This is a genomic window from Pseudomonas sp. RIT-To-2 (assembly GCF_029623465.1).
Classification (GTDB): domain Bacteria; phylum Pseudomonadota; class Gammaproteobacteria; order Pseudomonadales; family Pseudomonadaceae; genus Aquipseudomonas; species Aquipseudomonas silvicola.
Genome location: NZ_JAPYKM010000014.1, coordinates 112,405 through 154,318, shown reverse-complemented (window position 1 = coordinate 154,318; position 41,914 = coordinate 112,405). Strand labels below are relative to the sequence as shown.

The following is a 41,914-nucleotide window of genomic DNA, read 5'->3' as shown; positions in this document are numbered from 1 at the left end:
TATAAAGATCAAAAGCTTTCTCGCTTGCCACCTTATAAAGGCCGCCAGGTGCCTGCCCGGGGATCTTCATGCCTCATGACATCGAGCGCCGCCCGCGCGGCGCTTCGCGAGCAAGCTCTGCTCCCACATCTGTTTCGGGCCAGTTATGCCTGTGGGATCACCTCGACCGCCTTGTTTGTTCGCTACAGATCTGTGGTGGTACGAGCAAGGCGGTTGCGGTGACGTCCCAGGCGTGTTGGAGCAGAGCTTGCTCGCGAACGCGCCGCGCGGGCGGCGCTCGGTCTTGAGAAAGCCGGAAAAGCCAGAGCCCTACACCTGGCGGCCTTGATGCGATCCCCCAACATGCTCCTACCGGGCCTGAAGCCCCCCTGCGCACTATATTGCCCAACCCACCACAATTGCGCATCATGTTCGCCCCTGTCGCCCGTTTCTATATAGAGAAGGACCCACCCCGCAATGACCACCCCCCGCCGCAGTCTCGGCGCCATGCTGTTTCCCGTTGGCTTGCTGATGATCGCCATGGCGTCCATCCAGTCCGGCGCTTCGCTGGCCAAAACCCTGTTCCCCGTGATCGGCGCCCAGGGCACCACCACCCTGCGCCTGATCTTCGCCGCCGTCATCATGGTGCTGCTGCTTCGCCCCTGGCGGGCGACGCTGACCGCCCGCTCGCTGTTGACGGTGGTGATCTACGGCATCGCCCTGGGCGGGATGAACTTCCTCTTCTATATGGCACTGCGCAGCGTTCCCCTGGGGATCGCCGTGGCCCTGGAATTCACCGGGCCACTGGCCGTGGCGCTGTTTGCATCACGAAAACCTCTGGACTTTCTCTGGATAGCCCTGGCCGTGCTGGGGCTGGTGCTGCTGGTGCCTACCGGTGATGCCCAGGCTGGGCTTGACCCCGTCGGGGTAGCGTATGCGTTGGGGGCCGGTGCATGCTGGGCGCTTTACATTCTGTTCGGGCAGAAGGCCGGCGCCGACAATGGCATACAAGGCGCAGCCCTGGGGGTAGTGGTGGCGGCGGTTTTCATCGCGCCCATCGGCATCGTCCACGCTGGCACCGCGTTGCTCTCCCCTGCCCTGCTGCCCGTTGCCCTGGGCGTGGCGGTGTTGTCGACAGCACTGCCCTATAGCCTGGAAATGGTGGCCTTGACGCGCCTTCCCGCCCGTACCTTCGGTACCCTCATGAGCATCGAACCGGCGTTCGGCGCGTTGTCGGGGCTGTTGTTCCTGCACGAAGTGCTGTCGTTCAACCAATGGCTGGCCATCGCCTCGATCATAACCGCTTCCATTGGCGCCACATTGACCATGAGCCGCGAACCCCACCCGACCCCCGTGGCGGATTGAACCAAAACCAATACAGAAAAATCGTCATTGGCAATTGCGGCAAAGCGCCAGCCTGTTTAGGCTGTAACCCTTCGTGAAACTTGAAGTTTTCGACCGTGACAGGATGTCCCAGACGGATCAGGTGATAAGCCGTTAATCAGACTCGGGCGCTAGATCCGGGCATGCCAGTAAGGACATCAATGAAACATTTGCTGATCATGACAGCGATCCTGGCCATTGCCGGTTGCGCTGCCACTTCACACACCTCAGTCAAGCATGGCAGGAAAGGATTGCATATCAACTGCTCGGGGCTGTCGTCCAATTGGGACAAGTGCTACCAGGCCGCCGCCGATTCCTGCGGGGCCAAGGGCTACAAGGTATTGGCCAAGTCCGGCGACGCCGTGGAAGACCCCGGTGACTACCCCTTCGGGCTCAACCCGGCCGGCTACACCAGCCGCAGCATGATCGTCATCTGCAAGTAGCCCTGCGAAAAAGTGCAAACGCCCTTCAGAAAGGGTCGGCCATTGGTTGCCGCCCCGCCGAAACATGACCTATGGTTCGTTCCATCGACATTCGAAGGAACTGCATCATGGCGTCAGTACCCCATAACAAAGTCGTGCTGGTCATCGGTGCCGGCGATGCCACCGGTGGCGCCATTGCCCGCCGTTTCGCCCGCGAAGGCTATACCGCCTGCGTGGTACGGCGCAGCGCGGAGAAATTGCAACCGCTGGTAGACCGTATCCACGCTGACGGTGGCCAGGCGTTCGGGTTTGCCTGCGATGCCCGCAAGGAAGACGAAGTCATCGCGTTGGTGGACCGCATCGAGCAAGACATCGGGCCTATCGAAGCCTATGTATTCAACATCGGCGCCAACGTGCCCTGCAGTATCCTCGACGAAACCGCGCGCAAGTATTTCAAGATCTGGGAGATGGCCTGCTTCTCGGGCTTCCTCACGGCCCGGGAAGTGGCTCGGCGCATGGTGGGTCGCCAGCGTGGCACGCTGCTGTTCACCGGTGCTACCGCCGGTACCCGAGGTGCCTCGGGCTTTGCCGCATTTGCCGGCGCCAAGCACGCCTTGCGGGCCCTGGCGCAAAGCATGGCGCGCGAACTGGGTCCGATGAACCTGCACGTGGCCCACGTCATCGTCGACGGTGCCATCGACACCGAATTCATCCGCACCCAATTTCCCGAAAAGTATGCGGAAAAAGACCGCGACGGCCTCCTGGACCCTGACCATATCGCCGAGAACTACTGGTTCCTGCATTCCCAGCCCAGGGACGCCTGGACCTTCGAGCTGGACCTTCGCCCCTGGGCTGAACGCTGGTAACCCTCCCCCGACTGCGAGCTACCGCCATGAGCAAGACTGTTGAGTTCTATTTCGACCTGGGCAGCCCCGCCAGCTACCTGGCCTGGACCCAATTGCCGCTGATCTGCGCCGAGACCGGCGGCCAACTGGTGTACCGCCCCATGCTGTTGGGTGGCGTGTTCAAGGCCACCGGCAATGCCTCCCCTGCCAGCATCCCGGCCAAGGGCCGCTACATGACCCAGGACCTGCAGCGCTTTGCCGCGCGCTACCAAGTGCCACTGCGCTTCAGCGCGCACTTTCCCATCAACACGCTGCCCTTGATGCGCATGGTGACGGGCGTCCAGATGCACGACCCAGAACGCTTCCAGACGCTGCTCGATTGCCTGTTCTCGGCGTTATGGGTAAGAGGGCTGAACCTGGGCGACCCCGCAGTGGTGCAGGAAACCGTGGAAGCCGAGGGCTTCGATGCCCAGGCGCTGCAAGCGCTGGTACTGGACGAAACGGTCAAGCAGCAACTGAAGGAGAACACTGAACAGGCCCTGCAACGCGGGGTATTCGGCGCGCCAAGCCTGTTTGTGGATGACGTGCTGTATTTCGGCCAGGACCGCCTGGACTTTGTGCGTGAGGCGTTGTCACGGGCTTGAGTCGGACGCACAAGCCCATGGCAGCGGAACAGCCCGCGTCACGAACGCCGCGCAGCCGACGCGGCCTCACGGCCGCTTGCTACAGGGATCAGACCGGCGCGGTGCGCACCTGCAGCCACTCCAGCGCAGCGCCCTGAACCAGGGGCCCCACCCGCGACAGCACTTCACGGTGATAACCATTGAGCCAACCACGCTCTTCGGCCGTCAGATGCTCCACCAGCAGGCATCGGGTATCGATCGGGCACAGGGTCAGGGTTTCAAAGCTGAGAAACTCACCGAACTCGCTGCTGCCGGCTTCACGGTTCATCGCCAGGTTCTCGATGCGCACGCCCCACTGCCCCGGGCGGTAGGTACCTGGTTCGATGGAGGTGATCATCCCCGCCTGCATGGCCGTCTGCGGGCCCGGCGCGGCCTGGTAGGCGATCACTTGCGGGCCTTCGTGCACGTTCATGAAGTAGCCGACACCATGGCCGGTACCATGGCCGTAATCAACGTTGTCGGCCCAGATCGGCGCACGGGCGATAGCGTCCAGCAGCGGTGAGAGGATGCCCTTCGGAAACCGCGCGCGGGACAAGGCGATGACGCCCTTGAGCACCCGCGTGCAATCCGCCTTCTGCGCCTCGCTGGGGTTGCCCACCGGTACCATGCGGGTGATGTCGGTGGTGCCGCCCAGGTACTGGCCCCCGGAGTCGATCAACAGCAGACCATCACCTTCGATACGCGCATGGGATTCTTCGGTCGCACGGTAATGAGGCATGGCGCCATTGGCGTTGAACGCGGCGATGGTGGCGAAACTGAGGGACACGAAGTTGGGCCGGCGGGCCCGGGCCGCGGTGAGGTGCGTGTCAACGTCGACCTCAGTGACGACCTGGTGCGCCAGCGCCGGCTCCAGCCAGGCGAAGAACTCGCACAGCGCCGCGCCGTCCTGCTCCATGGCCTGGCGAATGTACACGGCGTCGGCCTCGCTCTTGCGCGACTTGGCAAAGGTGCTCGGGGCAATGCCCTCCACCAGGCTGACGCCTGCGTCCAGGTGATCCAGCAGGCCACAGGTGACCTTCAATGGGTCCACCAACAACCGCGCGGCAGCGGGCACATCGGCCAGCGCCGCACCTACTTGGTGATAATCGCGCAGGGTCACACCCTCGGCGGCCAGGGTGGCGGCCAACTCGGCATCGACCTTGCCCGGTGCCACGAACAGCAGTGCCTGGTCCTGGCTGACCAGGGCAAACGACAGAAACACCGGGTTGTAGGAGACATCACTGCCACGCAGGTTGAACAGCCAGGCAATGTCATCGACCGTGGCGATGAAATGCCAGTCGGCGCCGCGTTCACGCAAGGCGGCGCGCACACCGGCGAGTTTCTCGGTGCGGCTGACGGTCGCGTACGGCGGCAGGTGGGCGTAGACCGGTGCATCGGGCAGTGCCGGGCGGTCGTTCCAGACCTCCGCCAGCAGGTCGAGGTCGGTGCGCAGGCGGGCACCGCGGCCGTGCAGTTTTTCACTGAGGGTGCGTCGCGAGGCCAAGGCCATCACCGCGCCGTCCACCGCCACCGTGCCGTTGTCCGGGGTGTGCTCGGCCAGCCACTCCAGCGGCCCTGGTTTGCCCGGGCCAAGCTTGACCAGCTCGATACCGCTGCCGGCCAGTTCCTTCTCGGCCTGCTCCCAGTAACGGCTGTCAGCCCACAGGCCAGCGAAGGCCTGGGTAACCACCAGGGTGCCCACCGAGCCGTGGAAACCCGACAGCCATTGCCGCCCCTGCCAGTAGCCAGGCAGGTATTCGGACAGGTGCGGGTCGGCGGAGGGCACCAGCAGCGCATCGACGCCTTCACGGGCCATGACGGCGCGCACCTGGGCCAGGCGGGCGGGCACCTCGTTGGGGGTTGAAGACTGCGTGCTCATGCTCACTCCTGCTACCACGGTATGGGTTCGTTATAGGCTTGGGATAATGCAGCAGCGTCGGCTGGCGGGCAACCGTGGCACTGTTCGTCCTTGTTTCCCAGCCCCCGCGACCTTACTGCCCTTGCGCCGCCTTGGCCCGCAGCAACTCGATGAACGCCCCCAGTTCCCGGCTGACCGGCTCGCCCTTGCGCAACAGAATCCCGAACGGCGCCATGCGCTCGCCGAGTTCGATCGGCAGCGCCGTCACCAGGCCCATGCGCAAGTAATCGCGCAGGGCGGTCTCCGACAACACCATGATGGCGTCCGTGAGCTGGATCAACTGCTGCATCGAATACACCGAACTGCATTCGATGATGTCCGCAGGGGCCACCAGGCCTTCGCGCTGCAAGGCCTGGTCCAGGGCAATACGCGCCGGGCTGGTGTCAGGCTGCAGTATCCAGGGCCAGTCATTCACCAGTTCAGCCAGTTTCAACGTTGCGCGTTGCAATAGCGGGTGCTGGCAGTGCACCACCAGCAACAGGCGCTCATTGCCCAACGGCTCGAAATCATAGTGCTGACTGTCGATGCTGGCGTTGCGGCGGGCGATGGCCAGATCTATGCGCCCCTGAGCCAGCAGTTGGATCACCTGGTCACTGGTGTCGCCCATGATGCGTATCCGCAATTGCGGGTGTCGGCGCTTGATTTCGGCGATGGAATCCATGACCAGCCCGGGCGCCGCGCCCATCAGGGTGCCGATGGCCAGGTACCCGAAACCGCCCTGCTGGCGGGCCGCCAGATCCTCGGCGCAACGGTCCAGTCCACTCAGGGCGTTTTCGGCGAAGCGGATCAGTTCGAACCCCAGTGCGGTAGGGCGCATGCCCCGAGGCAGACGCTCGAACAGTTCGCAGCCGAACATGTCTTCGATCTCGTGCAGCATGCGTGTGGCCGCAGGCTGGGACATGGCCAGCGTCTGCGAAGCGCGGTGCAGGTTTTCGCTGCTGCCCAGGGCCACCAGCATGTGCAAGTGCTTGTAGCGCAGGCGGTTGAACAGGCTGCGGGAGACGGCGGCGGGCTGCATGGGGGAACTCCGGCGCACCGATACCCTGAAGGTATCGGACATGAGAAAAATTCGATTTGTAGCGCATAGCGCCGCCGCCGTACAGTCCTGCCACACACCACGCAGTCAAATAATTCCAAAAGGATGCTGCCGTGAAGACTTTACCCGCGTCCCTGCTGGCCAAGGTGTCCTGGCGCCTGCTGCCCTTCCTGTTGCTGATGTACATCATGGCTTTCCTCGACCGCGCCAATGTCGGCTTCGCCCGCCAGGCGTTTCAGGCCGACACCGGCCTGGGCGACACCGCGTTCGCCTTTGGTGCCGGGGTGTTCTTTGCCGGCTACGCCTTGCTGGAGGTGCCCAGCAACCTCATCCTTCACAGAGTGGGCGCGCGCCTGTGGATGTGCCGCATCATGGTGAGCTGGGGGTTGATCAGTGCGGCCATGGTGCTGGCCCACTCCGAGACCAGCTTCTACCTGCTGCGCTTCCTGCTCGGCGTAGCCGAAGCCGGGTTCTTCCCCGGCGTCATCCTCTACCTCACTTACTGGTTCCCAGGCGCCGCGCGCGGCAGGGCCATGGGCTTCTTCTATTTTGGTGCGCCGCTGGCGTTCATCGTTGGCAGCCCGCTGTCGGGCCTGCTGCTGGAACTGGACGGCGTGGCCGGTGCACACGGCTGGCAGTGGCTGTTTGTGGTCGAGGGCCTGATGGCTACCGCAGTAGGCGTGTGGGCCTATTTTTACCTGGACAATCGCCCTGCCGATGCCGCATGGCTGAGCCTTGAAGAACGCCAACTGCTGCAAGGCGTGATTGACCAGGAAGACGCCGCCAAGCCAGGCCACGGCAGCGTGCTGAAGACCCTGTGCCAACCCGCGGTGCTGTACCTGTGCCTGATCTACCTGCTCATCCAGGCCAGCGTCTATGGCGTGGTGTTCTACCTGCCCACCCAGGTGGCCGGGCTGCTGGGCAGCAAGGTCGGCCTGCTGGTGGGCCTGGTGTCCGCCCTGCCCTGGCTGTGCGCCCTGCTGGCCGCCTGGTGGGTGCCGGCCCAGGCGGACAGCCGTGGCGACCACCGCCGCGTCGCCTGCCTGACCCTACTGGTGGCAGCCGCTGGTATCGCTGGCTCGGTGAGTGTCACCAGCCCGGTGTGGGGCATGGTCGCCCTGTGTTTCGCCGCGGCCGGCTTCATCGCCGTGCAACCGGTGTTCTGGACCTTTCCCTCGCGCACCCTGGCCGGCAGCGCCGCGGCCGGTGCCATCGCGCTCGTCAATGCCTTCGGCGCCCTGGGCGGGTTCATTGCCCCGGTGCTGAAAAACTGGGCCGAGATCCACTTCGCCTCCCCCGCCGCCGGCCTCTATGTACTGGCCGCCACCACCGTGGTCGCCGCGGCCCTGGTGCTGGGCATTGCCCTCAAACCCAGGGCCAGGCCGCAACCACGCCCCGGCTATCAACACTGATTCGACTACCTGCAAGGAGCTGTCCATGAGCATTCCAACCATCAAACACGTGCGCGCCTTTACCCTGCGCGGCGGCGGCGCCGACTACCACGACCAGGGCGACGGCCACTGGATCGACGACCACATCGCCACGCCCATGAGCAAATATCCCCAGTACCGCCAGAGCCGCCGCAGCTTTGGCATCAACGTGCTGGGCACCCTGGTGGTGGAAATCGAGGCCAGCGACGGCACCGTCGGTTTTGCCGTGACCACGGGCGGCGAACCGGCCGCCTACATCGTCGAAAACCATCTGGCCCGCTTCCTGGAGGGCGCCAGGGTCACCGACCTCGAACTGATATGGGACCAGATGTACCAGTCCACCTTGTACTACGGGCGCAAGGGCCTGGTCATCAACACCCTTTCCGGGGTGGACCTGGCCCTGTGGGACCTGCTGGGCAAGATCCGCCAGGAGCCGGTGCACCAGTTGCTGGGCGGGGCAGTGCGTGACGAACTGCAATTCTACGCCACGGGCGCGCGGCCAGACCTGGCCCAGAAGATGGGCTTCATCGGTGGCAAGATGGCCCTGCACTACGGCCCAGCGGAAGGCGAGGAAGGCTTGCGCAAGAACCTGGAGGAACTGGCCACCATGCGCGAACGGGTGGGCAAGGACTTCTGGCTGATGCTCGACTGCTGGATGAGCCTGGACCTCAACTACGCCACCCGCCTGGCCAAGGGCGCTGCCGAGTTAGGCCTGAAGTGGATCGAGGAAGCCCTGCCACCCGATGACTACTGGGGCTACGCGGCCCTGCGCAAGGCCGTGCCCAGCGGCATGCTGGTGACCACCGGCGAACACGAGGCCACCCGTTGGGGCTTTCGCATGCTGCTGGAAATGGGCTGCTGCGACATCATCCAGCCGGACGTGGGCTGGTGCGGCGGCCTCACGGAGCTGGTGAAAATCAGTGCCCTGGCCGACGCCCACAACACCCTGGTGGTGCCCCATGGTTCCTCGGTGTACAGCTACCACTTCGTCGCTACCCGCCACAATAGCCCCTTCGCCGAGTTCCTGATGATGGCGCCCAAAGCCGATGAGGTGGTGCCGATGTTCCACCCGCAGTTGTTGGGCGAACCGGTGCCGGAGAACGGCCGCATGCGCATTTCGCGCCTGGACCAGCCCGGCTTTGGCGTGACGCTCAACCCGGAATGCCAACTGCACCGCCCCTATGACCGAGGAGCCCGCCCATGAAACTGCCCATCAACCCGTTCAAGGCGCAGTTGGCCAGGCGTGAACCTCAATACGGCATCTGGGCCGGCTTCGCCAGCGGCAACGCCGCCGAACTGGTGGCCACGTTCGGTTACGACTGGATGCTGATCGACGGCGAGCACGCGCCTAACACCGTACCCAGTATCCAGGCGCAGTTGCAGGCCGTGGCCCCTTATGGCTGCGCGCCCGTGGTGCGCCCGGTGACCGGCGACGCTAACCTGATCAAGCAATTGCTGGACATCGGCGCCCAGACCCTGATGGTGCCCATGGTCGACACCGCCGAGCAGGCCCAGGCCCTGGTGCGCGCCATGCGTTACCCGCCCCACGGCATCCGTGGCGTGGGTGGCGGCCTGACCCGCGCGACACGCTGGGACGGTGTGCCTGATTACCTGCACACCGCCCATGAGCAGTTGTGCCTGATCGTGCAGGTGGAATCGCGCCTGGGCGTGGACAACGTCGAAGCCATTGCGGCCGTGGAAGGTGTGGATGCGGTGTTCATCGGCCCGGCGGACCTGTCCACGGGGCTGGGCCATGCCGGCAACCCGTCGCACCCCGAGGTACAGGAAAAAATCCGCCACGCCATTGCCGCCACCCTCGCCGCCGGCAAGGTCTGCGGCATCCTGGCGCCGCGCGAGGAGGATGCTCGCCGCTACCTGAGCTGGGGTTGTCAGTTTGTTGCCGTGGGTATCGATATCAGCCTGCTGCGCCAGGCGGCGCTGGACAACCTGGCGCGCTACCGTGACACCCCCCATACCCCCGCGCCGTCGCGCACTTACTGAACTCACGGAGCCTGCCATGTCATCCGTACCGGTTTACCAGAACTACATCAACGGCCAATTCACCGCCAGCGCCGAGCACCTGGAGGTGTTCAACCCGGCCACCGGTGCCCTGCTGTCGCGGGTACCGGCTGCCAGCCCCGACGAGGTCGACCGCGCCCTGGCGGCCGCGCGCCAGGCGCAGCGGGACTGGGCGCGCAAGCCGGCCATCGAACGCGCGGGGCACCTGCGCCGCATCGCCGCGAAACTGCGCGAGCACGCCCCCGCGCTGGCCCGCACCATCACCCTTGAGCAAGGCAAGATCGGCGCCCTGGCCGAGGTTGAGGTGAACTTCACCGCCGATTACCTTGACTACATGGCCGAGTGGGCCCGACGTATGGAGGGCGAGATCATCAGCAGCGACCGCCCCGGCGAAAACATCTTCCTGTTGCGCAAACCGCTGGGCGTGGTGGCCGGTATCCTGCCGTGGAATTTCCCGTTCTTCCTCATCGCCCGCAAGATGGCCCCGGCACTGCTGACCGGCAACACCATTGTCATCAAGCCCAGCGAGGAAACCCCGAACAACTGCTTCGAATTCGCCCGGCTGGTGGCCGAGACCGACCTGCCCGCCGGGGTATTCAACGTGGTCTGCGGCGACGGGCGCGTGGGGGCCGCCCTGAGTGCACATGCCAAGGTCGACATGATCAGCTTCACCGGCAGCGTCGACACGGGCGCACGTATCATGGCCGCGGCAGCGCCGAACCTGACCAAGCTCAACCTGGAACTGGGCGGCAAGGCCCCGGCCATCGTGCTGGCCGACGCCGACCTTGAGCTGGCGGTGAAAGCCATTCGTGACTCGCGCATCATCAATACCGGCCAGGTGTGCAACTGCGCCGAGCGGGTGTACGTGGAGCGCAAGGTGGCCGATCAATTCATCGAGCGCATCGGCGCCGCCATGGCTGCCACGCGCTACGGCGACCCAGTGGCCGATGCCAGCGTGGAAATGGGCCCGTTGATCAACCGTCAGGGCCTGGACAGCGTCGACGCCAAGGTGCGCCGAGCCCTGGCCGACGGCGCGCAGTTGATCACCGGCGGCAATCCCGCCGACCGGCCCGCAGGCTTCCACTACCAGCCCACTGTGCTGGCGGGCTGCAGCGCCGACATGGAGATCATGCGCAAGGAAATCTTCGGCCCGGTACTGCCGATCCAGGTGGTCGACGGCCTGGACGAAGCCATTGCCCTGGCCAACGACTGCGAATACGGCCTGACGTCATCGCTGTACACCCGTGACCTGAACAAGGCCATGCAGGCCATGCGCGAAATAGACTTTGGCGAAACCTACATCAACCGCGAGAACTTCGAGGCCATGCAGGGCTTCCACGCGGGGGTACGCAAGTCGGGCGTGGGGGGTGCCGATGGCAAGCATGGGTTGTATGAATATACCCATACTCATGTGGTCTACCTCCAAGCCTGACGGCGTGGAGTTTTAAGCCGCACGTTGCAAGCACACGGAAGATCCGCGTTGCTTGCAGCCTGCGGCGCGACGCTGGAAAAAGCCTTTGAAAGGACGCTGATCTTGATCTACACCGGCCCTCTGTTCGACAGCCACCTGCACCTCTACGACCCGACCCGCGCCGAAGGCATCCCCTGGCCGCAGCCGGGGGACGCCATCTACGGGCCGCGCCTGCCTGCCGATTACTGGGGCCAGGCCGAACCTTGCGGGGTCATCGGTGCCATGGTGGTGGAAGCCAGCCCGCGTCGCGAAGACAACGACTGGATACTGCGCACCCTTGACCAGGACCCGCGCCTGGTGGGCTACATCGGCAACCTCGACCCACTGGCCGGGACCTTCGCTGACGACCTCGACCGGCTGGCACGTGACCCACGCTTTCGCGGCATCCGCTACGGCAACCTGTGGGGCCGCGACCTGCTCGGCGACCAGCAGCGCGCCGGGTTCATCGACGCCCTGGCACAGGTGGCCGAACGCGGCCTGGTACTGGACAGCGCCAACCCCGATGCGCGCCTGATCGAAGGCCTGCTCACGCTCAGCGAACGCCTGCCACACCTGCGCATTGTCGTCGACCACCTGCCCAATGCGGCGCCGCTGGCCTTCACCGCCGAGCTGCAGGAACTGGCAAGCCGCCCTCAGGTGATGGCCAAGCTGGCAGAAATCCCGCAAGTGGGCGACGGCGGTTTGATCCGCGACGCCGGCTTTTATCGCGATGTCCTGGGCCGCCTGTTCGAACTGTTCGGCGAAGACCGCTGCTTCTTCGGCAGCGACTGGCCCAACAGTGACCACCTTGCCGACTTCACCACCACCCTGGGGCTGGTCAAGGCATGTATGGCGACACACCCCGCACATACCCAGGAAAAATTCTTTCTGCATAACGCCCCACGCGTCTATGGGCTGCCAGGGGGCGCGCGATGAAGACCCGCGCTTTTCGCATGAACCTGCACCCCGGCATGGCCGACGAGTACCGCACGCGCCACGACCAACTCTGGCCGGAACTGGCAGACGCCCTGCTGCAGGCTGGCATCGTTGACTACCGCATCTTCCTGGACCCCGACAGCCATGCGCTGTTCGCGGTGATGCAGCATGAAGACCAGCACCTGCTCGATCAATTGCCGGAGCTGCCAGTGATGCAACGCTGGTGGCAACACATGAAGGACATCATGCCCAGCCACCCCGACGGCTCGCCGGTGAGCCTGGAGCTGGTACCGATGTTCGAGCTCAGAACCGACCCCGTGCAAGAGTTGCCGCACGCTGCGCCCCGGCCAACGCAGTAAAGCCTGAACCCACGCCGACGCGACCTGACGGCCACTGCTGAACGCTTTACGACAATAACAACAAGGGAATCATGCTTTGGAAATCATCATCCTCGGGGTGCTGCTGCACTTCATCGGTGGCTTCGCCTCCGGCAGTTTCTACATCCCCTACAAGAAAGTCCGCGGCTGGGCCTGGGAAAGCTACTGGATCACCGGCGGCCTGGTGTCCTGGCTGATCGTGCCCTTGATCGCCGCGCAACTGACCGTGCCCGGCTGGGCCGACATCCTGCGCCAGGCCGCCCCGTCCACACTGGCCTGGACGTACCTGTTCGGCGTGCTGTGGGGCATCGGCGGCCTGACGTTCGGCTTGACCATGCGCTACCTGGGGCTGTCCCTGGGCATGTCGTTGATCATGGGCCTGACCTCGGCCCTGGGCGCGTTGATGCCGCCGCTGTACCGTGACCTGTTCACCGATGACAGCACCGGCACCCTCAGCGCCATGTGCACCAACCTGGGCGGGCAGTGCGTGCTGATTGGCGTGGCGGTATCGCTGGTCGGCATCGCGTTGTGCGGCCGCGCCGGGTTCATCAAGGAGCGCGAAGTGCCCGACAGCACCAAGTTCCAGAGCGTCAGCGAATTCGCGCTGGGCAAGGGCCTGTTGGTAGCGGTGATCAGCGGCGTGCTCAGCGCCAGCTTCAGCTACGGCATCACCGCCGGCAGGCCCCTGGCAGCGGCGGCCGTGGAGCACGGTGCCAACAGCCTGTTCCAGAACAACGTGACCTTCATGGTCATCATGTGGGGCGGCCTGACCACCAACGGCCTGTGGTGCCTGTGGTTGAACTGGCGCAACAAGACCTTCCACAACTACCGCGACCGCAGCACCCCGCTGCTGGCCAACTACCTGCTGGTGGCGTGCGCTGGCACCCTGTGGTTCCTGCAGTTCTTTTTCTACGGGATGGGCGAAAGCCGCCTGCACAATGACGCCAGCAGCTGGGTGCTGCACATGTCGTTCATCATCATCGTGTCCAACGTCTGGGGCCTGTACTTCAAGGAGTGGCAAGGCACCAGCAGGGCTACCAAGGGCGTTTTGCTGGCAGGGATCGTGGTGATCCTGGCTGCCATCACCCTGGTGGGCTATGGCAATTACTTAAGCTGAGGAGAAATGAAATGCTGCTCAAGGACAAAACCGTGATCATCACCGGCGCTTCCCGCGGCATCGGCCGCGCCGTGGCCCGCGAATGTGCCCGCCAAGGGGGCCGCGTGGTCATCGGCCATAGCGGCAGCGCCCAGGGCAACCAGGCCGCCGCCTCGCTGATCGAGGAAATCCGCGCGTTCGGCGGCCAGGCCATCGACGTGCCCGGCGACGCCGCCGACCCCGACACCGGCGGCAAGCTGGTGGCCGGCGCGCTGGAAGCGTTCGGCAGTGTCGACGTGTTCGTCAACAATGCCGGCATCTGCCCGTTCCACTCGTTCCTGGACATGCCCCGCGAGACCTACCTGAAGACCGTCAACACCAACCTCAATGGCGCCTACTTCGCCGTCCAGGCCGCTGCCAACCAGATGAAAGACCAGGGCCGCGGCGGCGCGATCATTGCCATCAGCTCCATCAGCGCGCTGGTGGGTGGCGGCCTGCAAACCCATTACACGCCCACCAAGGCGGGCCTGCATTCCCTGATGCAATCCTGCGCCATCGCGCTGGGGCCGTATGGTATCCGCTGCAACTCGGTACTACCTGGCACCATCGCCACCGACATCAACAAGGACGACCTGGCCGACCCGGACAAACTGGCCTACATGACCCAGCGCACCCCACTGGGGCGGCTGGGCGAACCGGATGATATCGCCGGCCCGGTGGTGTTCCTGGCCTCGGACATGGCGCGGTACGTGACGGGGGCTTCATTGCTGGTGGATGGTGGCCTGTACGTGAACCTGCAGTAACCCTGCAGCAGTGGCCGCCAGGCAGCGTCGGCCGTCACCCGGCATGCCTGGCACACCGCTGGCGGCGCCTGCGCGGCCAAGGCCTCCATGTGCCTGGCATCGTCACGCACGCCAGGCCCGCAACAACGCGGCGAAGTGCGCCGCCGCCTCGCTCAACGGCCGATCCGTCGGCGTCGTGAGCCCTACCGGTGCGCGCAGCAACGGGCTGGTGAATGGCAGCGCACGGACGATGCCCAGGCGCAGGTCCAGGTCGACCACCCCACGCTGCACACACCAGACGGCGTCGTAGTCCTGCACGTAGACCCGCGAAAAGGTCTCGCTCAGCGATTCGAGGATGTCGAACCGTTCACTGGCGTTCTCGGACAGCAGAAAGTTTTCGACGCTGATTCTCACCAGCGACCCCTTGGGCGACGTGATCAGCACGTGCGGGCGCAAGTCCTCGAGCCGCAAGTGCTCGCGATCCGCCAGCGGATGCCCGCTGCGCACGACCATCAACAGGTCTTCCTCATACAGCGCTTCGAACGCCACGCCGAGCATATCCCTGCCGATCAACCGCCCGACAATGAGGTCGATGGCACCGGTACGCAACTTGCCCACCAGGAACTCATACACCCCTGACACGACTTGCACCTGCACATGCGGCGCCTGCTCGCGCATGTGTGCGACCACTGGCGCCAGCATGTAGCCGGCCGCCGTGGGCAGCGCGCCCACGCGCAGTACCTGGGGCATCAGCGGCGCGGTCTGGGGCAGCGCCAGCGCCTGGTTGAAGCTGCTCAGCGCCTGGGCGGCATGTTGGTGAAACGTCTCGCCGGCCTGGGTCAGCTGCACGCCCTTGCGGCCACGTATCAACAGTTGCGCGCCGACGTCCTGCTCCAGCTCCTTGAGGCTTTTGGAGACGGCCGACAGGGTGATGTGCATCAGCCTGGCTGCGGTGGCCAGGCTGCCCGAACTGACCACCGCGGCAAACACCCGCAGGTGGCGAAGGTTGATAAGGCTCACAGCTGGCCCCCTTGCTTGATCAACCTGGAGGTTAACCAAGGTCGGATTTTATATCAATTTAATCAACCTCGAGTTTGACCTAGGATGGACCCCTGTCTTTCTCACACAACAAGAACCGAGGACAACCTCATGCGGACTCTGGATATGCGGCTGGGCGTCTCAAGCGCATCGCTGCCCAGCCTATCCCCGGAAAGCTTGATCGACGAGCTCGCCAGGCTGGGTTACCAAGGTGTCGAATGGCGCGTGGCAGACACCCGCCAACTCAACCCGGCGGCCCCTTGGCATGCCCGTGACAACAATCGCTGCACCGTGGCGCCCGACGAAGCATCGGTGCAGCGCATCCGCCACCTGTGTGACGCCGCCGGCCTGACGATCTTTGCCCTCAGCCCCTACCTGGCGGTAGGCGACGTGCAGCAGGCCTTGCGCTTGATCGACCTTGCCGCGCTGGCCGGGCAGGCCCGCCTGCGCCTGTGGGCGCCCGACCCTGAACGGGAGAGCTACACCCTGGCGTGCGCGCGGATGCGCCGGTTTCTGGACCTTATTGTGCCCCGCGCGCAGGCGAATGGCGTGCAACTGGTGCTTGAAGTGCACCAGCGCACCATCTGCGCCAGCCCGTCGCTGGCCATGCGCATCGCCGAACATTACCCGCCGCAGCAACTGGGCATCCTCTACGACATGGGCAACCTGGCCATCGAAGGCCGGGAAAACGTCAAGCTGTCGCTGGAGCTGATGGGCGCTCACCTGGCCCACGTCCAGGTCAAGAATGTAGCCTACAGGGCCCAGGGCCCCGGGCTTGGCTGGGCCTGGGAATGGTGCCCTCCAGACGAAGGCGTGCTCCCCTTGCGCCAGATGCTGAGTACCCTGCGCGAAAGTGGTTTCGACGACTGGGTGTCCATCGAGGATTTCTGCACCAGCGCCTGTGGCGACCTGGACAAACTGGCGCGCAACCGCGCCCTCATCCGTGACTACCTGGGCCTGGACAACCCGGGCGTCACTTCCCCCCCTGCAAGAAGGACTGCCCATGACCACTGCACCCACTGAACGCCGCGTAGCCTTGATCACCGGTGCCGCCGGCGAACTGGGCCGGGCCATCTGCAAGCGCTTGTGCAAGGATGGCCTGGATATCGTTGCCGTGGACCTGAACGTCGAGGCCGCCCAGGCACTGGTCCAGGACCTGATGCTGGAACCTGGCCAGCGCGCCCTCGCCCTGCAAGCCGACCTGGGCGATGCAACGTCCATCGCGGCCATGGTCGAGCAGACCGGGTCGGCCTTTGGCCGCATCGATGTCGTGGTCAACAATGCCGCGGTCAACCATCGCGGCTCGCTGTTCGACTTCGATCCTGTGCAGTGGGACCACATGATGGCGGTCAATCTGCGCGGCCCTGCCCTGCTGTGCCAGCAGGTGGCCCCATACTGGAGAAAACAGGGCAACGGCCGGGTGATCAACATGGTGTCACGTTGCTGGGTGGCCGGTGGCCCACCCGCCTATGTTGCGTGCAAGGCTGGGCTGGTGGGCCTGACCCGCTCGATGGCGCGTGAACTGGCGCCGTGCAACGTGACGGTCAACGCCATCGCGCCCGGCTTGCTGCCTTCGGCGTTCACCCAGGACGGTCGCGACCTGGAAAGCTTCGACGCCATGGTGCAGGGCTCTATTCGCAACACCCCGCTCAAGCGCCTGACCACCCCTGCGGATATCGCCAATACCACCGCCTTCCTGGCCTCCCACGACGCGGCGTTCATTACCGCCGAGGTCATTCACGTGTGCGGCGGCAGCCAGTTGGCGCCGTTCGGCAACGGCTGACTGCACACCCTGACCACTCAACCCCAACAACGACAATAAATAAAGGTTGCCCATGAGCACACATCAACCCTACGACCGCAGGATGGCTCGCAAGGCCGCCTTCGGCAGCTTCCTCGGCAGTGTGGTGGAGTATTACGACTTCTTCATCTACGGTTCGGCAGCCGCGCTGGTGTTCAGTACGCTGTTCTTCCCCTCCTCCGACCCCATGGCGGGCACCCTGGCGGCGCTGGCCACGTTTGGCGTGGGCTACATCGCCCGCCCCTTCGGCGCCTTGATTTTCGGCCACCTGGGTGACCGCATCGGCCGCAAGCGGGTGCTGATGATGACCCTGGTGCTGATGGGCCTGTCCACCTCCCTGATCGGCCTGCTGCCGACCCACGCCAGCGTAGGCGCCTGGGCGCCGGCGCTGCTGGTGTTCTGCCGGCTGCTGCAAGGCCTGTCCGCAGGCGGCGAACAGGTAGGCGCCAGCCTCCTGACAATGGAGCATGCGCCTGGCAAAAAGCGTGCGTTCTACACCAGTTGGTTGATCAATGGCGCTTCCATGGGCTCGATCCTGGCGACCTCGGTGTTCATCCCGCTCTCAATGCTGTCGGAAGAACAACTGCTGGCGTGGGGCTGGCGCATCCCCTTCCTGCTCAGCGCGGTGATGGTCACCATCACCTGGATGATCCGCCGTGGCGTGGACGAAAGCCCCGAGTTCCTGGAAAAACGCAAAGAGGTCGCCCAGGCGCCAGTGGTGGAGATGTTCAGCAAGGAATGGCGCGCGTTCATCACGGTGTTCTGCTGCGCCCTGATCTGTTCGGTGTCATCGCTGGTCATGATCTTCGGCCTGTCCTGGGCCACCAACAACCAGCACGTCGACCGTTCGGCGATGCTGACGGCCATCGCCGCCAGCCAGGTGGTGGCGCTGATCTGCCAACCGCTTTACGGGCTGTTGGCGGACCGTATCGGCAAGAAGCGCATTTTCGCGCTGGGATCGCTGGCTTGCTGCGCTGGTGTGTTCCTGTTCCTGTGGTCCATCACCACCGGCCAGATCGGCCTGATCATCTTCGCCACCGTATTGCTCAAGGCGGTGCTCTACAGTGCGCCAAACGCCCTGTGGCCGTCGTTCTACGCCGAGTTGTTCAGCATCCGCGTGCGCTACACCGGAGTCGGGCTGGCGACGCAGTTGAGCTTCATCGTCTCGGGCTTCTCGCCCACCCTGTGTTATGCCCTGCTGAATCAAGGGGCCGGTTGGTTGCCGGTGGGCTATTTCATCGGAGGCCTGGCGCTGATCGCGTGCATCGCCGCGTTGGCGTCGAGGCCGGCTACAGAGCCCCGGCCGGTGAGTGCGCTGGGCACTGCCTGAGCGTACAGGCCAGCGAGCGTCCGACGCCTTGATCGCTCGCTGGCAACTGGCACACCACCTGGCCATGCCCACAGGCAGTGGCGGTTACCCCGCGGGGGCAATCTCCACCCGCTCAAACCGCCCCGCCAGCACCACGTAGGCAAAGATGCCCAGCACACCATGGGCGGCGACGAACCACAAGGCCATGTCGAATGAGCCGGTGGAGGCCACGAAAAAGCCGATGACCACCGGCGTGACGATGCCAGCGATGTTACCGATGCCGTTGAACACCCCGCCACTCAAGCCCACCATACCTTTGGGCGCGGTGTCCGAGAGCACTGCCCACCCCACCGCCGCCAGCCCCTTGCCGAAGAAGGCCAGCGCCATGAGGGCGATCACCATCCAGTTGGCGTCCACGTAATTGGCCGAAACCAGGCTGGCGGCCAACACCATGCCGATCACGAACGGCGTCTTGCGCGCCCGGGAAGGGTGCATGCCCTTGCGAATCAGGTAGTCCGACACCACGCCGCCCAATACGCCCCCCGAAAACCCACAGATCGCCGGCAATGCCGCTACCCAGCCGGCTTCCATGATCGTCAGCCCGCGGCCCTTGATCAGGTAGATGGGAAACCAGGTAATGAAGAAATAGGTCAGCGCGGTGATGCAGTATTGGCCCAGGTAAATAGCCCACAGCGTCCGGTGGGTGAAAAGCTGTGCCACCTCGGCGAACGAGAGCGTTGGCTTGGTCAGTTTGCGCGTGGCTTCCAGGTCGACCAAGGCGCCGCCTTCACGCATGTAAGCCAGCTCTTCGTCGCACAGCCGTGGGTCACTGAGCGGCTCGCGGTACAACGCGAACCAGAATACCGTAGCCACCAGGCCCAGCGCGCCCATCCACAGAAACACATGCTCCCAGCCCAGGGCATGCGTCAGCCAGGCCATCAGCGGCGCGAAGACCACCACTGCCATGTATTGAGCCGAGTTGAACAGGGCCGATGCCGTACCGCGTTCACTGGTGGGGAACCAGCAGGAAACGATGCGGTTGTTGGCCGGGAACGCCGGCGACTCCACCAGCCCCAGCATGAACCGCATGCCAAACAGCGTGGCCGCGGCACTGGAGCCGACGATGCCGAACCACCCCACCGTGCCTTGCATCATGGTGAACAACGACCACAGCAGCAGGCTGCAGCCATACACACGGCGCGCCCCGAACTTGTCGAGCAACCAGCCGCCGGGTATCTGCCCCAACGCGTACGCCCAGGCGAACGCCGAGAAAATCATGCCCAGCATGATCGGGTCCAGCCCCAGGTCCTTGACCACCCCTGTACCGGCAATGGACATGGTGGCGCGGTCGGCGTAGTTGAGCACGGTGACCGTGAATATCAGCGACAGAATCACGAAACGGCGACGGCCCACCTTGGCCTCGGCAATGGGCGTTGCCAGCGAAGCGATCTTTGCATTCATGGGAGCCTCCGGCCTCCTCGCGGGGAGGCTTTATTGTTGGAATGGAGCGCGAGCCAAATGGCTCAGCAGGCGACCGCCGTGGGTAACGGCTGGCCCTGGAAACAGGCTTGCAGGTTGGCCAGCACGATCTCGCCCATGGCCAACCGGGTCTGTTCGGTGGCGCTGGCGCGGTGCGGTTGCAGCACGGCATTGGGCAATGCGCGCAGTGCCTCGGGTACCCGCGGCTCGTCGGCGAATACGTCCAGACCGGCACCGGCGATCACCCCCTCGCGCAGAGCGTCGATGAGGGCAGGTTCGTCGACCAGTTTGCCGCGCGCCACGTTGATCAGGTAACCGTCGCGGCCCAACGCCTGCAGTACCTGCGCGGTAATGATAGCCTTGCCCTGATCCGCCGATGCCGCCAGCACCAGGACGTCACTGCGGCGCGCCAGCTCCGTGAGGTCGGGGATGAACTCATGGCCGCTGTCGGGTTGCACCTGCAAGTCGGTATAGCGGATGGTCATGCCGAACGCCTGGGCGCGCTTGGCGATGGCATGGCCTACCCGGCCCAGCCCGACAATGCCGAGCTCGATGCCCGTGACCTTGCGCGCCAACGGTTGCACCACCGCGCCCCATTGCCCGGCCCGCACGATACGCTCGCCATTGCCCAGGTCGCGCAGGGCCATGATCAACAAGCCCATGGCCATGTCAGCCACGTCGTCGGTGAGCACACCCGGTGTGGTGGTGACCTGCACACCGCGCCGCCTGGCGTGCTGCAAGTCCACGGCATCGGTGCCGATACCGCTGATGGCAATGACTTCAAGCGCCGGCAAACGGTCCATCACGGTATTGGCCAAGCCCTTGGCGCCGCCGGTGACCACGGCGCGGATACGCCCGCCCACCTGCCGTAGATAAGCATCCTGGTCGGCCGCTTCGTAGAGCCTGTGCAGGGTATAGAGTGCCTGCAAACGGGCATCGATGGGCGCGGGGACGGGCTGGGTCAGGAGGATGTCGGTCATGGTGTCGCCTGCTTGAGCAGTCGTTATTGTGCCGGGCTTGCAGCGCACGCCCGATTAAGCTCAAGAGTAGGAAAACCAACGATGCCGGTCTAACATAGATACTGAATCGACCCATACAAGAATTGAATCGTGGAACTTCACCAACTTCGCTGCTTCGTCATGGTTGCAGAAGAGCTTCATTTCGGCCGGGCCGCCCAGCGCCTGTTCATGACGCAGCCGCCGCTCAGCCGGCAGATCCAGTTGCTGGAGCGGTCCCTGGGGGTCACCTTGTTCGACCGCGGCAACCGCCAGGTCAAGCTGACCATCGCCGGCCAGCATTTTCTGCGCGACGCTCGCCATGTGCTCACCTATACCGCGCAGGCGGCCGATGTTGCCCGGCGCCTGGAACGCGGCGAAGTGGGGCAGTTGATGGTGGGGTTTACCGCCGTCAGCGGCTATGACCTGATTCCAGGGCTGCTGGACCATGCGGCCAGGCAGATGCCGAACGTGGGGGTTGGCCTGCGTGAAATGGTGTCGGGCGCCCAGATGGAAGCACTGGAAGCCAACATGATCGACCTGGCTTTCGTGCGCCGCGCCGCAGAGCGCCACGTGTTCGACTATCACCTGATCAGCCGCGAACCCTTGCTGGTCGCCTTGCCTGAAGGCCACCCCCTTGTGCCGCGGCAAGCAATCAGCATGGGCGAGCTGGATCAGCAACCCTTCGTGATGTACTCACCCGACGAGGGGCGCTATTTCTACGACTGCATCGCCGGGCTGTTCGCGATTGCGGGAATAGCTCCCAGCTACCGCTATTACCTGGGCCAGACCCACTCCATCCTCGGCCTGGTTCGCGCGGGCCTGGGCTTGGCGATTGTCCCGGCCGCGGCCCGCCACCTGTATCCGGGCCGTTTGCAGTTTCGGCCGCTCAAAGATGCCTCACCCCACGCAGAGCTGTACATGGCGGCTCGGCGAGACAACGACAACCCAGCCGTTGCGCCGTTCGTTGGCATGGCCTTGAGTTACTTTCAGGCGGCCCCCGGGCAGCAAGGTATTGACTGCTGAAGCGGCCATGCTACTCGAGCAGCACGTTTCTCAACGTTTGCCTCTGCTCCGGGCCCACGCCGGCCACCGTTTCGAGGTAATCGTCGACGCTGCCGTAGCGCTCGACGATGGCGTCGAAAGCCGCCGCCAGGTATTCCTTCTCCGCCGACACCAGGGGCGCGATGACCGCATCGTCCGGCGCGACACCAAACATCACGGTCAGCACCTGCCGGATGGAGGCTTCGCCCCGTGGGCCGCTCCAGTACCTGGTACTCAGCAGGTAATCATCCAGAATGCTTTGCTCCTCGACCCCAAGGGCCGCGAGCAGCACCGCCGCGAGAAACCCGGTGCGGTCCTTGCCCGCCGCGCAGTGGAACACCAGCGGCAGGCCCTTGTTGGCCAACAACTGCTCGAACAGGGTGCAGAGATGCGGCGCGAACGCCTCTGGAAAGTGTCGATAAGAGATCAGCATGGCCTGCCTGGCGCCCTCTGCCGAGGGGTTGTCCAGCAGCGCCTTGGCCATGGCGGCGTTACCTGCCCGCACGTCCGCGCTCACATCCAGATGCAGCACCTGCACCGAGGTACCTTCTGGCCATCGCGTGGGTATATGAGCTCTTTCCCTGGCGCTGCGCAGGTCACAGACAAGCTGGACACCCAGGCCGCGTACCACCTCCAGATCCTCAGGCGTCAGCCCTGCCAGGCCCTCCGAGCGGTATAGTTGACCACGCCGCACAGTCCTTGAGTCTTTTGTCGAACAACCACCCATGTCGCGAAAGTTCGGTGCGCCGGCCAACAGCGGCACGTTATCAATGGGTACTGCCATCGCGGGATCTCCAGGTGGACATTAAGGTTGGACGCGGGATCTTACGCCATTCGCCAGGGTCTCAACATGAAGCGGGTCGACAGAATGGGGATGCCCTGTGCGCCTGAATCGTCACTGGGCAGAGGGTTGGCAGCCTGTCGGATAAAGGAACCGGGGGGCCGGCGGCCCTGTCCACTGCACATCCAGTCGCAAGGCGCGTACCCCGGCCGTGTGCGAGCATTGTTCCTGATGGCGAGAGTTACCCATGAAGGTGATTACCCTGGTGCACGGCCGTGGCGCCCACCTGGCGAACCTGATCCGCGGCCTGGAGCTGTCCAGCCTTACCCCGCAGGGCTTGTGGATCGTGCACATGAACGAGGCGCCCGGCCCATTCAGCAGCCATGTGTTTCCCATCCATACCCTGCGCGTGGATGAGCCCGGTGGTTTGCCATTGGCCAAGGCCCGCAATCACGTGGCCACGATCGACCCTGTCGCACCCTGGGTGTTTCTCGACGTCGACTGCATTCCCGCGCACGACCTGCTGGCGCAGTACCGCGATGGCCTGCAGGCTCAGCCCGATGCGCTGCACATGGGCCAGGTTCGCTACCTGCCCCAGGGTGCCAATGGCGCGGGCTGGAACGAGGCCGCGTTGTATGCGCAAGGCGTGGAGCATGCGCTGGCGCGCTTTCGCAGCGGACCGGGCAGCGCCCTGCCCCACCACCTGTTCTGGTCGCTGAACTTCGCCTGCACGGGCACTGTGTTCGCGCGCATAGGCGGGTTCGATGAAGATTATCGGGGGTATGGCGGTGAGGACACCGACTTTGCGTTCCGGGCCAGGGCCGCGGGCGTGCCCGTGCTCGACAACCCGGCGATGGCCTTCCACCAGTACCACCCCAGTTACGACCCGCCGCTGAACCACTTCGCCGACATCATCGTCAATGCGCGACGCTTCCATCGTCGCTGGGGTGTCTGGCCCATGGAGGGCTGGCTACACGCGTTCACTGAACAGGGCCTGTTGCGCTGGACCGACGAGCACCTTGAAATCATTCAGGCGCCGTCTGCCGAGGACGTGGAACGGGCACTGATTAAAGGCAGTTGATCGGGGCTTGCCTCTGCGTCCCAGGTACCGTGGGCGGTGTGCCTGGCCCTAATCAGTGCCTGGGACGCGGCCAGCGCCGCGGCTACAGGCCATGGCCAAGGTGGCTTCGATGAGGCGTGCGGCGCGCGCCGCGGCACTCACATCGGCCCAACCTTGCCAGTGGCGGGGGTCGAGGCTGCGCGCCGCCTCCAGTAGAGCCGGCCACTGGTGTGCTGCCGGCCAGCCCTGCTCCAGCCCTATTGCCACGCCCAACTCATTCAAGCGCCGCGCCTGCCGCCGTTGCTCGTCAAAGGGGCGGTGTTCGGCCACGGCGATGTAGCGGCAACCCAGTGAAGCCGCCTCGCCCACCAGGCTGTCGCTGGCACTGCCAACCACCACTTCCGCGTTGACCATGTGCGCTTGCGGGTTGGTCACGCGCCCCAGCCACTGCAGGTTCGGGAGCGCCGCACCTGGCGCCAGGCCACCGGCTATGCGCAAGTGCCAATCAGGGCACTGGCGCGCGATCGCTTCGATCAGGGCAACCGACAGGCCGGTACCGCCCTGCCCGGTGATGATCAGGACCTGCCCCGTTCGCGGCGTGGCGCACGGCGCGCCGGCAAACCGCGAGAGCCAGCCGCTGTAGGTGGTCTTGTCGCGTAGCCAGCGGGGCGTGTCGGGCGCTTCCATCGGGGCCGGATAGGGCGCCAGCAGCGCGCTGGCGCTTTCATAGGCCAGGCGGTGGGCCGCATCGTCCCGCAAGCCGTGCTGGCGCACATACACCACCGGCACCGCGCACAGCCGCGCGAGCAGGGCGACTTCCACCGATACGTCCACCACCAGCACGCAGGGCCAGTGCTCGGCCAACCATTGCGCGAGCATCGCCATGCGCTCGCGCAGGCCATCCACGGCCAAGGGGGCATAGTGCAATACGTCGAAGCGTTCCACCTGCATGCCCGCCGCCGTGTCGCCCGGTAACTGCAAGTGGCGCACGCCAGGCGGCAATTCACCCGGTAACTGCGAGCCGATCAGCGTCACCGGCACGCGCAACGCCTGGGCAATCTGCGCGGCACGTACACCATGACCGGCGCCATGGTGGTGCACGTAATAACCTACCTGTGGCTCAGGCATGACGCGCAGCCACTTCAGTCAACAAGGCTTCGTAGCGGTCCAGCATCAGGTTCTGGTCCCACAGGGTTTCGGCCCGTGCTCGGCAGGCCTGGCGCGACTTGCCACGGGCGGTCGCGATGGCGGCGGCCAGCGCGGCTACGTCATCGGGCGGCACCAGGCAGCCGACCTCCTCGCTGATCAGGTCAGCCATGGCCCCCCGGTCGAAGGCAGCCACCGGGGTGCCACAAGCCAGTGCCTCGGCCACCACCAGGCCGAAAGGCTCATCCCAGCAAGGGGTCACCAGGGCCACGGCGGCGCTGGCCAGCTCGGTGGCAAGCTGGGGCCGCTGCAGATGGCCCAGGTACTCGACACCCGGCCCCAGCCGAGGCCTGATCTGCGCCTTGAAATAAGTATCGTCCACCGCTTGCCCAGCGAGCCGCAAGGGTATGCCGGCCAGGCGAGCGGCGTCGATGGCCAGGTGCGCGCCCTTGTCCGCCACCAGCCGGCCAAACCACAACGCGTGCTCGCCAACGGTCCCGGCGGGCTGCCAACCGTGCAGATCGATACCGTTGGGAATCACCGCGCACCGCGGTACTACGTCCGCCCATCGACGTGCGTTCGCGGCCGACAGCGTACTGAAACGACCGGCCTGGCGATCGCCCCGCAGCGCATTGACCATCTCGAAGAACGGCGGCGTGTGCAGCACGGTGAGCATCGGCGTGCGGATCAGTGACGCCATGGTCACGGGCACGTAGTGCAGGCTGTTGTTGAAGATCACATCGAAGCCGTAGTCGTCGATACGCTGCATGAGTTTCAGGTAGGCATGGTGCTCGGCGATATAGGCGCTACTCACGCTGGGGCGTCGGCACGCGTCCTCGTCCGGCACAGGCACCGCCTCCAACTGCGCGGCGCTACCGCCCTTGGCAAACAGGGTCACCGCGTGGCCACGGGCCCGCAAGCCGAGCGTCACGTCATGGGTGAACGCTTCCAGCCCGCCGGCAAAGGGCTGGCACACCGGGAAGCGAATATGGGTAAGCACGCCGATACGCAGGGGCTGTTCTCCTTGTACGAAGGGTTGGGAATTCTCGAGCGGGTCGCTGCGCCACATGCGCTGCCTCCTTCCGGTTATTCATTCAGGCGTCAGCGAACGGCAATGGTTCCGCCCGGGTGCACCTGACTTCAACGAAGGTGCTGGGGTGGCAGCATTCGCTCCAGCATGCCATCGCGGCGCACGGCCACATGCCAGACGGTTGCCGCCACGTGCAGCACGATCAGCCCATACACCGCGAACTGGCACCACACATGCACCGTGTCGGCGGCCTTTCCCAGCCCCTCGTCGTGCGCAAACCCCGGCAACGCGAGCATCCTGAAAAACGGTACGTCCTGGCCATTTCCCGCCATCAGGTAGCCCGTGACGGGCATTATCAGCAGCACGAGGTAAAGGAGGCCATGGGTAAGCCCCGCCAGCACAGCGGTCACCCGGCCGATACCAGCGGGGTAAGCGGGCGCGGGGTGGCGCCACCGCCAGGTAAGGCGTATCAGCACCATCAGGAATACGCTGATGCCCATGGACTCGTGGGCCATGTACCAGAAGACGCGCACTGGGCCAGGGGGAAAATTCTCCGCCACCCAGACAAAAGGCAGCAGCAGGCACAGCGCCGCGACTGTCAGCCAATGCAGAGCCTGAGCGATGCCCGTGTACCGCGCCATGGAGCCCCCTGACCCAACCGATGTCGGTTGCCAAGCCTGAAGGTTAGCTCATTGCAGCGGCCCTGGACCTGCCGGCGACACGCTCGATAAGCCAGAGGCTGGTCGGTGCCCGGTACGCGGCCTGTCCGCTCAAGCCATGCGCGACGCGCATGGCTCGGATGAAAAACTTTCGGTGGTGGGCGCTCTGAGCGCCCACCACAATGCCCCCCCGGAAAAGCCGCACTCCCCTCCCCTGTAGCGAACCTGGCCGCGTCCCGGGCGCCGCGCAGTGCCTGACGCACCGCATCCATCGCTTACGCGGCCAGACACGCAACCGTTCATGCAATCAGGTCGGGCGGGAAAGCCCATGCACCTCGCAGTCACGTTTCACAACGACACCAGGAAAGTTGCGTTATGAGCATATCGAGAAGAAAACTACTGATGGGCGCTGGAGCCGCTTTGGCAGTGGCGGGGGCCGCCGGCGTCGTCACCCCCATGATCAGGCGCGAAGGCAGCCTGGTACCTGGCCGCCCACGGTATGGGTTTGTCGAAGGCAGCAAAGAGGCCCTGCCCAAACAGGCAGACGTCGTTGTCATCGGAGCCGGCATCAACGGCATCATGACCGCTATCAGCCTGGTTGAACGCGGACTGTCGGTGGTGGTCGTCGAGAAGGGCGATATCGCGGGCGAGCAATCCTCCAGGGCGTATGGCCAGGTCATCACCTACAGGATGGAAGGCGCGACCTTCCTGATGCATCAACTGGGCAAGAAAATGTGGCGCGAAATGAACGCCAAGGTAGGGGCCGACACCAGTTACCGCACCCAAGGCAGGGTCGAGGTCCCCCAGAACGAGGAGGAGATGGAACACGTTGCCCGGTGGATCAAGGAAAAAAGCGAAGCACAACCCTTCGGCATTGCCCTGAACACCCGGTTTATCGACGGCAGCGAGTTGAAGAGCCGGCTGCCCGATTCCACCACGGCCTGGAAAGTCGCCGCGTTCGAAGAGGATTCCGGCAGCCTTGACTCGGAAATCACCTCCTTCGTGATGGCCGAGTACGCAAAGAAAACCGGCGTGAAATTCTTTACCCAGTGCGCGGCCAGGGGCATCGAAACCGAAGCCGGAAGCCTATCCGATGTGGTCACCGAGAACGGCGTCATACGTACCTCGCGGGTGGTGCTTGCGGGAGGGGCCTGGTCCAGGCTGTTCCTGGAAAACCTGGGCGTCAGCATTCCCACCCTGCCCGCCTACCAGTCCCAGCAGATCATCAGCGGCCCAGCCGGCGCTCCCAAGGGGAACGTGGCCTTGCCCGGAAACATTTTTTTCAGGGAACAAGCCGATGGCACCTACGCGACTTCCCCCAGGATCATCACCGCCCCAGTGGTCAAGGAGTCGTTCCAGTACGGCTATAAATACCTGGGGCTGCTGTCGGAGCCAGACTTCCCCGTGCACATCGCCTTGAACGAGCAGCTTATCCAGTCGCTCACGCAACCCACGCACTGGGCCTTGGGCGAAGCCTCACCCTTTGAGCGGTACCGGGACATGGTGGCAGTGCCCGACCTGGGGGACCTGGACGACTCGCTGGTCAAGCTCAGAGCCGAATTCCCGGCCTTCAAGGACGCCAGGGTCATCGATCGCTGGAGCGGTGCCATGGCAATCGCCCCCGATGAAGCACCGATCATTTCCGTGGTCGATGGGTACCCGGGCCTTGTCGTCAACACCGCCACGGGCTGGGGCATGACGGAAAGCCCAGTGTCATCGGAGCTGACCGCAAGCCTCTTGCTGGGTGAAACGCCGCTCATGGATACCCGTGCGTTCAGCCTCCAACGGTTCTGAAGCCGCACGTTCGGCCCCCAGAATAGCGGTCATCCGCGGCCTGGGGGCCTGCCGTTCTAACTGCCTTTTTTTTCGTTATTAATCAATCTGTCAGCGCTCTGCTAGGGTGGGCGGCGTTGACGGCAGTGGACGGCCACTTGCCGGCGGTATCAGGAGCATGACCATGACCTTCGGCCCCCTCGTTGACAGCCAGTGGCTGGCTGACGAGCTTGTTTCCAACGAACCTGGCAAACCCGCCCTGCAGGTGCTCGACGCCAGTGCCTATCTGCCCAACGAGCCCTTGGATGCCCTGGCCCTGTTTCATGAGGCGCATCTGCCAGGCGCGCGCTTTTTCGATATCGAGCTGTTCTCCGACCCCGATACCTCCCTGCCGCACATGGTCCCCTCGCAGGGCCGCTTTGCCCGGTTGGCCGGTGAACTGGGGTTGCGCAACGATGCGCGCATCGTGATCTACGACCAGAAAGGGTTGTTCTCGGCGGCCCGTGCCTGGTGGCTGCTCAAACTGTTCGGCCACGAGCAGGTGGCGGTCCTCGACGGCGGCTTGCCCAAATGGCGCGATGAAGGGCGCGCGTTGCAAAGCGGCGCCGTGACGACTGACCGCAGCCAGTTCGATGTGGCCTTTCGCCCTGCCCTGTTGCGCGGCCGTGGCGATGTGCAGCACAACCTGGAAACCGGCGCCGAGCTGCTGCTCGATGCCCGCGCCGGGGCACGCTACCGCGCCGAAGCCGCGGAAATCCGCCCTGGGGTAGAAGCCGGGCATATTCCGCACAGCCTCAACCTGCCCTACAACGAACTGCTCAAAGCCGACCAGACCTTCAAGCCCGCCGAGCAGTTGCGTCAGCGTTTTGCCCAGCTCGGTGTCGACGGCGGGCAAGCCGTCGTCACCACCTGCGGCAGTGGCCTGACCGCGGCCATTATCAGCCTGGCCCTGGCGGCGGCAGGCTTGCCCGTGGGCGCGTTGTACGACGGTTCCTGGACCGAATGGGGCAGCCAGCCCGAGCTGCCCAAGGCTCGGGGGCCGGCCACGCGGTAGGTCACACCAGGCGCTGGGCTACCGGTTCGACGTGGCGGCTGCAGGAACGGATTTGGCCTGCGGCTGCCTGGCCTTGATCTTGAACCAGATGGCATACAGCGCCGGCAGGAACACCAGGGTGAGTACCGTGCCGCCCAACGTGCCACCAATCAACGTATACGCCAGGGTGCCCCAGAACACTGACTGGGTCAGCGGAATGAATGCCAGGATGGCCGCCATGGCAGTCAGTAATACCGGGCGCGAGCGCTGTATCGTGGCTTCCACCACTGCGTCATAAGGTGCCAGGCCATCCTGCTCGTTGGTGCGGATCTGCCCAATCAGGATGAGCGTGTTGCGCATCAGGATACCGGCCAGGCCGATCAAGCCGATCAGGGCGTTGAAGCCAAACGGCTGGTGGAAAATCATCAGGGTCGGTACCACCCCCACCAGCCCCAGTGGGGCCGTCGCCAACACCATGGCCATGGCGGCCAATGAGCGAACCTGGAAGATGATCACGATCATGGTCAGGATCAACATGATGGGGAACAACGGCGCGAGCGCGTCATTGGCCTTGCTCGACTCCTCCAGGGCACCGGCCATTTCAATACGGTAGCCCGCCGGCAGTTGTCGCACCACAGGCTCAAGCGCTCTCCATACGCTCATGGACACATCCGGCGGCTGGGTACCTTCCGCGATATCGCCCCGCACCGTGATGGTCGGTGTGCGGTCCCGGCGGCGCAGGATGGGGTCCTCCTGGCGAACCTGGATATCCGCCACCTGGGCCAGCGGTACGCGCGTGCCGCCTTTGCCGATGAGGGTGAAGTCGTCGATCCGGCCGGGGTCCAGGCGTGTATCGCCGGCAGACCGGGCCACCACATCGACGGTGCGGATGTCTTCGCGAACCTGGGTGACCGCCGTGCCCTTGAGCAGAAACTGCAACTGCTCGCCGGCCACCTGGGAGCTGAGGCCGAACGCTTGCAGGCGGTCTTGATCGAGCACCAGGTGCACGGTGGGTACGCGCTCGGTCCAGTCCGTGTTGACGGTGCGCATGTTCGCATCGGCCTGCATGACACTGCTCACGCGCTGAGCTATTTCCCGAACGGTATCAGCGTCGGGGCCCATGACCCTGAACGCCACCGGGTACGGCGAGTAGGGCCCGAAGACCAGTTGTGTGACGCGCACTCGGGCTTGCGGCGCCAGGCCATTGGCGACCGCGTCGCGCAATTTCAGCCTCAGGGCGTCACGCGCTGTTTCGTTGTCGGTCAGCACCACCACCTTGGCAAATGATGGGTCCGGCAACTCGGGGGCCATGGCCAGGTAGAACCGGGGCGCACCCTGGCCGATGTAAGCGGTCACGTTACGGGTTTCAGGCTGGGTCTTGAGCCACTGCTCGACCTCGGCGGTCGCGCCGCTAGTCTGGTCGATGGACGTCCCCTGGGGCATCTGGACTTCGATCAGCACTTCCGGCCGGTCGGAGGACGGGAAGAACTGTTTGCGCAGCGCGCCCATGCCGATGACCGCCAACGCGAACAGCCCGATGACAACGGCCGCCACCCACCACTTGCGGCCGATTACATGACCCAGCAGGCGACGGAAGCGCTGATAGTGGCGGGTATCATAAATCGCAGCGTGGCCCCCTTCGACCCGCTGGATATCAGGGAGCATTTTCACCCCCAGCCAAGGGGTGAACACGACCGCGACCAGCCACGACATGATCAGCGCAAAACCGACGATCCAGAAGATATTGCCGGCGTACTCACCCGCGGTACTACGGGCGAAACCAACCGGCAGGAAACCGATGATGGTCACCAGCGTGCCGGACAGCATCGGCGCCGCAGTATGGCTCCAGGCATAGGCCGACGCTCGGATCCGGTCGTAGCCCTCCTCCATCTTGACCACCATGGTCTCGATCGCGATGATCGCGTCGTCAACCAGCAACCCCAGCGCCAGGATCAGCGAACCCAGGGTAATGCGATCAAAATCGCGGCCTGTGGCCAGCATGATGACGAACACTGCGGCCAGGGTCAGCGGCACCGCTGCCGCCACGACCAACCCTACTCGCCAGCCCAGGCTGACAAGGCTGACCACCATCACTACCACAAGCGCGACGAAGAACTTGAGCATGAACTCGCCGATCGCTTCGCTGATGTTCACCGACTGGTCCGTCACCTTGCTCAGGCTCATGCCCACGGGCAGCTCGGCGTTGATCGCCGAGGCTTCTTGTTCCAGCGCCTTGCCCAGGGCCAGGCCGTTCCAACCATCGCGCATGACGATGCCCAGCACCAGCGCATCCTCGCCATTGTTGCGAATGAGGAACGTGGACGGGTCTTCGTAGCCACGCTTGATGTCCGCCACGTCCGACAGCTTCAGCGTGTTGCCGTTGACGAGGATGGGTGTGTCACCGATGGCCTGCAGGTTGTTGAGCGCACCATCCAGGCGGATCTGTATCTGCGGCCCATGGGCCTCGATGGAGCCAGCCGGTGTCATGGCGTTCTGGCCATGCAGCGCACTGAAGATGTCATTGGGTGACAGCCCCAGCGTCGCCAACCGGGCGTAGGACAGGTTGACAAAAATGCGTTCCGGCTGTTCGCCGATGATATTGACCTTTTTCACCCCGGCCACATGCAACAGGCGCTGGCGCAGTGTTTCGGCCTGGCGGGTAAGCAGGCGCTGGGGTTCGCCAGGTGCCTTCAAGGCATACAGCGCAAAGGTAACGTCCGAATACTCATCGTTGACCAGAGTAGGCGATGCACCGGCCGGGCGACTGGCCTGGGCATCGTAGATTTTTTTGCGCGCCTGGTAGAACTCATCGGGTACATCGCGTGGCGGCGTGCTGTCGAGCAGGTAAAGCGTGGTGAACGCAAGGCCGGGGCGGGTGAATGTTTCGGTGCGGTCGTACCAGCGCAATTCCTGCATGCGCTTTTCCAGAGGCTCGGCCACCAGGTCCTGCATCTGTTGCGCGGTAGCCCCGGGCCAGGCAGTGATCATGGTCATCTGCTTGACGGTGAACGCAGGATCTTCCGCCCTGCCCAGCTTGAGAAAAGCCCAGGCGCCCGCGGTAAAGATCGCCACCAGCAGAAACAGCGTCACCGCCCGCTCGCGGACCGCCCACTCGGAGAGATTAAAGCCTTTCATGGCTCTGCTCCTTCGCGACGCGTACGTCCTGCCCCTCATGCAACTGGTGAACACCCAACGCCACGATGCTGTCGCCGTCATTCAGGCCGGCGGCGACAATGGCGGTTTCCTCGCCGACGCGCGCCACGTGCACCTGCGCGTAGTGCACTTTGCTGTCGTGGCCCACCAACCACACACCTGGCCCATGGCCTTGGTCATAGAGCGCACTGAGCGGAATTTCCCGCTCGGCGGCCGCACCCGGCCTTTGCAGGGCGACCACAACCGTCGAGCCCAGCGGGATGCCTTGGGAAGCACCCTCGAGGACGTAGCGAGCGCGGAACGTTCGGGTGAGTGGATCGGCGGCGCCCGACAGCTCCCGCAGGCGTGCCGTGAATGAGTGGTCATCCTGGCCAAAGAGCCGTGCGCTAACCTGCGAACCCAACGCCGGCCGCAGGGTTTCCGGCAATTCTATACGGGCTTCGCGAGGGCCGTCCTGGGCCAGGACAATGACGGGCTGGCCCGCGGAAACCACTTGGCCCGCGTCCGCGAGGCGGTCCACGACCACACCGTCGGTGTCCGCACGCAACACGGCATACCCGTAAGCGTTGCGCGACAGATCCAACCTGGCCGTGGCAGCGTTCCAGCTGGCCCGCGCAGCGTCTTTGCCTTGCCGTGCCTCATCAAAAGCACGGGCAGACACCGCGCCCATGGCCACCAACCCCTGCAAGCGCGAAAAGTCGGCGTCTGCTTTCACCCTGGCGGCCTGCGCCACCGCCACCGCTGCTTGCTGGTTTTTCACGTCCAGCCCGAAATCGCTGACGTCGAGCCTCATCAGCGCATCGCCACGCTTTACGTGCTGGCCGATATCGACCAACCGCTGGGCGATTTTGCCTGAGACCCGAAAGCCCATGGCGCTCTCGACCCGGGCAACGATGACCCCGGAGAACCGACGCTCTCGCAACTGCGGGCTAGCATTGACCGTAGCGACGCTGACCAGGGGCGGTCGGTCGACCCTGGGGTCGGGAACCGAGTGCTCACCACACGCTGACAGCAGCGCGCAACAAGCCACGGTGGTCAGGGTAAGGCGCACGCGAGCATGTGTGGACATAGAAGCCTCCTCAAGTTGGAGGCATTCTGTTTACAGGTTACGAATATGTCAACATGAAAACACCCGTCAGGGGGCCAGACTTCTCAAGATCAGGCTGGTAGTAGCCAGCATACCAGCCTCGAGCTCGGGCATCAGTCGCCGGTCCATCGCCGAAGGCCGGGTGTAGGGAATCAGTGCCTCCTGAATACCCAGCACCACTTCATCCAGTGGCGTCTTGCGCTCGAACTCCCCCACCACTCGCCCTTGTTCGACGATCGAACGGATCATGTCATTCAGCGCCTCCTGATGGCCCGCGGCGGTGCACCAGCTCTCTTCTTCCGATACCCGAACCAGCTCGAACAGCTTGCTTTCCTTCATGAACAGCGCATGGCTGAGCAACAGTGCCTGGCGGGTAAACACCCGCAGCTTGCGGGTTGGCGAGGGCTCAAGGCCGGTCAGGCGCCGCAGCTCGTTGTCTAGGTTGCCCAACACCATGGCGCAGATGGCCTCACCAATCGCCTGCTTGGACTCGAAGAACCGGTAGATGTAGGCGGTGGTGATACCGATGGCCTTGGACAGATCGGCCACGGTGGTCTTGCGGTAGCCGTACAGCCGGAAATGTTCATTGGCCACCTCCAGAATCTGCAGCCGGCGGTCATGCTCGGCGGGGCCGCGCTGGCCAGACGCCGGCAATTCGATGCTGTCTTGCGTGGGAAGCTGCTTCATAACGGTCTTAAACATCCATTGACAGGAGAGTAACTATTTTACAATACTGTAAACACACAACGATGTCCGGGGAAACAAAATGAATCGACATCTGATCAGGGGTGCGCAGAGTGTACTCGTGTTGGCGGTGCTGGGCGGCATCGATGGCTGCATGGTCGGCCCGGACTACCAACGCCCGATACCAGCGACAAGTACCCCTTTCAATGGGGTGAAGGCATTGGTGGCACGTGAGGCGGCGCCAGCATCGTTGACCCCGGACACGTGGTGGGAAGGCTTTGACGACCCCGTGCTCAACAGCCTGGTGCAGACCGCGCTACGCCAGAACCTCACACTGGAACAGGCCATGGCACGAGGCACGCAGGCCGCGGCCTATGTCCAGCATGCAGATGCCCAGTTGCTGCCCAGCGGCCAGGCCTCGGCCAGCGCAAGCCGTGCCAGGCAATCACTGGAAGACCCGGTAGTGGCTGCCGAACAAGCCTCCCTTCCCGGCTTTGATCGCACAGCAAGCCTGTATGGCGCCGGGGTGTCCAGCGCTTGGGAGCTGGACCTTTCCGGTGGCCTGCGCCGCACCGCCCATGCGGCCGTGGCCGAGTACCAGGCGGCCCAGGCCGACGTGGCCGCCGCGCGGCTGCAGGTCACCGCCAATACCGTGGATAGCTATTTGCTGGTCAGGCTACTGCAGGCACGCCTGAACGTCGCCCACGATCAAGTGAAAACCCAGGCAGACATCGCGCGCCTGGTGGCGCTGCTCCGCTCCCGAGGCTTGGCGCCAGACCAGGACGCGCAGCAGGCAAGCGCCGAACTGGCGCTGACGCGCGCCAGCCTCCCGACACTGGAGTCACGCCTCACGGCAGCCCGCAATGGCCTTGATGTGCTGCTGGGCCGCACACCTGGCACCGTCGACTCGACGCTGGACAGCGCCTCGCCGATTCCCCGCGCGCCTTCCATCGAGGCCGCCGGTGGCAGCGCTGCCCTGTTGCGCCGGCGCCCCGATCTGATCGTCGCCGAGCGGCGCCTGGCCGCCTCGAACGAGCGCATTGGCCAAGCGCTCGCCGAATACTATCCAAAGGTCTCGCTCTCGGCATTGATCGGCAGCACCACGACCCACGGCGGCAACCTGTTCGACGGGGCGTCGAATGAAGCCCTTGGCACGCTCGGCATTCGCTGGCGGCTATTTGATTTCGGCCGGGTGGATGCCCAGGTAAAAGCCGCCAAGGGCGACTACGCGATGAAGCTCGCGCACTACCGCGAAAGCGTCCTGCAGGCCACGGCTGAAGTGGAGAATTCGATATCGGCATTGGTGACCGGCGAAACCCGCACCCAACTGCTCACCGAAGGCGAACACACCCGCACCCGCGCACGCGACCTGGTGCTGGCCAGTTACCAGAATGGCAATAGCAGCTACATCGACCTGCTGGAAACTCAGTCACGGCTCGAGGTGATGCAGGCTCAGCGACTGGATGCCACCTATGCCTCTTCATCCTCGGCGGTTGCTCTGTACAAGGCACTGGGCGGCGGCTGGAGCGAGCAGAACATCTATTGAAGCCAACTGACCAGGCGTGCCAGGTGGTTGGGTATCTGATCTGGCAGGTGCGATGGGAACCCCCACGCCAGCCACCACTCAGAACCTTGTTATCCTCGACCGGTGAAGACAGTGATGAGTGAACACCCCCCACATCAGCCAACCCCCGATGAACGAGCACGCGCGCTGGTCGCGCAGATGAGCGAGGACGAAAAATTTGCCTGGCTCAGCGGGCCGATGGCGATCCCTCTGGGTAACACCAGAAAGCCGGACGGCGCCGTGGGATCGGCGGCGTTTTATCCCGCCATACCTCGCCTGGGCCTACCTGCCCTGCAGCAGGCCGACGCCAGCCTGGGCGTCAGCAACCTCGGAAATGTCCGCCCCGGCGACCATGCTACCGGGCTCCCCAGCTCACTGCTGCTGGGGGCGACCTTCAACCCTGAACTTGCCTTTGCATCGGGCTCAGTGGTTGGCGTGGAGGCCCGAAGCAAAGGCTTCAACGTGCAACTGGCCGGCGGCGCCAACCTGATCCGCGACCCCAGGGGCGGCCGCAATTTCGAGTACATCGCCGAAGACCCGCTGCTCACCGGTGTGCTGGCCGGGCAGTCGGTGGCGGGTATTCAGGCGCAGCAGGTGGTCTCGACCGTCAAGCACTTCGCGGTCAACGCGCAGGAAACAGGCCGCGTCATGGCCAGCTCGAACCTGAGCGAAGCGGCACTGCGCGAGTCCGACCTCCTGGCCTTTCAGATAGCCATTGAAACAGGCGCTCCGGGGGCGGTCATGCCGGGTTATAACCTGGTGAACGGCGAGTACGCCTGCGAAAACGCATTCCTGCTGAACCAGGTACTGAAACAGGAGTGGGGGTACCCGGGCTGGGTCATGTCGGACTGGGGCGCAACGCACTCCACGGTCAAGGCAGCGTTGGCCGGACTGGATGTGCAATCGGGCGCCAACCTGGATGATGCCGACTATTTCGGCGACTTGCTGCGCCAGGCGGTGCGGGATGCAACAGTGCCCCAGGCCCGCATCGCTGACATGGTGACGCGCATCGTGCGCAGCCTGATCGCGGTCGGCGTGCTGGACAAGCCCGTAGCTTCGCCCGTGCCCATCGATTACAGCCAGCATAAGCTCGTGGCCCAACGCCAGGCTGAGGAAGGGGTGGTGCTGCTCAGGAATGCCGGCGGCCAACTACCCTTGGCGCAGGGCTTGCGACGGCTGCTGGTCATCGGCGCCCATGCGGACCACGGCGTGCTCTGCGGGGGTGGCTCCTCAGCCGTCACGCCGATTGGCAGCCTGTCACTTCCCGGCACCGACATCATGGGCATGCAGGTCGACAAGATCTACCAGCCCTCTTCCATCGTGCAGGCCCTTCGTGAAGAGAGCGGTGCCCAACAGGTCGATTTTCTCGACGGCACCGACCCGGCGCTCGCGGTGGCGCACGCGCGCATCGCCGATGCGGTTATCCTCTGCGCCCAGGAGTGGCGGTCCGAAGCCTTGGACGCCCACGGCCTGGGCTTACCCGACGAGCAAGATGCATTGATCGAACGCGTCGCCGCGGCAAACGCCAACACCATCGTGGTGCTGCAGACCGGTGGCCCCGTGCTGATGCCATGGCTTGAAAAGGTGGCGGCGGTGCTGGCTGCCTGGTATCCGGGTTCCGGCGGTGGGCCGGCGATCGCCGGGGTTCTTTTCGGCAGGGTCAACCCATCAGGGCGCTTGCCCGTGACCTTCCCTGCCAGCGAGTCACAGCTGCCACGGCCAGAACAGACAGATCCGCGCACCACCACATCCAACCCCGGCACGCCACGCATAGGCGAAATCCTGCCGATCGACTACGACATCGAGGGGGCGGACGTGGGATACCGCTGGTACGCCAGGGAAAAGTTCACCCCGTTATTTCCCTTCGGATTCGGCTTGTCCTATACCGATTTTCGCGTGTCCGATGCCAGCGTGGTCAAGGGTCCAGGCTTCACGGTAACCGCTCAGGTCGAAAATACCGGGGCGGTTGCCGGTGCCTGCACCGTGCAGGTCTACGTGGGCAAAACCGGGACTGACGGCTTTGCCAAACGACTCGCCGGTTTCAAGAAGGTGTTCCTGAAACCCGGCGAACGCGCCCAGGCCGAGATCCTGTTGGAGCCGCGGATACTGGCCCGGTTCGACAATGGCGTCTTCAAGATTGGCGCCGGCGACTACCAGGTCTGGGTTGCCAACCATGCACAGGATGAAGCACTCGAAGTGGGCCTGCAGGTAGCCGAGGCGCTGTCCCTGTAGCGGTTCGGTCCACGGAGCGCCAAATACGGGCGCCTCGCACAGACCTGGTGCTCCGAAGTGGACCAAATGGTAAAAACAGCTCCGTTGTATGCGCCTACTCCGTTGATCCGCAAGCCGTTTGTTTTTTTGGCCTGCTTTGTGCTCCAAGGTTATCTGCGGCGGCGCCCTCGCCGCCTCTGACCTCTATATGCCATCGAGGAGCATGCTGATGAGCTACGCCCCCCCTCTTCACACGGCTGCGCCGATTGCGGGCGCAGCCTTTCGCAGCGCTATGGCGCACCTGGCCGCTGCGGTGAATATCATCACCACCGACGGCCCCCATGGTCGCGCCGGCTTCACCGCCACGGCCGTGTGCAGCGTTACCGATCAGCCACCGACGCTGTTGGTGTGCATCAACAGAGACTCGTCGGCGCACGGCCCGGTCGCGGGCAACGCCAGCGTCTGCGTCAACACCCTTGCCAACGGCCACGAAGCACTCTCAAACGCCTTTGGGGGCAAGACCGCGCAAGCCGAACGCTTCGCGCTTGCCAACTGGACCGCCGGCCCCAGTGGCGCGCCCATGCTGGACGGTGCCACGCTGGCGTTCGATTGCAAGGTGTCGCAGACCGTGAGCGTGGGCACCCACGACATCCTGTTCTGCCAGGTGGTGCACATTCGCCACCCTGCCGACCCCGACGTACTGGTGTACTTCAACCGGCGTTACCACCCCCTTGGTCTGCCCCCCGCCGTGGTGGCGGGTGCCTGACCCATCCTGTTCAACCGGAGTAGCGACCTTGCCCTTGTCGAACCCTGAAATCGCCCGCCTGGCCATCAGTTTGCTGGACTTGACCTCGCTCAATGACAGCGATGACGCAGCCGCCATCACGGCCCTGTGCAGGCGGGCCGTGACCCCTTGCGGGCCGGTGGCCGCCGTGTGTGTCTATCCCCGTTTCGTGGCCCTGGCGCGCCAGACACTCGACGCGCTCGGGGCGCCGGACATCCGCGTGGCCACCGTCACCAACTTCCCCGCGGGCGCGCCGCTGCCCGAGCAGGCCGCGCGGGAAACCCGGGCAGCCATCGCCGAAGGCGCCGATGAAGTGGATGTGGTCTACCCTTACGGCGCCTTGAAGGCCGGTGACCGTGAAGCCGGCCGTGCCCTGGTCCGGGCATGCCGTGAGGCCTGTGGTGCCCAGGCGTTGCTCAAGGTCATTCTGGAAACCGGCGAATTGGCCAACCCTGCGCTGATCGAGATCGCCAGCCGCGACGCCATCGCCGCCGGCGCCGACTTCATCAAGACCAGCACCGGCAAGGTACCGGTCAACGCAACCCCGCAAGCGGCCCGGGTGATGCTCAACGTGATCAGGGAGAATGCCGGTCGGGCCGGTTTCAAACCAGCGGGTGGAGTGCGGACGCTGGACGATGCGCGCCTGTACATCGAGATGGCCGCCCAGGTGTTGGGCGCCGAATGGGTGTGCCCGGCCCACCTCAGGCTCGGTGCATCCGGCGTACTGAGCGACCTGCTGCGGCACCTGGGTATCGAGGACGCCCCTGTACGCACGGGCTATTGAACGCCCGCGCAACCGACCGCCCTGACGGCTCCCAACGCGTCCGGCACGACGGCCATGGCGGGCTTCATACCGGCCCCACCTGGCAGGCCTGACGCAAGGCGTGGCTCCCCGCCTCTGCGGCAGCCTCGCTGGCGGCATGCACCCAGCCCAGCGGTCGCTGCGCACCCACTGTCTCACCGACAAAGGCCAGGTCGCTATAGCCCACCGACAGGTCCAACGTATCGTCGGGATGGCGACGGCCACCTCCCAGCAGTACCACCCCCATGCCGACAGCCCGCGTGTCGATGGCCACCACCTGCCCTGGCGCTGGCGCCCAGACGGGCCTTTTCACCGGCGCATGCGGCAGATGATGATCGGGCCGCGCCACCAGATCGGACGGCCCACCCAGGGCACTGACCATCTGCTGGAAGCGGGCCAGTGCCGATCCACTCTCCCACGCGTCCAACAGCCTTGCGCGCGCCGCAGCAGGATCGACGGCGAGGCCGGCAGCCACCAGCGCTGCTTCGCCAAGCGCCAACGTGACATCCCACAGGCGCGGGCTGCGCACCTGGCCCTTGAGCAAGGCGATGGCTTCGGCCACTTCCAGGGCATTGCCCGCCGCCCGCGCCAGCGGCTGGTTCATGTCGGTGACCAGAGCGCGGGTACGCACCCCGGCCCCCTGCGCCACCGCCACGATACTGTCGGCCAAGGCGTGGGCATCCTGGCTCCGGGCCATGAACGCGCCATTACCGGTCTTCACGTCCATCACCAGTACATCAAGGCCAGCGGCCAGTTTCTTGGCCAGGATGGACGCCGTGATCAGGTCGATGGACTCCACCGTCGCCGTCACGTCGCGGATGCCATACAGGCGCTTGTCAGCCGGCGCCAGGTCGGCAGTCTGGCCGATAATCGCACACCCTGCTTCAGCGACCACGGCTCGAAAGCGCTGTGCCGACGGCTGGGTGTCATAGCCGGGAATGGCCTCAAGCTTGTCCAGGGTGCCCCCCGTGTGCCCCAGGCCGCGCCCGGAGATCATCGGCACGTAGCAGCCGCACGCCGCCAACAAGGGCGCCAGGGCCAGGCTGACAAAGTCGCCCACACCACCGGTGGAATGCTTGTCCACCACGGGGCCGGGCAATTGCCAGTGCAACACCTCGCCGGAGTCCCGCATGGCCTCGGTCAGGGCAATGCGCTCTTGCAGGGTCATGCCCTTGAGCAACACGGCCATGGCAAACGCCGCTACCTGGCCTTCGCTGAGGCTGTGGTCGGTGATACCCGCGACAAAACGCTGGATATCGGCGCGTGACAATACGCCGCCGTCACGCTTGCCACGTATGACCTCCTGGGCGAGCCAGCCGTCACTCGCCAACGTCGGCCGCCCTTCACGCGGTACAGACTGCATACACGTTACCTCCGGAGTAAGCCTCACAGGGAGATGAAAAAGCCGACGATCGCCGCACTCATCAGGTTCGACAATGTGCCGCCGATCATGGCCCGCATGCCAAGGCGCGCCAACAACGGGCGCCGCTGCGGCGCAATGCCGCTCAAGCCCGCCAACTGGATGGCGATGGAAGACAGGTTGGCGAAACCGCACAGGGCAAAGGTGACGATCACCTGGGTATGGGCCGACAACAGCGGTACACCCGCGGCACTGGCCTTGTCGGCGACGAGGTAGTTGGAAAGGTCGGCATAGGCGACAAATTCATTGAGTACCAATTTCTGGCCGATGAAGCCGCCCGCCAGCACTGCCTCGTTCCACGGCACCCCGATCAGAAAGGCGATCGGCGACAGCACATAGCCCAGGATCAGTTGCAAGGTCAGTTGCGGGTAACCGAACCAGTGGCCGGCCCACCCGAGCAAGCCATTGACCATGGCAATCAGGGCCACGAACGCCACCAGCATCGCCCCCACCGACATGGCGATGCGCAAGCCCACCTGAGCGCCCTCGGACGCAGCATCGACAATGTTTGCCGGTTTGCCTTCGCCATTGTCCAGCGCTTCGAGCATCTGGCGGTCCTGGGGCTGTTCGGTTTCCGGCTCCATCAGCTTGGCCATCAGCAGGCTGCCAGGCGCCGACATGAAGCAGGCAGCGATCAGGTACTTGAGGTCCACGCCCAGGCCGGCATAGCCCAGCAGCACGGAGCCGGCCACCGCGGCGAAACCGCCGACCATGATCGCGAACAAC

General features: G+C 64.6%; 38 protein-coding genes (1 of these 38 cut by a window edge). 24 read left to right on the top strand and 14 right to left on the bottom strand.

Going from position 1 to position 41,914, the window contains the following annotated elements; genetic code table 11:
* From QBK88_RS15140 to QBK88_RS15120, 5 genes are all read left to right on the top strand, one after another.
* On the top strand, window positions 1–222 hold a 222-nt coding region (locus tag QBK88_RS15140; RefSeq protein ID WP_277962631.1), incomplete at its 5' end, for a hypothetical protein.
* Between the two features lie 234 nt (window positions 223–456).
* Window positions 457–1,344: a threonine/homoserine exporter RhtA gene (gene rhtA / locus QBK88_RS15135; RefSeq protein ID WP_277962630.1), complete on the top strand. Its 888-nt coding sequence runs from the start codon at window positions 457–459 to the stop codon at window positions 1,342–1,344.
* A gap of 179 nt (window positions 1,345–1,523) precedes the next feature.
* On the top strand, window positions 1,524–1,805 hold the full coding sequence (locus QBK88_RS15130) for a hypothetical protein (RefSeq protein ID WP_268142912.1): 282 nt from the start codon (window positions 1,524–1,526) through the stop codon (window positions 1,803–1,805).
* Window positions 1,806–1,912: 107 nt separating this feature from the next.
* A complete protein-coding gene (locus QBK88_RS15125; protein WP_268142914.1) occupies window positions 1,913–2,650 on the top strand; it encodes an SDR family oxidoreductase in 738 nt (245 codons plus the stop codon).
* Window positions 2,651–2,676: 26 nt separating this feature from the next.
* Complete coding sequence (locus QBK88_RS15120) at window positions 2,677–3,273, top strand: 2-hydroxychromene-2-carboxylate isomerase (RefSeq protein WP_277962629.1); 597 nt, start codon at window positions 2,677–2,679, stop codon at window positions 3,271–3,273.
* Between the two features lie 88 nt (window positions 3,274–3,361).
* On the opposite strand, the gene QBK88_RS15115 is transcribed toward QBK88_RS15120, so the two are convergent.
* Window positions 3,362–5,170, bottom strand: coding sequence for an aminopeptidase P family protein (locus QBK88_RS15115; protein WP_277962628.1), 1,809 nt, complete (start codon window positions 5,168–5,170; stop codon window positions 3,362–3,364).
* A gap of 112 nt (window positions 5,171–5,282) precedes the next feature.
* Window positions 5,283–6,227 carry a LysR family transcriptional regulator gene (locus tag QBK88_RS15110; protein WP_277962627.1) on the bottom strand — a complete coding sequence of 315 codons (945 nt, stop codon included), beginning with the start codon at window positions 6,225–6,227 and terminating at the stop codon, window positions 5,283–5,285.
* A 131-nt stretch (window positions 6,228–6,358) separates the two neighbouring features.
* Here QBK88_RS15110 and QBK88_RS15105 point away from each other — a divergent pair, with 131 nt between their 5' ends.
* The 8 genes from QBK88_RS15105 (at window position 6,359) to QBK88_RS15070 (ending at window position 14,356) form a co-directional block, all read left to right on the top strand.
* Window positions 6,359–7,657 carry an MFS transporter gene (locus QBK88_RS15105; protein WP_277962626.1) on the top strand — a complete coding sequence of 433 codons (1,299 nt, stop codon included), beginning with the start codon at window positions 6,359–6,361 and terminating at the stop codon, window positions 7,655–7,657.
* Window positions 7,658–7,682: 25 nt separating this feature from the next.
* Entirely contained in the window at window positions 7,683–8,879 is a 1,197-nt protein-coding gene (gene rhmD / locus QBK88_RS15100; protein ID WP_277962625.1) for an L-rhamnonate dehydratase, read from the top strand.
* Window positions 8,876–9,676 (top strand): HpcH/HpaI aldolase family protein, encoded by an 801-nt coding sequence (locus QBK88_RS15095; protein ID WP_277962624.1) that lies wholly within the window; start codon window positions 8,876–8,878, stop codon window positions 9,674–9,676. Before rhmD ends, QBK88_RS15095 begins: the two co-directional genes overlap by 4 nt.
* Window positions 9,677–9,692: 16 nt before the next feature.
* A complete protein-coding gene (gene aldA, locus QBK88_RS15090) occupies window positions 9,693–11,126 on the top strand; it encodes an aldehyde dehydrogenase (RefSeq protein ID WP_277962623.1) in 1,434 nt (477 codons plus the stop codon).
* 102 nt (window positions 11,127–11,228) lie between these two features.
* On the top strand, window positions 11,229–12,080 hold the full coding sequence (locus tag QBK88_RS15085) for an amidohydrolase family protein (protein WP_277962622.1): 852 nt from the start codon (window positions 11,229–11,231) through the stop codon (window positions 12,078–12,080).
* Window positions 12,077–12,439 (top strand): L-rhamnose mutarotase, encoded by a 363-nt coding sequence (rhaM, locus tag QBK88_RS15080; protein WP_277962621.1) that lies wholly within the window; start codon window positions 12,077–12,079, stop codon window positions 12,437–12,439. The genes QBK88_RS15085 and rhaM overlap by 4 nt, the downstream gene beginning before the upstream one ends.
* A 76-nt stretch (window positions 12,440–12,515) precedes the next feature.
* Window positions 12,516–13,574, top strand: coding sequence for an L-rhamnose/proton symporter RhaT (rhaT, locus tag QBK88_RS15075; protein ID WP_277962620.1), 1,059 nt, complete (start codon window positions 12,516–12,518; stop codon window positions 13,572–13,574).
* 11 nt (window positions 13,575–13,585) lie between these two features.
* Window positions 13,586–14,356: an SDR family NAD(P)-dependent oxidoreductase gene (locus tag QBK88_RS15070; RefSeq protein ID WP_268142935.1), complete on the top strand. Its 771-nt coding sequence runs from the start codon at window positions 13,586–13,588 to the stop codon at window positions 14,354–14,356.
* 102 nt (window positions 14,357–14,458) lie between these two features.
* Here the strand turns inward: QBK88_RS15070 and QBK88_RS15065 are convergent, their stop codons facing one another.
* On the bottom strand, window positions 14,459–15,355 hold the full coding sequence (locus tag QBK88_RS15065; RefSeq protein WP_277962619.1) for a LysR substrate-binding domain-containing protein: 897 nt from the start codon (window positions 15,353–15,355) through the stop codon (window positions 14,459–14,461).
* 129 nt (window positions 15,356–15,484) lie between these two features.
* Between QBK88_RS15065 and QBK88_RS15060 the strand changes: the two genes are divergently transcribed.
* The 3 genes from QBK88_RS15060 to QBK88_RS15050 are packed head-to-tail and all read left to right on the top strand — an operon-like array spanning window position 15,485 to window position 18,504.
* Window positions 15,485–16,396: a sugar phosphate isomerase/epimerase family protein gene (locus QBK88_RS15060; RefSeq protein WP_277962618.1), complete on the top strand. Its 912-nt coding sequence runs from the start codon at window positions 15,485–15,487 to the stop codon at window positions 16,394–16,396.
* Window positions 16,377–17,156 carry an SDR family oxidoreductase gene (locus QBK88_RS15055; RefSeq protein WP_277962617.1) on the top strand — a complete coding sequence of 260 codons (780 nt, stop codon included), beginning with the start codon at window positions 16,377–16,379 and terminating at the stop codon, window positions 17,154–17,156. Before QBK88_RS15060 ends, QBK88_RS15055 begins: the two co-directional genes overlap by 20 nt.
* Before the next feature lie 52 nt (window positions 17,157–17,208).
* Window positions 17,209–18,504: an MFS transporter gene (locus tag QBK88_RS15050; protein WP_277962616.1), complete on the top strand. Its 1,296-nt coding sequence runs from the start codon at window positions 17,209–17,211 to the stop codon at window positions 18,502–18,504.
* A gap of 84 nt (window positions 18,505–18,588) precedes the next feature.
* Here QBK88_RS15050 and QBK88_RS15045 read toward each other — a convergent pair whose 3' ends face one another.
* Window positions 18,589–19,944, bottom strand: a complete 1,356-nt coding sequence (locus QBK88_RS15045; RefSeq protein ID WP_277962615.1) for an MFS transporter — start codon at window positions 19,942–19,944, stop codon at window positions 18,589–18,591.
* A gap of 62 nt (window positions 19,945–20,006) precedes the next feature.
* The gene (locus QBK88_RS15040; protein ID WP_277962614.1) at window positions 20,007–20,942 is read right to left on the bottom strand and encodes a 2-hydroxyacid dehydrogenase; all 936 of its coding nucleotides are present in this window, start codon (window positions 20,940–20,942) and stop codon (window positions 20,007–20,009) included.
* 129 nt (window positions 20,943–21,071) lie between these two features.
* Here QBK88_RS15040 and QBK88_RS15035 point away from each other — a divergent pair, with 129 nt between their 5' ends.
* On the top strand, window positions 21,072–21,983 hold the full coding sequence (locus QBK88_RS15035) for a LysR family transcriptional regulator (protein ID WP_277962613.1): 912 nt from the start codon (window positions 21,072–21,074) through the stop codon (window positions 21,981–21,983).
* 10 nt (window positions 21,984–21,993) lie between these two features.
* On the opposite strand, the gene QBK88_RS15030 is transcribed toward QBK88_RS15035, so the two are convergent.
* Entirely contained in the window at window positions 21,994–22,785 is a 792-nt protein-coding gene (locus QBK88_RS15030) for a tyrosine-protein phosphatase (RefSeq protein WP_277962612.1), read from the bottom strand.
* 244 nt (window positions 22,786–23,029) lie between these two features.
* Here QBK88_RS15030 and QBK88_RS15025 point away from each other — a divergent pair, with 244 nt between their 5' ends.
* Window positions 23,030–23,863: a galactosyltransferase-related protein gene (locus tag QBK88_RS15025; protein WP_277962611.1), complete on the top strand. Its 834-nt coding sequence runs from the start codon at window positions 23,030–23,032 to the stop codon at window positions 23,861–23,863.
* Window positions 23,864–23,911: 48 nt separating this feature from the next.
* On the opposite strand, the gene QBK88_RS15020 is transcribed toward QBK88_RS15025, so the two are convergent.
* The 3 genes from QBK88_RS15020 to QBK88_RS15010 form a co-directional block, all read right to left on the bottom strand.
* Window positions 23,912–24,970, bottom strand: a complete 1,059-nt coding sequence (locus tag QBK88_RS15020; RefSeq protein ID WP_277962610.1) for a hypothetical protein — start codon at window positions 24,968–24,970, stop codon at window positions 23,912–23,914.
* Window positions 24,963–26,057: a glycosyltransferase family 4 protein gene (locus QBK88_RS15015; protein ID WP_277962609.1), complete on the bottom strand. Its 1,095-nt coding sequence runs from the start codon at window positions 26,055–26,057 to the stop codon at window positions 24,963–24,965. The genes QBK88_RS15020 and QBK88_RS15015 overlap by 8 nt, the downstream gene beginning before the upstream one ends.
* A gap of 71 nt (window positions 26,058–26,128) precedes the next feature.
* A complete protein-coding gene (locus QBK88_RS15010) occupies window positions 26,129–26,659 on the bottom strand; it encodes a cytochrome b (protein ID WP_277962608.1) in 531 nt (176 codons plus the stop codon).
* A gap of 393 nt (window positions 26,660–27,052) precedes the next feature.
* Between QBK88_RS15010 and QBK88_RS15005 the strand changes: the two genes are divergently transcribed.
* On the top strand, window positions 27,053–28,471 hold the full coding sequence (locus QBK88_RS15005; protein ID WP_445764939.1) for an NAD(P)/FAD-dependent oxidoreductase: 1,419 nt from the start codon (window positions 27,053–27,055) through the stop codon (window positions 28,469–28,471).
* A gap of 163 nt (window positions 28,472–28,634) precedes the next feature.
* Window positions 28,635–29,504, top strand: coding sequence for a 3-mercaptopyruvate sulfurtransferase (sseA, locus tag QBK88_RS15000; protein ID WP_277962606.1), 870 nt, complete (start codon window positions 28,635–28,637; stop codon window positions 29,502–29,504).
* 18 nt (window positions 29,505–29,522) lie between these two features.
* Here the strand turns inward: sseA and QBK88_RS14995 are convergent, their stop codons facing one another.
* The 3 genes from QBK88_RS14995 to QBK88_RS14985 form a co-directional block, all read right to left on the bottom strand.
* Window positions 29,523–32,618 (bottom strand): efflux RND transporter permease subunit, encoded by a 3,096-nt coding sequence (locus QBK88_RS14995; RefSeq protein ID WP_277962605.1) that lies wholly within the window; start codon window positions 32,616–32,618, stop codon window positions 29,523–29,525.
* The gene (locus QBK88_RS14990) at window positions 32,605–33,705 is read right to left on the bottom strand and encodes an efflux RND transporter periplasmic adaptor subunit (protein ID WP_277962604.1); all 1,101 of its coding nucleotides are present in this window, start codon (window positions 33,703–33,705) and stop codon (window positions 32,605–32,607) included. Before QBK88_RS14990 ends, QBK88_RS14995 begins: the two co-directional genes overlap by 14 nt.
* Window positions 33,706–33,771: 66 nt before the next feature.
* Window positions 33,772–34,410, bottom strand: coding sequence for a TetR/AcrR family transcriptional regulator (locus QBK88_RS14985; RefSeq protein WP_268142963.1), 639 nt, complete (start codon window positions 34,408–34,410; stop codon window positions 33,772–33,774).
* A 151-nt stretch (window positions 34,411–34,561) separates the two neighbouring features.
* Here QBK88_RS14985 and QBK88_RS14980 point away from each other — a divergent pair, with 151 nt between their 5' ends.
* The 4 genes from QBK88_RS14980 (at window position 34,562) to deoC (ending at window position 39,750) form a co-directional block, all read left to right on the top strand.
* Window positions 34,562–35,953, top strand: a complete 1,392-nt coding sequence (locus QBK88_RS14980; RefSeq protein WP_445764940.1) for an efflux transporter outer membrane subunit — start codon at window positions 34,562–34,564, stop codon at window positions 35,951–35,953.
* 114 nt (window positions 35,954–36,067) lie between these two features.
* Entirely contained in the window at window positions 36,068–38,203 is a 2,136-nt protein-coding gene (locus tag QBK88_RS14975) for a glycoside hydrolase family 3 C-terminal domain-containing protein (RefSeq protein WP_277962602.1), read from the top strand.
* Between the two features lie 208 nt (window positions 38,204–38,411).
* On the top strand, window positions 38,412–38,948 hold the full coding sequence (locus QBK88_RS14970) for a flavin reductase (protein ID WP_445764938.1): 537 nt from the start codon (window positions 38,412–38,414) through the stop codon (window positions 38,946–38,948).
* A 28-nt stretch (window positions 38,949–38,976) separates the two neighbouring features.
* Window positions 38,977–39,750 (top strand): deoxyribose-phosphate aldolase, encoded by a 774-nt coding sequence (gene deoC / locus QBK88_RS14965; RefSeq protein ID WP_445764937.1) that lies wholly within the window; start codon window positions 38,977–38,979, stop codon window positions 39,748–39,750.
* A 64-nt stretch (window positions 39,751–39,814) separates the two neighbouring features.
* Here the strand turns inward: deoC and deoA are convergent, their stop codons facing one another.
* Together deoA and QBK88_RS14955 are read right to left on the bottom strand one after the other, a co-directional pair.
* Window positions 39,815–41,131: a thymidine phosphorylase gene (gene deoA, locus QBK88_RS14960; RefSeq protein WP_277962600.1), complete on the bottom strand. Its 1,317-nt coding sequence runs from the start codon at window positions 41,129–41,131 to the stop codon at window positions 39,815–39,817.
* Between the two features lie 23 nt (window positions 41,132–41,154).
* Window positions 41,155–41,914: the 3' portion of a NupC/NupG family nucleoside CNT transporter gene (locus QBK88_RS14955; protein WP_277962599.1), read on the bottom strand. Its footprint extends 506 nt past the window's final position; the window shows 760 of its 1,266 coding nt (coding positions 507–1,266); its start codon lies off the right edge, out of view — the gene reads right to left on this strand; the stop codon is at window positions 41,155–41,157.

Coding starts and splice junctions, on each gene's coding strand:
- rhtA (WP_277962630.1), top strand. CDS start 457: ATGACCACCCCCCGCCGCAGTCTCGGCGCCATGCTGTTTCCCGTTGGC.
- QBK88_RS15130 (WP_268142912.1), top strand. CDS start 1,524: ATGAAACATTTGCTGATCATGACAGCGATCCTGGCCATTGCCGGTTGC.
- QBK88_RS15125 (WP_268142914.1), top strand. CDS start 1,913: ATGGCGTCAGTACCCCATAACAAAGTCGTGCTGGTCATCGGTGCCGGC.
- QBK88_RS15120 (WP_277962629.1), top strand. CDS start 2,677: ATGAGCAAGACTGTTGAGTTCTATTTCGACCTGGGCAGCCCCGCCAGC.
- QBK88_RS15115 (WP_277962628.1), bottom strand. CDS start 5,170: ATGAGCACGCAGTCTTCAACCCCCAACGAGGTGCCCGCCCGCCTGGCC.
- QBK88_RS15110 (WP_277962627.1), bottom strand. CDS start 6,227: ATGCAGCCCGCCGCCGTCTCCCGCAGCCTGTTCAACCGCCTGCGCTAC.
- rhmD (WP_277962625.1), top strand. CDS start 7,683: ATGAGCATTCCAACCATCAAACACGTGCGCGCCTTTACCCTGCGCGGC.
- QBK88_RS15095 (WP_277962624.1), top strand. CDS start 8,876: ATGAAACTGCCCATCAACCCGTTCAAGGCGCAGTTGGCCAGGCGTGAA.
- aldA (WP_277962623.1), top strand. CDS start 9,693: ATGTCATCCGTACCGGTTTACCAGAACTACATCAACGGCCAATTCACC.
- rhaM (WP_277962621.1), top strand. CDS start 12,077: ATGAAGACCCGCGCTTTTCGCATGAACCTGCACCCCGGCATGGCCGAC.
- QBK88_RS15070 (WP_268142935.1), top strand. CDS start 13,586: ATGCTGCTCAAGGACAAAACCGTGATCATCACCGGCGCTTCCCGCGGC.
- QBK88_RS15060 (WP_277962618.1), top strand. CDS start 15,485: ATGCGGACTCTGGATATGCGGCTGGGCGTCTCAAGCGCATCGCTGCCC.
- QBK88_RS15055 (WP_277962617.1), top strand. CDS start 16,377: ATGACCACTGCACCCACTGAACGCCGCGTAGCCTTGATCACCGGTGCC.
- QBK88_RS15050 (WP_277962616.1), top strand. CDS start 17,209: ATGAGCACACATCAACCCTACGACCGCAGGATGGCTCGCAAGGCCGCC.
- QBK88_RS15045 (WP_277962615.1), bottom strand. CDS start 19,944: ATGAATGCAAAGATCGCTTCGCTGGCAACGCCCATTGCCGAGGCCAAG.
- QBK88_RS15040 (WP_277962614.1), bottom strand. CDS start 20,942: ATGACCGACATCCTCCTGACCCAGCCCGTCCCCGCGCCCATCGATGCC.
- QBK88_RS15030 (WP_277962612.1), bottom strand. CDS start 22,785: ATGGCAGTACCCATTGATAACGTGCCGCTGTTGGCCGGCGCACCGAAC.
- QBK88_RS15025 (WP_277962611.1), top strand. CDS start 23,030: ATGAAGGTGATTACCCTGGTGCACGGCCGTGGCGCCCACCTGGCGAAC.
- QBK88_RS15020 (WP_277962610.1), bottom strand. CDS start 24,970: ATGCCTGAGCCACAGGTAGGTTATTACGTGCACCACCATGGCGCCGGT.
- QBK88_RS15015 (WP_277962609.1), bottom strand. CDS start 26,057: ATGTGGCGCAGCGACCCGCTCGAGAATTCCCAACCCTTCGTACAAGGA.
- QBK88_RS15010 (WP_277962608.1), bottom strand. CDS start 26,659: ATGGCGCGGTACACGGGCATCGCTCAGGCTCTGCATTGGCTGACAGTC.
- QBK88_RS15005 (WP_445764939.1), top strand. CDS start 27,053: ATGAGCATATCGAGAAGAAAACTACTGATGGGCGCTGGAGCCGCTTTG.
- sseA (WP_277962606.1), top strand. CDS start 28,635: ATGACCTTCGGCCCCCTCGTTGACAGCCAGTGGCTGGCTGACGAGCTT.
- QBK88_RS14995 (WP_277962605.1), bottom strand. CDS start 32,618: ATGAAAGGCTTTAATCTCTCCGAGTGGGCGGTCCGCGAGCGGGCGGTG.
- QBK88_RS14990 (WP_277962604.1), bottom strand. CDS start 33,705: ATGTCCACACATGCTCGCGTGCGCCTTACCCTGACCACCGTGGCTTGT.
- QBK88_RS14985 (WP_268142963.1), bottom strand. CDS start 34,410: ATGAAGCAGCTTCCCACGCAAGACAGCATCGAATTGCCGGCGTCTGGC.
- QBK88_RS14980 (WP_445764940.1), top strand. CDS start 34,562: ATGGTCGGCCCGGACTACCAACGCCCGATACCAGCGACAAGTACCCCT.
- QBK88_RS14975 (WP_277962602.1), top strand. CDS start 36,068: ATGAGTGAACACCCCCCACATCAGCCAACCCCCGATGAACGAGCACGC.
- QBK88_RS14970 (WP_445764938.1), top strand. CDS start 38,412: ATGAGCTACGCCCCCCCTCTTCACACGGCTGCGCCGATTGCGGGCGCA.
- deoA (WP_277962600.1), bottom strand. CDS start 41,131: ATGCAGTCTGTACCGCGTGAAGGGCGGCCGACGTTGGCGAGTGACGGC.